At 65.0% G+C, this 56,114-nt stretch carries 57 protein-coding genes and 1 tRNA gene (1 of these 58 running past the window's edge); 32 read left to right on the top strand and 26 right to left on the bottom strand.

Annotated elements, in window-relative coordinates:
* Nucleotides 1–971 precede the first annotated feature (971 nt).
* Complete coding sequence (locus ACFY3V_RS37165) at nt 972–1,337, bottom strand: hypothetical protein (RefSeq protein ID WP_389779953.1); 366 nt, start codon at nt 1,335–1,337, stop codon at nt 972–974.
* A 173-nt stretch (nt 1,338–1,510) separates the two neighbouring features.
* Between ACFY3V_RS37165 and ACFY3V_RS37170 the strand changes: the two genes are divergently transcribed.
* The 3 genes from ACFY3V_RS37170 to ACFY3V_RS37180 all read left to right on the top strand — a co-directional run bounded on the left by ACFY3V_RS37170 (nt 1,511) and on the right by ACFY3V_RS37180 (nt 4,330).
* Nucleotides 1,511–1,942 carry a hypothetical protein gene (locus ACFY3V_RS37170; protein WP_389779955.1) on the top strand — a complete coding sequence of 144 codons (432 nt, stop codon included), beginning with the start codon at nt 1,511–1,513 and terminating at the stop codon, nt 1,940–1,942.
* A 369-nt stretch (nt 1,943–2,311) separates the two neighbouring features.
* Nucleotides 2,312–3,037, top strand: a complete 726-nt coding sequence (locus ACFY3V_RS37175) for a uridine kinase (protein ID WP_389779957.1) — start codon at nt 2,312–2,314, stop codon at nt 3,035–3,037.
* A gap of 753 nt (nt 3,038–3,790) precedes the next feature.
* Nucleotides 3,791–4,330: a hypothetical protein gene (locus ACFY3V_RS37180; protein ID WP_389779959.1), complete on the top strand. Its 540-nt coding sequence runs from the start codon at nt 3,791–3,793 to the stop codon at nt 4,328–4,330.
* Between the two features lie 112 nt (nt 4,331–4,442).
* Here the strand turns inward: ACFY3V_RS37180 and ACFY3V_RS37185 are convergent, their stop codons facing one another.
* A complete protein-coding gene (locus tag ACFY3V_RS37185) occupies nt 4,443–4,634 on the bottom strand; it encodes a hypothetical protein (RefSeq protein WP_389779961.1) in 192 nt (63 codons plus the stop codon).
* A 9-nt stretch (nt 4,635–4,643) separates the two neighbouring features.
* Here ACFY3V_RS37185 and ACFY3V_RS37190 point away from each other — a divergent pair, with 9 nt between their 5' ends.
* A complete protein-coding gene (locus ACFY3V_RS37190) occupies nt 4,644–5,393 on the top strand; it encodes an Imm10 family immunity protein (protein ID WP_389779963.1) in 750 nt (249 codons plus the stop codon).
* Between the two features lie 232 nt (nt 5,394–5,625).
* Complete coding sequence (locus ACFY3V_RS37195) at nt 5,626–6,180, top strand: hypothetical protein (RefSeq protein WP_389779965.1); 555 nt, start codon at nt 5,626–5,628, stop codon at nt 6,178–6,180.
* A gap of 467 nt (nt 6,181–6,647) precedes the next feature.
* Here ACFY3V_RS37195 and ACFY3V_RS37200 read toward each other — a convergent pair whose 3' ends face one another.
* Nucleotides 6,648–6,974: a hypothetical protein gene (locus tag ACFY3V_RS37200; protein WP_389779967.1), complete on the bottom strand. Its 327-nt coding sequence runs from the start codon at nt 6,972–6,974 to the stop codon at nt 6,648–6,650.
* A gap of 494 nt (nt 6,975–7,468) precedes the next feature.
* Here ACFY3V_RS37200 and ACFY3V_RS37205 point away from each other — a divergent pair, with 494 nt between their 5' ends.
* From ACFY3V_RS37205 to ACFY3V_RS37235, 7 genes are all read left to right on the top strand, one after another.
* Entirely contained in the window at nt 7,469–8,020 is a 552-nt protein-coding gene (locus ACFY3V_RS37205; protein WP_389779969.1) for an RNA polymerase sigma factor, read from the top strand.
* Nucleotides 8,017–8,889, top strand: a complete 873-nt coding sequence (locus tag ACFY3V_RS37210) for a hypothetical protein (protein WP_362907052.1) — start codon at nt 8,017–8,019, stop codon at nt 8,887–8,889. Before ACFY3V_RS37205 ends, ACFY3V_RS37210 begins: the two co-directional genes overlap by 4 nt.
* 239 nt (nt 8,890–9,128) lie before the next feature.
* Nucleotides 9,129–9,581, top strand: coding sequence for a hypothetical protein (locus ACFY3V_RS37215; RefSeq protein ID WP_389779971.1), 453 nt, complete (start codon nt 9,129–9,131; stop codon nt 9,579–9,581).
* Nucleotides 9,568–10,110 (top strand): DUF3995 domain-containing protein, encoded by a 543-nt coding sequence (locus tag ACFY3V_RS37220; RefSeq protein ID WP_362907056.1) that lies wholly within the window; start codon nt 9,568–9,570, stop codon nt 10,108–10,110. Before ACFY3V_RS37215 ends, ACFY3V_RS37220 begins: the two co-directional genes overlap by 14 nt.
* A gap of 173 nt (nt 10,111–10,283) precedes the next feature.
* Nucleotides 10,284–11,480 (top strand): sensor histidine kinase, encoded by a 1,197-nt coding sequence (locus ACFY3V_RS37225; RefSeq protein ID WP_389779974.1) that lies wholly within the window; start codon nt 10,284–10,286, stop codon nt 11,478–11,480.
* A gap of 24 nt (nt 11,481–11,504) precedes the next feature.
* Nucleotides 11,505–12,158: a response regulator transcription factor gene (locus tag ACFY3V_RS37230; protein WP_362907060.1), complete on the top strand. Its 654-nt coding sequence runs from the start codon at nt 11,505–11,507 to the stop codon at nt 12,156–12,158.
* 676 nt (nt 12,159–12,834) lie between these two features.
* Entirely contained in the window at nt 12,835–14,310 is a 1,476-nt protein-coding gene (locus tag ACFY3V_RS37235) for an endo-1,4-beta-xylanase (protein WP_389779976.1), read from the top strand.
* Nucleotides 14,311–14,705: 395 nt separating this feature from the next.
* Here ACFY3V_RS37235 and ACFY3V_RS37240 read toward each other — a convergent pair whose 3' ends face one another.
* Complete coding sequence (locus ACFY3V_RS37240; protein WP_389779978.1) at nt 14,706–15,116, bottom strand: winged helix-turn-helix transcriptional regulator; 411 nt, start codon at nt 15,114–15,116, stop codon at nt 14,706–14,708.
* A gap of 75 nt (nt 15,117–15,191) precedes the next feature.
* Between ACFY3V_RS37240 and ACFY3V_RS37245 the strand changes: the two genes are divergently transcribed.
* Entirely contained in the window at nt 15,192–16,088 is an 897-nt protein-coding gene (locus ACFY3V_RS37245; RefSeq protein ID WP_389779980.1) for an SDR family NAD(P)-dependent oxidoreductase, read from the top strand.
* Here ACFY3V_RS37245 and ACFY3V_RS37250 read toward each other — a convergent pair.
* The 5 genes from ACFY3V_RS37250 to ACFY3V_RS37270 all read right to left on the bottom strand — a co-directional run bounded on the left by ACFY3V_RS37250 (nt 16,073) and on the right by ACFY3V_RS37270 (nt 20,024).
* Complete coding sequence (locus ACFY3V_RS37250; RefSeq protein WP_362903287.1) at nt 16,073–16,210, bottom strand: hypothetical protein; 138 nt, start codon at nt 16,208–16,210, stop codon at nt 16,073–16,075. The genes ACFY3V_RS37245 and ACFY3V_RS37250 overlap by 16 nt on opposite strands.
* Before the next feature lie 93 nt (nt 16,211–16,303).
* A complete protein-coding gene (locus ACFY3V_RS37255; RefSeq protein WP_389780042.1) occupies nt 16,304–17,479 on the bottom strand; it encodes an ABC transporter permease in 1,176 nt (391 codons plus the stop codon).
* A gap of 47 nt (nt 17,480–17,526) precedes the next feature.
* On the bottom strand, nt 17,527–18,195 hold the full coding sequence (locus ACFY3V_RS37260; RefSeq protein ID WP_389779982.1) for an ABC transporter ATP-binding protein: 669 nt from the start codon (nt 18,193–18,195) through the stop codon (nt 17,527–17,529).
* The gene (locus tag ACFY3V_RS37265) at nt 18,192–19,328 is read right to left on the bottom strand and encodes a peptidoglycan-binding protein (protein ID WP_362903290.1); all 1,137 of its coding nucleotides are present in this window, start codon (nt 19,326–19,328) and stop codon (nt 18,192–18,194) included. The genes ACFY3V_RS37260 and ACFY3V_RS37265 overlap by 4 nt, the downstream gene beginning before the upstream one ends.
* Before the next feature lie 183 nt (nt 19,329–19,511).
* Nucleotides 19,512–20,024 (bottom strand): hypothetical protein, encoded by a 513-nt coding sequence (locus tag ACFY3V_RS37270; RefSeq protein WP_389779985.1) that lies wholly within the window; start codon nt 20,022–20,024, stop codon nt 19,512–19,514.
* Nucleotides 20,025–20,186: 162 nt separating this feature from the next.
* Between ACFY3V_RS37270 and ACFY3V_RS37275 the strand changes: the two genes are divergently transcribed.
* From ACFY3V_RS37275 to ACFY3V_RS37285, 3 genes are all read left to right on the top strand, one after another.
* A complete protein-coding gene (locus ACFY3V_RS37275) occupies nt 20,187–20,843 on the top strand; it encodes a response regulator transcription factor (RefSeq protein ID WP_362903294.1) in 657 nt (218 codons plus the stop codon).
* On the top strand, nt 20,840–22,042 hold the full coding sequence (locus ACFY3V_RS37280) for a HAMP domain-containing sensor histidine kinase (RefSeq protein WP_362903296.1): 1,203 nt from the start codon (nt 20,840–20,842) through the stop codon (nt 22,040–22,042). Before ACFY3V_RS37275 ends, ACFY3V_RS37280 begins: the two co-directional genes overlap by 4 nt.
* Before the next feature lie 637 nt (nt 22,043–22,679).
* Nucleotides 22,680–23,129, top strand: coding sequence for a hypothetical protein (locus tag ACFY3V_RS37285; protein ID WP_389779987.1), 450 nt, complete (start codon nt 22,680–22,682; stop codon nt 23,127–23,129).
* Between the two features lie 878 nt (nt 23,130–24,007).
* Here ACFY3V_RS37285 and ACFY3V_RS37290 read toward each other — a convergent pair.
* Together ACFY3V_RS37290 and ACFY3V_RS37295 are read right to left on the bottom strand one after the other, a co-directional pair.
* The gene (locus tag ACFY3V_RS37290) at nt 24,008–24,439 is read right to left on the bottom strand and encodes a hypothetical protein (RefSeq protein ID WP_350942138.1); all 432 of its coding nucleotides are present in this window, start codon (nt 24,437–24,439) and stop codon (nt 24,008–24,010) included.
* A 297-nt stretch (nt 24,440–24,736) separates the two neighbouring features.
* Nucleotides 24,737–26,026 carry an esterase-like activity of phytase family protein gene (locus ACFY3V_RS37295; RefSeq protein ID WP_389779989.1) on the bottom strand — a complete coding sequence of 430 codons (1,290 nt, stop codon included), beginning with the start codon at nt 26,024–26,026 and terminating at the stop codon, nt 24,737–24,739.
* 212 nt (nt 26,027–26,238) lie between these two features.
* Here ACFY3V_RS37295 and ACFY3V_RS37300 point away from each other — a divergent pair, with 212 nt between their 5' ends.
* Nucleotides 26,239–26,703, top strand: coding sequence for a MaoC family dehydratase (locus ACFY3V_RS37300; RefSeq protein WP_362903302.1), 465 nt, complete (start codon nt 26,239–26,241; stop codon nt 26,701–26,703).
* A 111-nt stretch (nt 26,704–26,814) separates the two neighbouring features.
* On the opposite strand, the gene ACFY3V_RS37305 is transcribed toward ACFY3V_RS37300, so the two are convergent.
* Entirely contained in the window at nt 26,815–27,441 is a 627-nt protein-coding gene (locus ACFY3V_RS37305; protein WP_350942143.1) for a response regulator transcription factor, read from the bottom strand.
* Complete coding sequence (locus ACFY3V_RS37310; RefSeq protein ID WP_362926330.1) at nt 27,438–28,565, bottom strand: histidine kinase; 1,128 nt, start codon at nt 28,563–28,565, stop codon at nt 27,438–27,440. Before ACFY3V_RS37310 ends, ACFY3V_RS37305 begins: the two co-directional genes overlap by 4 nt.
* Before the next feature lie 131 nt (nt 28,566–28,696).
* Between ACFY3V_RS37310 and ACFY3V_RS37315 the strand changes: the two genes are divergently transcribed.
* The 3 genes from ACFY3V_RS37315 to ACFY3V_RS37325 all read left to right on the top strand — a co-directional run bounded on the left by ACFY3V_RS37315 (nt 28,697) and on the right by ACFY3V_RS37325 (nt 30,201).
* Nucleotides 28,697–29,251, top strand: a complete 555-nt coding sequence (locus ACFY3V_RS37315; RefSeq protein ID WP_389779992.1) for a hypothetical protein — start codon at nt 28,697–28,699, stop codon at nt 29,249–29,251.
* A gap of 336 nt (nt 29,252–29,587) precedes the next feature.
* Nucleotides 29,588–29,660, top strand: a tRNA-Arg gene (locus tag ACFY3V_RS37320).
* 154 nt (nt 29,661–29,814) lie between these two features.
* The gene (locus tag ACFY3V_RS37325) at nt 29,815–30,201 is read left to right on the top strand and encodes a hypothetical protein (protein ID WP_389779994.1); all 387 of its coding nucleotides are present in this window, start codon (nt 29,815–29,817) and stop codon (nt 30,199–30,201) included.
* A gap of 328 nt (nt 30,202–30,529) precedes the next feature.
* Here ACFY3V_RS37325 and ACFY3V_RS37330 read toward each other — a convergent pair whose 3' ends face one another.
* The 5 genes from ACFY3V_RS37330 to ACFY3V_RS37350 form a co-directional block, all read right to left on the bottom strand.
* The gene (locus ACFY3V_RS37330) at nt 30,530–31,399 is read right to left on the bottom strand and encodes a hypothetical protein (RefSeq protein WP_389779996.1); all 870 of its coding nucleotides are present in this window, start codon (nt 31,397–31,399) and stop codon (nt 30,530–30,532) included.
* Nucleotides 31,400–31,697: 298 nt separating this feature from the next.
* Nucleotides 31,698–32,594 (bottom strand): hypothetical protein, encoded by an 897-nt coding sequence (locus ACFY3V_RS37335; protein ID WP_389779998.1) that lies wholly within the window; start codon nt 32,592–32,594, stop codon nt 31,698–31,700.
* A 224-nt stretch (nt 32,595–32,818) separates the two neighbouring features.
* Nucleotides 32,819–32,989, bottom strand: coding sequence for a hypothetical protein (locus ACFY3V_RS37340; protein WP_389780000.1), 171 nt, complete (start codon nt 32,987–32,989; stop codon nt 32,819–32,821).
* A gap of 321 nt (nt 32,990–33,310) precedes the next feature.
* Nucleotides 33,311–33,826 carry a hypothetical protein gene (locus tag ACFY3V_RS37345; protein ID WP_389780002.1) on the bottom strand — a complete coding sequence of 172 codons (516 nt, stop codon included), beginning with the start codon at nt 33,824–33,826 and terminating at the stop codon, nt 33,311–33,313.
* 250 nt (nt 33,827–34,076) lie between these two features.
* Entirely contained in the window at nt 34,077–35,282 is a 1,206-nt protein-coding gene (locus ACFY3V_RS37350) for a tyrosine-type recombinase/integrase (protein ID WP_389780004.1), read from the bottom strand.
* Between the two features lie 242 nt (nt 35,283–35,524).
* On the opposite strand from ACFY3V_RS37350, the gene ACFY3V_RS37355 reads away from it, so the two are divergent.
* Both ACFY3V_RS37355 and ACFY3V_RS37360 read left to right on the top strand, forming a co-directional pair.
* Nucleotides 35,525–39,595 carry an NACHT domain-containing protein gene (locus tag ACFY3V_RS37355; protein ID WP_389780006.1) on the top strand — a complete coding sequence of 1,357 codons (4,071 nt, stop codon included), beginning with the start codon at nt 35,525–35,527 and terminating at the stop codon, nt 39,593–39,595.
* Nucleotides 39,596–40,324: 729 nt separating this feature from the next.
* Nucleotides 40,325–40,672 carry an Imm8 family immunity protein gene (locus ACFY3V_RS37360; RefSeq protein WP_362903310.1) on the top strand — a complete coding sequence of 116 codons (348 nt, stop codon included), beginning with the start codon at nt 40,325–40,327 and terminating at the stop codon, nt 40,670–40,672.
* Between the two features lie 183 nt (nt 40,673–40,855).
* Here the strand turns inward: ACFY3V_RS37360 and ACFY3V_RS37365 are convergent, their stop codons facing one another.
* Both ACFY3V_RS37365 and ACFY3V_RS37370 read right to left on the bottom strand, forming a co-directional pair.
* Nucleotides 40,856–41,692: a HEAT repeat domain-containing protein gene (locus tag ACFY3V_RS37365; protein WP_389780008.1), complete on the bottom strand. Its 837-nt coding sequence runs from the start codon at nt 41,690–41,692 to the stop codon at nt 40,856–40,858.
* A gap of 236 nt (nt 41,693–41,928) precedes the next feature.
* Entirely contained in the window at nt 41,929–42,462 is a 534-nt protein-coding gene (locus ACFY3V_RS37370) for a hypothetical protein (RefSeq protein ID WP_362903314.1), read from the bottom strand.
* Nucleotides 42,463–42,950: 488 nt separating this feature from the next.
* Between ACFY3V_RS37370 and ACFY3V_RS37375 the strand changes: the two genes are divergently transcribed.
* A complete protein-coding gene (locus ACFY3V_RS37375) occupies nt 42,951–43,364 on the top strand; it encodes a hypothetical protein (protein WP_389780010.1) in 414 nt (137 codons plus the stop codon).
* Nucleotides 43,365–43,832: 468 nt separating this feature from the next.
* Here the strand turns inward: ACFY3V_RS37375 and ACFY3V_RS37380 are convergent, their stop codons facing one another.
* The 3 genes from ACFY3V_RS37380 to ACFY3V_RS37390 form a co-directional block, all read right to left on the bottom strand.
* Nucleotides 43,833–44,150 (bottom strand): tyrosine-type recombinase/integrase, encoded by a 318-nt coding sequence (locus tag ACFY3V_RS37380; RefSeq protein ID WP_389780044.1) that lies wholly within the window; start codon nt 44,148–44,150, stop codon nt 43,833–43,835.
* 329 nt (nt 44,151–44,479) lie between these two features.
* The gene (locus tag ACFY3V_RS37385) at nt 44,480–44,806 is read right to left on the bottom strand and encodes a transposase domain-containing protein (protein WP_389780012.1); all 327 of its coding nucleotides are present in this window, start codon (nt 44,804–44,806) and stop codon (nt 44,480–44,482) included.
* Nucleotides 44,807–44,906: 100 nt separating this feature from the next.
* On the bottom strand, nt 44,907–45,734 hold the full coding sequence (locus tag ACFY3V_RS37390; RefSeq protein WP_389780014.1) for a transposase family protein: 828 nt from the start codon (nt 45,732–45,734) through the stop codon (nt 44,907–44,909).
* An 18-nt stretch (nt 45,735–45,752) separates the two neighbouring features.
* On the opposite strand from ACFY3V_RS37390, the gene ACFY3V_RS37395 reads away from it, so the two are divergent.
* The 9 genes from ACFY3V_RS37395 (at nt 45,753) to ACFY3V_RS37435 (ending at nt 52,871) form a co-directional block, all read left to right on the top strand.
* Complete coding sequence (locus ACFY3V_RS37395; protein WP_389780016.1) at nt 45,753–46,226, top strand: transposase domain-containing protein; 474 nt, start codon at nt 45,753–45,755, stop codon at nt 46,224–46,226.
* Nucleotides 46,193–47,245: a transposase gene (locus ACFY3V_RS37400; RefSeq protein ID WP_389780018.1), complete on the top strand. Its 1,053-nt coding sequence runs from the start codon at nt 46,193–46,195 to the stop codon at nt 47,243–47,245. The genes ACFY3V_RS37395 and ACFY3V_RS37400 overlap by 34 nt, the downstream gene beginning before the upstream one ends.
* Nucleotides 47,242–47,511 carry an arginine deiminase-related protein gene (locus ACFY3V_RS37405; RefSeq protein WP_355613670.1) on the top strand — a complete coding sequence of 90 codons (270 nt, stop codon included), beginning with the start codon at nt 47,242–47,244 and terminating at the stop codon, nt 47,509–47,511. Before ACFY3V_RS37400 ends, ACFY3V_RS37405 begins: the two co-directional genes overlap by 4 nt.
* Nucleotides 47,512–47,614: 103 nt before the next feature.
* A complete protein-coding gene (locus ACFY3V_RS37410) occupies nt 47,615–49,219 on the top strand; it encodes a class I adenylate-forming enzyme family protein (protein ID WP_362903320.1) in 1,605 nt (534 codons plus the stop codon).
* Nucleotides 49,216–49,647, top strand: coding sequence for a PaaI family thioesterase (locus ACFY3V_RS37415; RefSeq protein ID WP_355613666.1), 432 nt, complete (start codon nt 49,216–49,218; stop codon nt 49,645–49,647). The genes ACFY3V_RS37410 and ACFY3V_RS37415 overlap by 4 nt, the downstream gene beginning before the upstream one ends.
* Before the next feature lie 49 nt (nt 49,648–49,696).
* Nucleotides 49,697–50,707: a zinc-binding dehydrogenase gene (locus tag ACFY3V_RS37420; RefSeq protein WP_355613664.1), complete on the top strand. Its 1,011-nt coding sequence runs from the start codon at nt 49,697–49,699 to the stop codon at nt 50,705–50,707.
* A 32-nt stretch (nt 50,708–50,739) separates the two neighbouring features.
* Nucleotides 50,740–51,441 carry a VOC family protein gene (locus tag ACFY3V_RS37425; protein WP_355613689.1) on the top strand — a complete coding sequence of 234 codons (702 nt, stop codon included), beginning with the start codon at nt 50,740–50,742 and terminating at the stop codon, nt 51,439–51,441.
* Nucleotides 51,434–52,498, top strand: coding sequence for a PLP-dependent cysteine synthase family protein (locus ACFY3V_RS37430; protein ID WP_389780046.1), 1,065 nt, complete (start codon nt 51,434–51,436; stop codon nt 52,496–52,498). Before ACFY3V_RS37425 ends, ACFY3V_RS37430 begins: the two co-directional genes overlap by 8 nt.
* A gap of 76 nt (nt 52,499–52,574) precedes the next feature.
* Nucleotides 52,575–52,871: a hypothetical protein gene (locus ACFY3V_RS37435; RefSeq protein ID WP_355613662.1), complete on the top strand. Its 297-nt coding sequence runs from the start codon at nt 52,575–52,577 to the stop codon at nt 52,869–52,871.
* A gap of 767 nt (nt 52,872–53,638) precedes the next feature.
* Here the strand turns inward: ACFY3V_RS37435 and ACFY3V_RS37440 are convergent.
* The 3 genes from ACFY3V_RS37440 to ACFY3V_RS37450 form a co-directional block, all read right to left on the bottom strand.
* Nucleotides 53,639–53,971, bottom strand: coding sequence for a hypothetical protein (locus ACFY3V_RS37440; protein WP_362903325.1), 333 nt, complete (start codon nt 53,969–53,971; stop codon nt 53,639–53,641).
* Nucleotides 53,972–54,250: 279 nt separating this feature from the next.
* A complete protein-coding gene (locus ACFY3V_RS37445) occupies nt 54,251–55,810 on the bottom strand; it encodes an ABC transporter substrate-binding protein (RefSeq protein WP_389780023.1) in 1,560 nt (519 codons plus the stop codon).
* Nucleotides 55,811–55,833: 23 nt separating this feature from the next.
* On the bottom strand, nt 55,834–56,114 hold the 3' portion of the coding sequence (locus ACFY3V_RS37450) for an ABC transporter ATP-binding protein (protein WP_362903329.1). 1,582 nt of this gene lie beyond the right edge of the window; the window shows 281 of its 1,863 coding nt (coding positions 1,583–1,863); its start codon lies off the right edge, out of view — the gene reads right to left on this strand; it ends in the stop codon at nt 55,834–55,836.

The raw sequence follows: 56,114 nt of genomic DNA on the forward strand, positions 1-56,114 counted from the left end.
ACCCCGTGCCCGTTGCGTGCCCGTCAGGAGGGGGATCAAGGGGGAATCACGGGTACTCGAAGCGCTCCCCCCGCAGGTCAGCATCCTCCCAGCTCGGCGACCAGATGCGATAGAGACTTCCCAAGCCGACAGCGTAGGTTCGATTCCCGCACCCACTCTCGGCATGAAAGCCCGTATCAGTTACCACCCCCGCCTAACGCGTACGGGTGTTGAAGTCAGTTACCGCTTCTCCGGGAAGAGGCTCGCCTAGCTGCTACAGAGGCAATAGCGCAGGCCACAAACAGGCTGATGGAGACATAGATGACGGGATTGACAAATACGGGCACTAGATCAACGACTCCGCTGTCGGATGTGCACAGGGGGTTGCTCAGTGGCCACAAGCTCGACGGCTCTTGTGCGGAACTCGAGTAATCGTACCCGTGAGCCATACACGGATCCTCCGGATCGTGATAGAAGAAACCGCCAACGAAGTATCCGGCCCCGTAGATCGCCACCGCAACACAAGCCGCGATGGCACTGGCCTCTACCCACACAGTCCACGCGCGTCGTTGGCCTCTTCGGAGGAGGGTGACGGCGGTGTGTATCGTCAGCCCGACCGCCAGGATCACTATCAGTGGCCACCAAACAGGGGCCATGAAGAGGATAAAGACGAAGGATTCAGTCATAGTGATGAAATCTTTGCAGGTTAAGCAAGATCGGCATGTGTCTTTGTAAGCAAGTGATCCATCGGGCTTTGGGGAACCACTTTGGGGGCCACACTGACGGAAGATCATGAACTGAGCCGAGCCACCGGGGAACACCGATCTGACCTGTCAGTTGCAATCTCCGTTGCAGTTCTAAGCCGTTCCAGACCGTTCAGGATGGACCGCCTACCCCCTCTGCACTGCATTGAAATATCCGGAAAAGCTCATGGCCGATCTTTTAATCCGTAGGTTCACGAGTCGAATCTGAGCTTTGTCGCCTCCACGACATCACCCCCAGGAGCCTGGCGGGTCAACGGTGAGATCCTCAGGCTGCGGGAGCGAGGCCGGCTCGTCATCGACGGTGTAGACCTCAAGGCACGAAAGATGACCGTTCTCGACGAAGAGCAAGACACCGTCATTGCGCCCGCGCACGTCGGCGGAGATCAGCACACCGTCTTGTACCGGGGAGGCGAGCGCACGTGGCCCTGTTCCTGCCCGAAGATCCACCGTTGCACATCCACACCCACACCGTCCGGCCACAATTGCCGAAGGGACCTGAGCGCGAAGTTCGTCCACGCCAGGGAAATCCTGCGTGAGAAGAGCCAGGATGACGGCTTGCTCCTCGGCTGACAGATGGCGTTCGCTGATCGACACATCGTCAAGGTAGCGAACCGGGCGCGTGGAATATGTGCGGGATGATCCTCGGTGGACGGTGCCATGAGGAAGGTTCCTGCCCTGCTCAGAGCCGCCTTGCTCTCCTGGAACGTAACCCTCTTGAAAACCGCTAGGCCGGATCCTGACGATCAGCTCCTCGATACTTTTGACGGGTGATCGATCATGGCATCGAGTTTCCTCAATACCGCCTGCATGTTGTCCCTGCGGTCGTCGCACTCGCGAGCTCATCCTGGCAACGTGAGGTGTGGCTGAACCTCGACGAGTTCGAGAATCTCGACTATGTGGTGCACGTCCTGTTCGATGACTTCTGCGATGCACGCGAGCCACAGTCCTGGCTGGGAAAGAGCCTGCGCACAGACGAGGAGGTCTCGTTGATGGCAGACCTCGGTGCCGCCTATTCCGAAGTACAGGAGTCAGTGGGTGCGACCGCCAGGGACGAGACGTATCTGGGATCGCCCGGTTGGCCGGCTGTGCTGGCTGCAGCGGCGCGACTGGCTCACGTGCTGGTAACGAACGACCTCACCGCTTTGAGCAGGTTGCATGACGCCGGGCACCGCTGGCCTCCTTCTACCATGATCGAATGAGTGATCGTCGAAGCGATAGGGAGGCAGCCGAGGGGAATTGGAACTTCCTGCGGGAGGTTGTGCTCAAGGCACGAAAGATGCCGCGGTGATGACGAGCCTGGCCTTCGACACCAACCGACTGTCGACTGCCGGTGTTTCCTATGTCTTGAGACCGGTGTTTCCGATGTCCTGAACCAACACACCACGCTCTCCGCTGAGCACCGCGAACGGCATCTGACCAGGGGCTTCCCTCGGGTCGGGCACCGTTGATCGTTTCTGGGGTGTGCAGTCGTATGCCGCTCTGACCGGCCCTGAGTCGGTGTTCGCGGGATATATGCGGGATGGATCTTGATGTGGAAGTCGAAGGTCACGCGACGTAGGCTCCCGTTCATGACCTCGCGCTGGACCGATGTCCACACCTCGGTTTCAACGTGGCGGCAGCCCTGCCCGCTCCCCGCCTCGCCCGAACGCGCCGCACTGGTCAAGAAGGTCGCCGACCGGATCCTGGCACTCGGTGACGAACGGCTGCGGGTGGGCATCGACGGGCCGACCGCGTCGGGCAAGACGAGCTTCGGCCACGAACTCGCCGAGCAAATCAGCCGGATGGGACGCTCCGTACTACGAGCGAGTTTGGACGACTTCAAGAAGCCGTGGCGGGATCGTCATCTCTACGACCGGGAGTCAGGTGAGGGGTATTACCGCAACGCCTTCGACTACACCGCCGTAACCACGCTACTGCTACAGCCGTGCAGTTCCCACGGATCAGGGCGAGTCGTGCTGTGTGGCATCGACCCGCTGACACAGGTGGACCACTCATCGGTGGTGACGATCGCATCTTCGAACGCCGTCCTGGTCGTCGACGGCGTTTTCGCGTTCCGCCCGGAGATCAACGAGTATTGGGACTTCCGCATCCGGCTGGAAACGCTCCCGGAGACCTCTCTGCGTCGCGGGGCCGAACGCGACCAGGATTGGGCCGGCTCCGAAGCCGAGGCCCTCAACCGTGAGCGCTATCTGCTATCCGAGGGTCTCTACGTCGCCGAGGTCGACCCACTGCGCCTGGCGGACGTGGCCATCGACAACACGGTCTTCGGCCGACCTCAGATCGTGCAAGGCTGATCGCATGGTGGTCGAGCGTCGGGCAAGACGCTGATGAGCGCGTCGGCTGTCATGCCAGCCCGGAGAACGGTGAAATCCACCTGATCAAGGTGATCGGACGGGGTCTCGTCAACTTTCTTAAGACGAAGGGGCCCATAGCGAGCGGAACCCCTTGAACGCTTACGTGTGATCCTGTCGTGAGCGCGTCGTCTGTTCGCGGACTGGCAATCTCCACGCCTCCGTCGATGCACGTGGTGCAGACCTTGAGCAGCACATCCACTCCGTGCCCTGCCTGCTCGGCCACGTCGGGAGCCGCCACTCCGGCGTTGAGCATCAGCTGAGTTTCCGAACCGGGCAGAATCAAATCGTGGACCAGGGGTCCCCGCTTTTGAAAGCTGCTCGGCTCTGTCCCGTCGACGTCCTGACCGAGGAAGCCGGCGTCAGCGTGGCCGACGTGCGCGGTGCGGCGCGCCACCGTACCCCCGGTTCTCCGCCCGCCCGCCGCCGTCCGGGCGTGCGGCGTGTGCGTCGGTCCCGGACGGCAGCGGGACACCGAGTCGGGTACCGTGCGCCGCTCCCGCCGTATGGACCGAACCACCGGCCGGGGTTGCCACATCGCCGCACAGATGCAGCCCTACGGTCGCCGACGCTTGGCTGGTCACCGTACATGGTCGGGGGCGATCGGTGAGCCAGGGGTCGTTCTCCACCCCGGCTCACCGGTAACGTGGCTGATCACCGTTGGGAAAAGCGTCCGATGCAGCGTACGGTCGGGGCGTGCGCAACTGGATGTGCGTAGTACTTATGGGAACACTCCTGGCCTGTCTCACTGGCTGCACAGTCGCCGCCAACGGCAATGTCGGTATCAGTGTGGACGAGTCAGGTCACCTCATCGCCGTACTGGCCTGGTGTGGGCCTGCACCGGACGGAGTGAAGCTCTACCACAAGCGTGTCACTCCCCAAAGGAGCCCGACCGGCAACCCCGACGATGCGTACATCGACGACGCGGTATACCAAGCACCCACCTTGAACGGACAGAGCGCCTCGTTTCGACTCGACACCCCCGCCGGTGGCTGGGTGATCACGCCCAAACCTCCCTCTCTGGAGCCGGCGATCACCTACAACGCGTACGGCTTCACCAACGACAACACCAGTTCGCTACGACACGTGACGTTCGAGCTCGACGATGCCGCCAAGATCGGCCCGGGCCAGGTGCTGATACAGGAACTGGACGAGAAGGAGCAACAAGAAATCGACGTCGTGATCTCTCTGGACACTTTCGAGCGAATGGGTCAGGATCCCCGAAACTGTCCTTGAGATCATGCTCTCGTGCGATATGCATGAAATGATCAAGATGGCGGGAACGACTGAAAGACGCCCGATGAACTCCTGTTCTCGTTCGTCCAACGGAAAAGGCGCGGTGAGTATGTCATCCGACCTCACGCACGAACTCTGCCTCGAAATCGGGCGAACCGTGCGGGATGGCGCCCCGGACGGATGGCAGGAGGTCGATGTCCTTCGCTGCCAGCTCGGCACCTTCGGCATGACCGCGATCACCTATCGGATGGCGGACGATTCCCGGCAAACTCGAGATGGCGAGGACCTCGGTGACCTTTTCCATCGGCTGAAAGTGGCCGAGTACAAGGCGGGTGAGGGGACGTGGTTCGTCTGCCGGCTCGGCTACGGCCTTCGCGGGAAGTCGTACGACGCCATGATGGAGACCTTCAGCATGGAGTCGCCTTTCTCCCGGGACTACACCGTCATGATGCCGCCCGCCTTCGGGATGGAGCTGCCTTTTGCCCAAGCCGTCGAGGTGCCCGCCTGGGCCTATGTGGAGGAACTGACCATGTTCCCGCGCAGGCCGGACCTCACCCCGTCGTGGATGCGCGCCGCCTGGCCCGAAGGTGTGCCCCTGCCTGAGGGCGACTCCACTCTCACCTCACCGGCCGACAGCGAACCCGGTTCGGCCTGGCCTCCGCTGGGAACCATGGTCGCGCGAACCGTCGGCCGCGACGAGGACCCGGAGACGATCGTTTTCGGGATGGCCGAACACGAGGACGGCACCGGGAACGCCTTGATCTTCATGATGTCCGCCGAGGAACCTGACGAGCAGGAGACAGGGCTTGGCATGGACACATACTGCATCGTCCGCGAGGACCAGGCAGGCACCACCTACGGCGGCGTGACTCACTGCGGGATCGACTCCGGTCGCCTGACCTTCCACTTCACCGCGGAGGCCGCGAAGGAACTGAACGTGGAGCCCGTCGTCCGGATCGATCTCCAGATCGACGAGGGCGGCGTCGAACTGCTCAGAAGCAGCCTGCGAGAGATCCTGCTGTCCGGCCGTCACGACCAGCACCCCCAGGGCATGCATCTCTGACCGCCGGGCCATCGGCGGGCTGTCAACCAGGGTGACGAGGGGTCAACCACGGTCACTCACGACCGGCCCGAAGCTCAAGCTGGCAGCCCTACCGGCCGTACTCGACGCACTTCCCAAGCCCGGCAGCGCGGGTTCGATTCCCGTCACCCGCTCCACTTCAGAAAAACGGCGTCTTCCGATCGGCCGGATAACTCACATGCTTCGGCTCATGCCCTGATGTCACACTGTCGCGATGTCCCGAACCGACCTCAGCGATATCGAGTATCTGCGTCACATCGAGCACCTGGCACGCGAGATCGTCAACGCGGCAGACGACGCGGGATGGCTCACTCTCACCACCGTTTCCGATGAGGCCACGCCACTTCGGCGAGCGGTGATCGAGACAGCCCGCCAACTCCGTCACCATCACTTCGATGGGGACGGATGTCTCGACGAGGACCTTCCGCTGATGAAGCTCGCCGGAGTGGTCGTCCTCCGGCCGCACGCCCTTCCCATCGGCATGGAAGAGAGCTACACCGAGATCTGCGCCCGCCTGGACATCGAAGCCCGGCCCGGAGGGTGGGCGATCTGGAACACCTGGGCCAAAGACGGCCAGCCCATCTCGATCGTCCTGGTCGACTCCAGCGGCACCGAGGGACTGCTCACGAACTGGGCACAGGGCGTCGAGGTCCACCCGATCACCCCTCTCCCGGCCCAAGTAGTCCTGACACGGCAGGGATGGGTCACCCCCATGACCCTGTCCCCTGCCAGTGCCCGGAAGTTGGGTGCGACTCGCCCCACCTGCTGAACGCCTTCCGTACACCCCGAGGTCTTCGGCGGAGGAATCCCAATTACGGGATGAGCAGGTATACGTAGGTGGATGATTTCGTCCATTAGATAAACTATGGGATTCTCTTCGGCATGACTGAGCCTACAGAGACCCCGCCTCCCTATATTCCTGGCCCCAGGCCCGACGACGATATCGTATCTGTTCGCATGCTGGGATCTATTGCGTTGGTTGGCGGCGTCGTTCTGTCCTTCGGTATTCTGCTCTTCGGCGGTAGGTTTTCGTCATGGCCATGGCTCGTGGGCTTATGGCTCACAGCGCTGATCGGTCTTGGATTACGTCTGGAGGCGGCGATTCGCGAGCAGAAGCGACGCCGCTGAGGTTCCTGCTGTCACTCTTGATCTCCGCGCTGATACCCGACGTCGGGCGGATCGTCGGTTTCGTAGGACACGGAGTCGCTCTGAGCGGCAGAGCGACGAGGCTTGTAGCTACGATCCGCGGGTGCGTCGGCGCACCATGACGATCAGTCCCATCTGGATGAGGAGTAAAACCAGCGCGACGACTCCCGATGCGGTGGCCAGCTCTTCCTCTGAAAGCCCGCCGACGCATTCCGTTATGTTGCCACCCTCATATGAAAGGGTGCAGGTAGGGCCGAGGATCATGAGAGCGATGAACCAGTTGGCGAGCAGAAGGGGAGCCGAACCCAGGATGAAGAGCAGCGTGATGTGGTTCATCCTCCCGCTTGTCGGGTTCACCTTCGCCGCAATAGGTGCTGGACGCCCGCTTACATCGGAATCACGACTCACTTCGAACATGTAAGCAGGGTCAAGTGATCGTGACAAGGGCGGCACGGTGCACCTCCAGTCAGGTGGTTTCGTTCTCCTCCGTGTACATCACCGGCTCCGGAGCTGTCCGGCTGGGAGGATGAAAAGGGCTCCGTGAGTTTTCAGGATTCCTGCTTCTCAAGACGAAACCCCGCTCGGCGCCGCCCGCCTCCTGATCGGAGGTCGTGATCCGCTGGAGCCGGGCGAGTGCGGGTCGGTGAGATCGCTTTCCTGACCTTTGAACACCGGCAGCGTCTCAAGCCAGGCGATGTGATCACCATGTACGAGATCCGAGCTCGTGGACACCTGGTTGTGGTCATCTGCTGCGTGCCCGTGGGCACCGTACAACCACGCGGGGCATCCAGCTCCGAGATGATCGACCGGCGGTAGCCGGAATCGTAAACGGCTGAAGTGGGAGCCGTGAAACGGTCTGCCAGGTCCGGACATTTCCACTGATGACACTAACTGTCGGAAGGAAATGCTCCGTGGGACCGCCCGAGGCCAGGCAACGTTTCGAAGAGATCTACCTGGCGCACTACCCAGCCGTTTCCAGCTACGTGACCCGCCGCGTCTCCTCGCCGAACGAGATCGCGGACGTGATCGCCGAAACGTTCCTGACCGCCTGGCGGCGGCTCGCCGACGTACCCGTGGGCGACGAGACCAGGCTGTGGCTGTACGGAGTGGCCAGGCGCGTGCTCGCCAACCACCGTCGCGCGGAGTCCCGGCGGAACGCCCTGGCCGTGCGCCTGCGGGAGGACCTGATCCTTTGGGAGGAGTCCGTCGTCGAGCAGCCGTACGACGGGGTTCGGGAGGCGTTCTCGCGACTGTCGGACGACGACAGGGAACTGCTGTCGCTGGTCGGCTGGGAGGGACTCGGCGCCGCCGAGATCGCGAAGGTGCTCGGGTGCTCCCGTGGCGCCGTACGCATCCGCCTGCACCGCGCCCGTAAAAGGCTGGCCGCCGAACTGGCCGCCGCCGAGCTCGACCTCACCAGGTATGGCACCCGTGCCGTCGCCCTTGCCAAGGAGAGCACATGACGAACGAGCTTCACCGTGTTGTCGCGGCGATCGCCCCGGATCCGGGCCCGGGTCTGGTGCCGGGCGCACGGGAACTGATGAACGAGATCATGGACGCCGATCCCACGCCCGCCCTCGGGCCTGTCGGCCGTCGCAGGCTGACCTGGCGGATCGCACTGCCCGCCGCCGCGCTGCTCGCCGCCGGGGTGACCTTCCTGAGCTGGACGGCGGTGCTGCCCGGTTTCGGGCCGCGGCCGGTGGCGGCTCTGGACATCAAGCAGCAGGACGGCTACTACCTCATCGAGGTGAAAGACCTTCACGCCGATCCGGAGAACTACGAGGCGCAGCTCAGAGCGGTCGGACTTGATATCTCACTCCGGCTCCTTCCGTCCACTCCCGGGCTCGTCGGCAGCATCATGGCCACCGACGACCGAAAGGTCGTCGACCAGATCAAGACGATCGACCAGCCTGGATCGTGCGACAAGGTAGGCGGCTGTCCGATCGGGCTCAAGGTCCCCGTGGACTTCGTCGGCTCGGCGGACATCTCCCTGGGACGTGCGGCTCAGCCCGGTGAAGCCTATGCGCGGATCACGTCCATCTCCGCCCTCGGCGAGCCCTTGCACTGCGTGCCTCACCTCAACAAGACCGTGGCCGAAGTACGGACGCTGCTCAAGGATCGTGGCATCACCATCGAGGAGTTCATGGTGAGCGATCCTCTGCGCACGAAACCCGGAGACTACGAGTTGACCGACTCCGTTCCCGACTCCTGGTATGTCATGGGCGGCACCCTCGGCATGCCCGGCAAGGCCACGATCTCCACCTTCTCGTCGCCGATGCCGGCCGACCAGGTGGAGAATGTGAGAAAGGCCACCGGCTGCCCCGGACTGTGACGGTGCCCTCGCACGATCCGAGAAACGGCCTTGGGGGACCCTGCCGCGGTTCTGGTTGTGATCCGACCCTGCGCAACCCCGTTCCGGAGGGACCGGCGGCAAGCCCCTGCGGCCACCCGCCTTCGAGATTCGAACGGGAATGCGCTCAAAGGAGGCCGCCGGTGCCTCCCCCGTCCGGGGGAGGCACCTCCCCTTCCGTGGGGAATCGCGTTTGACGTGCGGTTTCTACTCTCGTGGTCATGGTTACCTCTGATCGCCGACGACGCTGGCCGGCGTACGCGGTGGCGGTGCTGTTCCTCGGTTACGCCGCAGGGAAGGCCGCTTTTGCTCTGCAGGCCCGACTCGGGTTTCCGGGCGGGCCTCCCGTGTCGGCTGCCGAGGCTGGAAGCTATTTCATGGAGGCGGCCACCGCGCAGTGGCTCGCGACCGCGTCCGGCGTGCTGGGCGCGTGCGTCGCTCTCGCCACGGTCACGGCGCTGGGGCGCCGGGTGCCGAGAACGTTGATGCTGCTCGTGCTGGCCGGGATGTTGTTGGCCGTTGGCGGCGGTTCGGGGATCATGATCGTGGACGGGTTCGTCGGGATGGGTGTGGGCTGGCAGTGGTACCACGGGGTCCTTGGAATCCTCGTGATCGGGCTGTTCCTGGAGATGATCCGGTCCTACGCGGCGGTGACGAGACGTGTCGCGGACTGATCGGGCGCAGGTGGGCGCGTACGGGGCCGCGGCGTGCGCCGTGGCGTACGGATCGATGAAGCTCGCTCAGGCGCTGGGGGCCAACGCGCTGGCCGACAAGGACCCGTTACCCCCACACCTGCGCGAACAGTTGCTCGCACGTGATCTCCTGTTCGTGGCAAGCCACTGGTTGCTGGCCGGTGCCGCGATGGTCGGTGTCGTCGTCGCACTGGCCACCGTGAGGCCGTGGGGTACGAGAGTGCCGCGCCGGTTGCTGCTCGCGATCACCTGGACGCTCGGAGTCTTCATGATCGTCCGATCGATCGGCGTGCTCGGGTTCGGTTTCGTCGGCGACGTGCTGCTGTTGACCGGGGTTCGCCCGCCCTCGGCCGAGCACGCCTCGCTCGCTCGCGAGCTGGCACTTTGGGATCTGCTGCTGTGGTCGCCGTTCTTTCTTCTCTGGGGGGTGTGCTGGGCAACGGCCGGATGGCGGCTGAGCAGAGCGAGCGGCGGCGTGCCCGCAAAGCGGTCCGAGAGTTCGGCCGGGTAGGGCCGTGGCCAGGAGATCGTCTCGCGCCTCGCTCCCCGCGGGATCGAGCGGGGCATCGGGATGGGCATCGGGATGGGCATCGGGATGGGCATCGGGATGGGCATCGTCACGCTGGTATATGCCCACCGGACTCGCTCGCCGTGCGGCATCTGTGGTTGAGGATGATTGAAGGCATGTTGTCCCCCCTCGTTGGCCGCGCCACCTATCTGCGATGGGTCTGTCTCGTCCTCGGTGGAGCTTTGCTGATGCCGTACGTGATGGTGGGGTCCGTGATCGGTGGTCTCATCGGGTTGCCGGCCGCGCCAGGCCCCTTGCCCCAGCCGCTGGTTTTCCTGGCGGTGCTGCCGCTGGTGGCACTGACCGGGCTGGTGCTGCCGGTCCGGGCGCTGGAGGTGACGGCGGCGCGTAGCCTGCTTGGCGCCGAGATCGCCCCACTGCCCGCCGAGTGGGCGTCCGGCAGGCGGAGCTGGGATGAGCGCCGGCGTACCGCCACCTGGTTCACCCTGCACCTGGGGGTCGGCGGGGTGATGTCGGGACTGACGCTGGCGACGGTGCCGTTCGTGATCGTGACGATTCTGCTGCCGATCACCGGTGTCCCGTTCGACGTGTGGATGCTTTCCAGTTTGTGGGAGGTCTGGTGGAGCGGCCCGCTGCTGGGCGTCGCCCTCCTGGTCGCGCTCGTCTACCTGACCGCCGGGGTGGGTGTGTTGCTGGCCCGGTCGGCACCGAAGCTGCTCGGCCCCTCACCTGCCCAGCGGCTCGCGCTGCTTGAGGAACGGGTCCGCCGCCAGGCGGTCCGCAACGGCCTGGCCCGTGAACTGCACGATTCGATCGGGCACGCGCTGAATGTGGTGACCGTGCAGGCCGGGGCGGCCGCCCGGACCCTGGACCGCGACCCCGCGGTGGCCCGGGCCGTGCTGGGGGCGATCGAGGAATCGGCGCGCGCGGCGCTGGAGGAACTTGACCAGGTGCTGGGGGTGTTGCGCGAGCAGGAAGACGAGCCGTCCACGGCCCCGGCGCGGACGCTCGCCGACCTGAGCGGCCTGGTACGGGGGACCGGTGCCGCCGCTGAGGTCACCGGTGACCTGGCTACCGTGCCCAGCGAGATCTCCCGGGAGGTTTACCGGATCGCCCAGGAGTCGCTCACCAACGCCCTGCGCCACGGGACCGGTCCGGTACGGCTGGCGTTGGTCGTGCACGACGACCATCTGGAGCTCGACGTGCGCAATCCGGCGGGACGAGCGCCTGGCAGGAGTGGGCGCGGCATCGATGGCATGCGCGAGCGGGTCACCCTGCTGGGCGGCGACTTCGACGCCGGTCCCGCAGGTGGAGAGTGGCACGTTTCGCTACGACTGCGACTTCGCCCCTGAACGGTGGTGGATAGTGTCGGGCGCATGCCGATTCGTATGGTCATCGCCGATGACGAGGATCTGATCCGGACCGGTCTGCGGATCATCGTCGACTCCGAACCCGACCTGGAGGTGGTGGGCGAGGCGGCCGATGGAGCGGCAGTGGTGCCGGTGGTTCGGACGACGCGGCCCGACGTGGTGCTGATGGACGTGCGCATGCCCGCGGTGGACGGCATTCAGGCCACCCGGCTGCTGCTGGCGCTGCCCCAGCCACCCAAGGTCATCGTGGTGACCACCTTCAACAACGACAACTACATATATGACGCGTTGCGCGCGGGGGCCAGTGGCTTCCTGCTCAAGCGCAGCCGACCCGACGACCTGGTCCAGGCCGTCCGAATCGTCGCCGCCGGGGAGTCGCTGCTGTTCCCGGCCGCGATCCGCGCGCTCGCCGCGAACCGTCAGAGCCGATACGCCGCCCCCCGTGCCGTTCCCGGGCTCGGGAGGCTGACCGTGCGGGAGGCCGAGGTGCTGCGGTTGATGGCCTGTGGCCGATCCAACACCGAGATCGCCGCCGAGCTGGTCATCGGGGCTGAGACGGTGAAGACTCACGTCGGCAATGTCCTGGCCAAGCTGGGGGCGCGCGATCGTACCCAGGCCGTCATCACGGCCTACGAGTCCGGGTTCGTCTCCGTCGGCTGAGCCGAGACCGCGAACCGTCCGCCCGCAGTCCAAGACCGTACGACGGCTTCTTCGAGAACTCTGCCTCAGGTGTGAAGGCGGAGCGGCGGATGCGGAGTGACCTGGGAGTGTGGTGTCACCCAGGTCTGACCACATCGTGCGTCTCGGGGGGAGGTGCGCCGTGTTGACGCTGCCAAATCGCGGTGCGGCCTCCCTTCTGCATCCCGGTATCGCGGGTGGTGATGACGGAGAGTCAATACAGCGGGCCTGGACGTTGTCAAGGGACGGGGGTTCTCGGGGGGCGTCTGCGCCAGGCATCGCCGAGAAGGGCGTCGCTGCCTGCGGAGCTCGGTCCTCGATTCCGGAAGTTGCGGCCCTGATGTGAAAATTTCAGGACGAGACTGCCGATAGATTTCTCCTATATGCCCTGAAGAGATGCCGTGCCCTGGCTGTATCGGACCCGCGGTGAGGGGCATCGGTGCTGGAAGAGCGCGACCGAAAATTTCGCTTAAGTATTGACATGTTTCGGATAGATTTCCAAACTGAGTCTCCAAGCGGCCGGCCCTGCCTGATGTGGTGATCGAGTAAGGGTCGCCGGCCATGACGCCATCGTGGTGTGCGTCCCCGTCCGGGGTGCGGCGTCGTTCGCGGGGTTCCCGCGTATCCCTCTTTCCGTGATTTCAGTATGGAGTCAGGCATGGGCATGAAGGTTTCACCCCCATCCGCGCGCCGAAGTTTCGGTGCCCTCACCAAGATCATCAGTGCCGGCGTCGTGGGTGTCGTCGGTGCGGCGCTGATGGTGTCGGCTCCCGCGGAGGCGGCGGAGAGCACGCTGGCCGCCGCCGCCCAGCAGAGCGGTCGCTACTTCGGCACGGCGATCGCCGCGGGCAAGCTCGGTGATTCGCAGTACACCACGATCGCGAACCGTGAGTTCGACATGATCACGGCCGAGAACGAGATGAAGATCAACGCCACGGAGCCGAACCAGAACCAGTTCAACTTCACCAATGGCGATCGCATCTACAACTGGGCGGTGCAGAACGGCAAGCGGGTGCGCGGGCACACGCTGGCCTGGCACTCCCAGCAGCCGGGCTGGATGGAGGCCATGTCGGGCAACAACCTGCGTCAGGCGATGATCAATCACATCAACGGTGTGATGAACCACTACAAGGGCAAGATCTACGCCTGGGACGTGGTGAACGAGGCCTTCGCCGACGGTAACTCCGGCGGACGGCGGGATTCCAACCTGCAGCGCACCGGCAACGACTGGATCGAGGTCGCCTTCCGCACCGCGCGGGCCGCGGACCCGGCCGCCAAGCTCTGCTACAACGACTACAACATCGACAACTGGAGCTGGGCCAAGACCCAGGCCGTCTACAACATGGTCCGTGACTTCAAGCAGCGCGGCGTGCCGATCGACTGTGTGGGCCTGCAGTCGCACTTCAACAGCCAAAGCGCCTACAACAGCAACTACCGCACCACCATCTCCAGCTTCGCCGCCCTCGGCGTGGACGTGCAGATCACCGAGCTGGACATCCAGGGCGGTTCTGCCCAGACCTACGCCGCGGTGGTCAACGACTGCCTGGCGGTGGCGCGCTGCACCGGCATCACCGTGTGGGGTGTGCGCGACAGCGACTCCTGGCTGGGCGCCAACACCAGCCCGCTGCTCTTCGACGGCAACGGCAACAAGAAGGCCGCCTACACCTCGGTGCTGAACGCGCTCAACGCCGCGAGCCCGAACCCGAACCCCACCCCGACGGTGACCCCGACCACGACCCCGCCGCCCTCGGGTAGCGGGGGACAGATCCGGGGCGTGGCATCCGGCCGATGTGTGGACGTACCGAACGCCTCGACCACCGACGGTACCCAGCTCCAGTTGTGGGACTGCCACACCAACTCCAACCAGCAATGGACCTACACCTCCGACCAGGAGCTCCGCGTTTACGGCAACAAGTGCCTGGACGCCGCGGGCACCGGTAACGGCTCCAAGGTGCAGATCTACTCCTGCTGGGGCGGCAGCAACCAGAAGTGGCGCATCAACTCGGACAACTCCATCGTGAACGTCCAGTCGGGTCAGTGCCTCGACGCCGCCAACTCCAACAACGGGGCCCTGCTCCAGACCTACTCCTGCTGGGGCGGCAACAACCAGAAGTGGACCCGAAGCGGGTCGTAGGACGGCACCTGCCGGTGCCGACCGGGGCCGGGGCGGCAACGCCTGAGAACGGCGGCCGGCGGCCTCCCACCGGCACGGCATATCCGCAGGAAGCAGGCTGAAGGAAGAAGGACGAGCCTCCCCTGGTCCGGGGTGATCCCCCGGACCAGGGGAGGCCGACTCCGTTCATGGTCCGCCACCGGGTCACAGGGTGGAGGTGAGCCCTTCCCCGATCTTCTTCAGCTCGGCGTCGACGGCCTCGGCGTCGGAGAACTCCTTGGCGTACACCGGGCTGAACATGATCTCGGCCCTCTGAGCTTTCCCGGCATGGGATGCCTCACCTGAGTCGATCGCGTGCAGGCCGGGGAAGGGGAGTCCATGCCCGCACCATGGCCGGCATGGGGCCGATGAGGCCCTTACCCGGCGTCGGTGTGATGGGAGCGGGCCTCGTTGATGTCGGCCTCGTGGCGCACCGCCCAGTCGGCGAGGGCCGAGAGGGGCTCCAGCAGGGTCCGGCCGAGCGGGGTGAGGCTGTACTCGACGCTGGGAGGAACGGTGGGATACACCTCGCGCCGTACCAGACCATCGGTTTCCAGGGTGCGCAGCGTGCGGGTCAGCATGCGCTGGCTGATGCCTTCGATCGCGCGGTGCAGCTCGTTGTACCGATGAGGGCGACCGCCGAGCAGGACCAGCAGCAGCATGCTCCACCTGTCGCCCAGGCGTCGGAACACGTCCCCGACCGGGCACGCTTCGAACTCGTCGATCGGCACCGGACGAGGCAACGTGTGAGCCAGCACCGAGGGAACACCCGTGTGCGTACCGGACATGAAACTGCCTTCTTCCGTCTCCGACGTGGCAGCCCGACGATTGGACCGGCCGATCACCAGCCTATGGAGGACACGATGCCGGGCCAACGGGGAAAAACCGTGATCATCAGTGGGGGGACCGATGGCATGGGGCGCGCGACCGCTCTGGAACGGCTCGCGAGGGGCGACCGCGTCACCGTGATCGGCAGCAGCGAGGCCAAGGGGCGCGCGCTGCTCGACCACGCCGCGAATCCGAACCTGCGGTTCCTGCGCGCGGACCTGTCCTCGATCGCCGAGGTCGAACGGGTCGTCGCCGACATCGCCGAGCGCCACGACGCCGTCGACGCGCTCGCCCTGTTCGCCAACCGGATAAGCCCGAAGCGCAGGGAGACCGTGGACGGGCTGGAGTTCACGTTCGCCCTGTACTACCTGAGCCGCTATCTGCTCGGTTCTCGTCTGCGGCCGCTGCTGAACGCCGCACCCGCCCCGGTCGTCGTCAACGTCGCCGGGGTCGGCAACACCGCGGGCCGGATCTTCTGGGAGGACCCCCAGCTGACCCGCGGGTACGGCCAGGTGCGTGCACAGCTCCAGGCCGGGAGGGCGAACGACCTGCTCGGCGTCGCTTTCGCCAATCAGTCCGGGAACGGCGGGGACGGCGGGGACGGCGGGGACACAGTCCGCTACGTTCTCTATCACCCCGGCTTCACCCGCAGCGGGGTCGACGGCCATCCGAATCCGCTGGTCCGCGGGACGATCAAGCTGCTCGCGACCTTTTTCGCGCGCCCGGTGGCCGACGCGGTCCGGCCGATCGTCGAGTGGATCGACAACCCGCCGACCGAACCGCTCTCCGCGATCGACCGGGGCAAGGCGGTCGACAGGTCACTGAAGACGCTCGACCCTGACGACGCCGCGCGCCTGGTCGCCTACACCGAGGACCGCCTTCGCCGTCTCCGCGATCTCGGAAGGCCGGAAGCTCCTCAGACCGGACGGTAGACGTCCTCATCCCTTCCGGGGGCGTCACTGTTTCCGCGGTGCTGCCGCGCGTAGTGGCGGACGGCCAAGCCTCCGGTGGCGAGGATGAGGAAGACGAGCGCGATGTCCAAGGGGTTCACCATGCGCGCCCTCTGCCCTGTTTCGGGGTGGATAGTCACGATTCATCCGCGCCTCCCGGGACCGGGGCGGGTCGGCTACGACGGCGGCGAGCGTCTCTACGGTGTGGCGAGCGCCTCCGTCGGGGAGAGCCGGGAGGCGCGGACGGCGGGGTAGAGGCCGGCGAGGGCGCCGATGACCAGGGTCGTCGCGAGACCGCCGATCGTCGCCCAGACGGGGAGCACGAGCGGCCACCCCTGGTAGAGCGCGTATCCGGCGGTGACGCCCATGCCGAGGAGGACGCCGCCCGCCCCGCCCAGAGCCGAGAGCAGCAGCGACTCGGCGAGGAACTGCGTGCGGATCTGCCCGCGCGTCGCACCGAGCGAGCGGCGCAGGCCGATCTCCGGGCGCCGTTCCAGCACCGAGATGACCATGGTGTTCGCCACCCCGACGCCGCCGACGAGCAGCGCGACCGCGCCGACCCCGAGAAGGAGCCCGGTGAACGCCTGGCTGGTGGCCTGCTTGGCGGCGAGGGCGTCGGACGGGCGCGAGACCTCGACCTCGTTGGGCGCCTGCGGGTTCGCCGTACCGGCCAGGACCGAGCGGACGGACTCCAGCCTCGACTCGTCGGAGCGGGTGTAGAGGGTCGTGGGATGCCCGTCGAAGTCGAGCACCCTCTCCGCGGCCGGCCAGCCGATCAGCGCCGCGTCGTCCAGTTCGGTGGCGAGCGGCACCGGGTCGAGGATTCCGATGACGGTGAACCGCACGCCGCCGACGACGACCTGGGTGTCAGGTGCCGCCGCGCCCACCCCGAGCCGTTCCGCCGCCCGCGATCCGAGCACCACGGCCGGATAGCGTTCGGTCGCCCCGTTGAGCCAGGTGCCGCTGCGCACCGTCGCGCCCACCGTGGACAGCAGGTCGAGGCGGGCGGCGTGGGTGGAGATCCCCCCGGTCTGCGCCTCGGAGATCTCCTCGGACCGGTAGACCTTGGCGTCGTCGACGCGCCCGGCCGCGGAGACGGACTCCACGGGGCCGATCCGCTCGATCATCGCCTCGGCGTCCATCGGCATCTTCGCCGTCTCGCCCAGCAGCGTCCGGCCGGAGGAGACGGTGAGCAGGTTCGTGCCCAGTGCCGAGAGCGTACGGTCGAGTTCGGCCCCCGACGAGGAGGAGATGCCGACCACGCCGACCATCGCGGCGATGCCGATGGCCACCCCGAGCGCGGACAGGAACGCCCGCAGGGGGCGGGTGCGCAGGCCGACCGCGCCGACCCGCATCACGTCGCGCGGTCGCATCCTGGCCGGGACCAGCTTCGGAGGTTCCGTCCGATCGGTCACGGCCATCACGCCACACCGAGGCAGGCGACGATTCGGCCGTCGCGCATCCGTACCTGCCGGGGCAGGCTCGCGGCGATCTCCCGGTCATGCGTGATGATCACGATGGTGGTGCCCGAGGCGTTCAGATCGCGCAGCAGTTCCATCACCCCGGCTCCGGAGACGGAGTCCAGTGCGCCGGTCGGCTCGTCGGCGAGGAGCAGCGGAGGATCCCCGGCCACGGCGCGGGCGATCGCGACGCGCTGCCGCTCGCCACCGGACAGCTCGTGCGGCTCGTGGTCGAGGCGGTGGCCGAGCCCGACCCGTTCCAGCGCGGCCGAGGCCCGGCGTCGCCGTTCGGACAGGCCGAGACCGGTGTAGAGGAGGCCGTCGGCCACGTTGTCCAGCGCCGGAACCCTGGCGGCGAGGTGGAAGTGCTGGAAGACGAAGCCGATCCGCGTCGCCCGCAACGCGGAGAGCCCGCTGTCCGGCAGCGTCGAGACGTCGTACCCGTCGATGCGTACGGTTCCCGAGGTGGGACGGTCGAGCGTCCCGACGACGTTGAGCATCGTCGACTTGCCCGAGCCGGAGGGGCCCACGATGGCGACGAGTTCGCCGGGTCCGATCTCCAGGGAGACCGCGGCCAGCGCGGTGACCCCTCCGGGGTAGACCCTGGTCACATTCGACAGCGAGATCATTTCGGCATCCCCACGGTCATCCCCTCGTCGAGGCCGTCCCCGGAGATCTCGACCCGGCCGCCGGAGAACAGGCCCGTCTTCACCGTGAGATAGCGGGACCGGGCGCCCTCGACGACCTCGACGCCGAACCCGCCCTCCCTCAGCGCCACGAGCGCGGAGATCGGTACGGTCAGCACGTCCTCGCGCCTGGACGCCGTGAAGGTCACGTCCACCGCGGCCTGGTCGAGGCCGGCCGCCGCCTTCTGGCGGTCGAGGGAGACGAGCGCCTCAAGCCTCGTCTGCGGCTCCGCGTTCGGGCCCTCCCCGGGTTCGATGATCGTGGCGACCTCGGTGACCATGCCCGCCACCTTTCTGCCGTCGGGCATGGTGACCGACACCTTCGCCCCCTTCTTCGCCATCCGCCGGTCCTCTGCCTGCAGCCGGACGGTGACCACCTTGGTGGTGCCGGTGTAGGTGAGCACCTTCTGGCCGGGGGCGACGGGCTGGCCCGCCTCGGCCTGCAGGCTGTCCACACGGATCCTGCCGCCGGCGAAGACGACCTGGCCGAGCTCGACGACGCCGGTTTCCGCCAGACCCCGGTCGTCCTGCCACCGCATGACCGCCGAGGCCGTGGCGCCGGTGTACTCGTCGTCCACGGTGAAGCCGGTGTAGCCCAGCTCGCGGAGGTTGCGCTCCAGGCGCCTGACGTCGGCCCCCTTGGTGCCGATCCGCAGGTCGCGATAGGCGGGCGTCGCGCCGTACATGAGTACCACCGGTTCGTTGTCCACCCTGTAGAGCGGCTTGCCGCGGGTGACCTGGTCACCGCTGTCCGGAAGCCAGGTGAGCGTGCCGGGCCGCCGGCTCACCGCGGTGGTGGCCGGGCCGTAGCCGAGCTCGCCGTCGGCGTCCCGCGTGTCGGTGAGCGTCTGCCGCTGCACCGTCGTGGTGGCCGGGGGCAGCACGTTCGCCGTCCTGTCCGTTCCGGTGCCGCCCGGCCGGAGCAGGCCGTTCGCGGCCGCGGTGGCCGCTCCGAGGACGGCGACCGCGACGACCAGTCCGGCGACCTTCCTGCCACGGCCTCGGCCGCGGCGTCGCCGCGAGGGGGGAGAGGACGCGTCCATGTCCGTTCCGTCGTCGAGGGTGTCCGTGCCCATCAGGAGTCCTCCCGACGGGGCGGATGGGGATGGGGGCGTCTTGGCAGGAGGGTGGTCGGGCTCATCGGGAGTCCTCCTGACGGGTCGGATGGACTTGGCAGGAGGGTGGCCGCGCTCATCGGGAGACCTCCTGACGGGCCGGACCAGGGTGGGCGCGTCTCGGCAGGTGAGTGGTCGCGCACATCAGGAGCCTCCCTGACCCGCCTCGGGCAGGAACTTCTTCGAGCACTTCTCCTGCGCGGTCTGGAAATCGGGGTCCTCGCCGATGGCCCCGGTCACGCGCAGCCCGCCGCCCTCGGGGTCCGGGAACTCCTCCACACCGTTCTCGCGCATGCACTTCGCGAACTCGCGCATCGACTCGGCCCTCTGCGGGTCCGTACCCCCGCCCGGTCCGGCGTCGCCCATCGGGGAGAACTCCTTGCAGGCCGCCGTGGCCTTCTCCATCGCCTCCTTGGAGGTGCCCTTGCCGATCCGGACGGCGACGCCCTTGCCGGGTTCGGGATCCGGCATGTCGACGCCGTTCTCCCGCATGCACTGCGCGAACTTGATCCCCTTCTCGTGCTGGTCCAGGCTCGGCGCGGCGCTCACGGCGGGCTTGTCGCCGCCGCCGGTCGCGGAGGCCACGTCCGCGTCGTCGCCGGCCGTACCGCACCCTGTCAGGACCAGGGCGAGCGCCAGGGCGCCGAGAACTCTCATGATCTTCTCCTCTTCCTTCGGCCGGCTCTCCACCGGCCGTTCGAGAGGCGATGCAACAGGGGAGCGCGTTTCGGTCGCGTTTCCATCGGAGCTAACGGCGAGCAAACACCGCGTACGCCACCATCGCCTCGTCCGTACACGACGAGGGAGTACGAGAACGCGATGCGAGTGCTGGTGGTGGAGGACGAGCGCGTGCTGGCCGGTGCGATAGCCGAGTGGCTGCGCGGCGAGACACACGCGGTCGACACCGCGCACGACGGCGCGGCGGCGCTGGAACGCATCGCGGTCAACGACTACGACGTGGTCGTTCTCGACCGTGACCTGCCCGTTGTGCACGGAGACGACGTCTGCAGGGAACTGGTCGCGTCGGAGTCGACCGCGCGGGTGCTCATGCTCACCGCCGCCGCGGAGATCGGTGACCGGGTGGCCGGACTGTCCCTCGGGGCCGACGACTACCTCGCCAAGCCGTTCGCCTTCGCCGAACTCGCCGCTCGTGTCCTGGCACTGGGACGGCGCTCGCGACCGGCCGTGCCACCGGTGCTGCGGCGGGCCGGGATCACCCTCGACCCCGCGCGCCGGGAGGTGTTCAGGAACGGGCGGTACGTGCCGCTGTCGAAGAAGGAGTTCGCCGTCCTGGCCGAACTGCTGCGCGCGGAAGGGGCGCTCGTCTCCGCCGAACGGCTGCTGGAGAAGGCGTGGGACGAGTACGCCGACCCCTTCACCGGCGTGGTGCGCCTCACCATACTCAAACTCCGGCGCAAGCTCGGGGAGCCGCCGGTCATCGAGACGATGCCGGGGGAAGGGTACCGGATCGCATGATCATCGACAGGTTGCCCGGTCTCACGCTGAGAACCCGCCTCACCCTCGTGTACGGCGCCCTGTTCCTCGCCGCGGGTCTGACCCTGCTCGGCGTCACCTACCTGCTGTTCGACCAGCAGCTGGTCCAGTCCTTCGCCGACAGGTACGGAGGGCTCGGGAGCGAGCGGAAGGTGGTCTTCATCACCTCGAAAGGGCACGTGTTCACCGGGCCGGAGGCGGTTCAGTGGCTGCAGCGGCAGGAGGAGGCGCTGCGCGCCGCCGCGACCACCTCGCTGCTCACCCAGGGGGCGGTCGCGCTGGTCGCGGTCGGTTCCGTCGCCGTGGGCCTCGGATGGGTGGTCGCGGGGCGGGTGCTCGCCCCGCTGCGCCGGGTGACCGAGACGGCGCGGCGGATCGCGGTCACCACGGTCGCCGACCACGGCCTGCACGCGCGGATCGCGCTACGCGGCCCGGAGGACGAGGTCAAGGAGCTCGCCGACGCCTTCGACACCATGGTCGAGCGGCTCGACCACTCCTTCGACGGCCAGCGCAGGTTCGTCGCCAACGCCTCGCACGAACTCCGCACCCCGCTGACGCTCAACCGGGCGCTGGTCGAGCTGGCCATGCACCGCAGGGCGGCGTCGTCCGACGTGAAGCAGCTCGGCGAGAGCCTGCTGGAGATCAACGCCCGGCACGAGCAGCTCATCTCGGGACTGCTGCTGCTCGCCCGCGCCGAACACGAGATCGCCGACCGGTCGCCGGTGGACATGGCCGACGTGGTTTCTCACGTGATCGCGCAGACCGCCCAGCAGGCGGAGCAGGTGAAGGTCACCGTCCACGAGTCGGCGGGGCACGCGCCCACCAGCGGGGACGCGCTCCTGCTCGAACGCCTGGTACACAACCTGGTCGAGAACGGGATCCGGCACAACACCGGCGACGGTACCGGCTGGGTGCGGGTCGTCAGCCGTACCGCGTCCGAGGGGCACGTCGAAGTGGAGGTCAGCAACACCGGACCCGCCGTACCGCCCTACGACATCCCGGAACTCTTCAAACCTTTCCGCCGCCTGGGGGCCGACCGCCTGGTCACGTCGAAGAGCGCGGGACTGGGCCTGTCCATCGTCCGCTCCGTGGCCCGTGCCCACGGCGGCGACGTCACGGCCCGCCCGCGCGGCGGCGGTGGCCTGGTCATGACGGCTGTTCTTCCCCGGGCCAGGGAGTGAGGCGCGGGTCGTGTCGCGGCTTCATGTCGGGGAGCGAGGGGTGGGTCGCACCGCGACGTCGCGCTGGAGAGTGAGACGCGGGTGTGTCGCGGCTCCGCGTCGGGGCGTGGGGTGTGGGTCGTGTCGCGGTTTCGCGCTGGGAGTGAGCTGTGGGACCGTTTCGCGCTGGAGAGTGAGCCGTGGGGGCCGTGTCGAGACTCCGAGCCGGTACGGCCACCGCGTGATCCTCGGTCCCCATTCCCGACGGATCACGCGGTGGCCGTACCGGCCGGCCTCGTCCGCGCCGCCACCAGGTGCTGTGACGGCGCGATCCGGGGTCGTACGGATTTCGCGAGGTCATACTCGTGTACCGAAGCGGCCTGTCCCCTGTCCCGTGCGGTTCTCACCGCGGCACGCCGCTTCGGTACGGCCTAGCATCCGACGGGTTCCGCCGTGCTGAGAACGCTGACGGTGCTGTACTGGCCGGGCAGGCAGAGAGAGCCGGCGTATGCGGTCGAGGCGACGGGAATGACGGGAACGCTGAGAGAGGTGACGGAGCACACCGGTGTAAGAGCGATCACGGGGCTGGCCGTGACGCATCCCGTGGGCTTGGTCGGCTTCGCGAGCGTTGTCGCGCCCGCCGGGCCTGTCGGTCCCGTTGGGCCCGCCGGTCCTGCCGGCCCTGTCGGGCCGGCGGGTCCCGCTGGCCCTGCGGGGCCTGTCGGTCCGTTCGCTCCCGGAAGTCCGTCCGCTCCGTCCGCTCCTGCGGGTCCCGCTGGTCCTGCCGGTCCCGCAGGTCCGGGTGGTCCGGGTGGTCCTGCGGGTCCGGGTGGTCCTGCCAGTCCTTTCAGTCCTGCGGGTCCTGCGGGTCCTGCGGGTCCTGCGGGTCCTGCCGGTCCGGGTGGTCCTGCCAGTCCTTTCAGTCCTGCGGGTCCCGCCGGTCCTGCCGGTCCCGCAGGTCCGGGTGGTCCTGCGGGTCCTGCGGGTCCGGGCGGTCCCGCGGGACCGGGAATTCCAGGCAGGCCCGGCAGTCCACGGGGCCCCGGGCGCCCAGGTCCGGCGGCATTGGTGGAGCTGGTCGCGGTGGGAGCCGGGGGCCTTCTCCTGACGGGGACGACGATCACTCTGCCGTCGTCGTCATCATCGTCGTCGTCCAGGTGTCGTGGCCGGTCTCGGTCGTCGTTCCAGCGGCACCCCTTCCCTCGACCGCCGGGTCCCGGCCCGCGACCGCCGGATGGGCAGTCGCAGTTACGCGCACCCTTGGTGGGGCGGCACGGGCGAAGAATGGACTTCTCGCCACGGTGTACGGAATTTTGAAGCCGGGCTTTCCCGCCGGCACCCCCGGTGTCCCCGTTGTCGCTGTGGGGTGCGAAATTGAGAAGATTCGTCTCCCCTGTGGCGTTCGCCGGTGCCTGATTCGACGACATCACGAGGATGCCGGCCATCGCTGCGACGGCCAGGGCGCCGACCCGCTTGCCGGAAAGGGCCGGCACCCGTTTGCTATTACGAGGAAGCACGTTATTTCCCCATGTCGTTACTAATTCCGAAACTATTCGGACCTGTCAGGTGATCACGAAAGTGATGACGCACAGGAGATACCCGGGGCTTATGTGGATAACGCGCCGCCATAGTTCGGGAAGAGCAAATAAACAGTGTTGTGAAGGAAAACCTGCACCTCATCTACGATTTAGCTACATTTATAATGATTGTTCGTTCATAGTGTTCAACGGCTGATTTCAGGATGGCCGGTGGAGAGGGGGTGGCCGGGTTCATGCGGGGCGACTCGCTTTTGCCCGGAACCGCTGTGGCCCGCTCGCTCCGGTACGCGGAATGCCGATGAGAGTGAAGCGGGAACGGTGGTGCGCGGCCGGTTCCTCGTCGTGTCGTACCGGTCGCCCGGTGGGCTTCGGCGGCCGGTCCCCGTCGCGGTGGTGCGCGGCTTTTCGCGTTCTGTCGCGACGGGGCACGGGAAATGGCCCGCCGGATTTATTTCTCGCGAACGATGATCTCTGGGAATGACGGGTCGTCCTGGAGCTCCCTCATCATCCGCTCCTCTCGGGAGAGGCGCTCGCGTCCCGCCGGCGCCGCGTTCTCGCCCCTGCGCCCGCGGTAGCGATCACGATCGCGGTCGCGGCCGTGGGGTCGGTCCTGATAGCGCTGCGGCTTTCCCCGCCACCTGTCGGAGGGCCTCATCTCACGTCCGCGATGCTGGTCGCGGGAGGGGTCGGGGCGTCGGGAGGAGTGGCCGTCGGGATGCGGCTGTGAGATCGAGCCGGGCGTCTGGGCCTGCCCGATGGTGGCGTTGGCCGGTACCTGGTTCGACGTCATGAGGATGCCGGCGACTGCCGCGATGGCGAGAACGCCCACCTGCCTGCCGGAGTTCGGCCCCGGTGTCCGTCCGCTCTTTCGAGGAAGCACGATATTTCCCCATCTCGTTTCTGGTTCCGAAAACATCTGATATCCCTTACTGCTCCATAAGTGGCAGCAGCTAGGAGATACCCCTCGGACCGTGAGATAGCGTATTGAAACGGTTGAGGCAGAGCAAATAAATGACACTGTGAATACTGATGGGAGTTTATCTATTGTTATTTAGTGTTTTGTCGTAGTTGTTCGTACGGTAGGGGAAACGGGATTGCTTAAAGGAAATAGGAGAAAGATAGAGCCCTTCCTCCCCTCCCGGCAAGGTCCGGAAGCGGAGGAAGGGCTCGCGGGTCCTTACAGGTAGACGCGGCTGTCGGCCTGGAGCGGACGCGACAGGCGCACGGTGATGAACTCGTTGTCGTCGGGCCTGCCCGGCGTACGGCCTGCGGAGAACGGGAAGTTGTTGTCGTTCAGCACGCCCAGGGTCCGGTCGTCGAGGATCACGACGTCCTCGATGGTCTGGAACGGGAAGCGGAAGGTCTCCCCGAACCCGCCCAGCCCGCGCGGGTTGGCCAGGTCGAGCAGGTCGGCGACGAGGGTCTTGCGCAGGTCCGCGTGGCGGGTGTCCACCAGATAGACGCGCTTGGTCCTGGCCTCGTCCCCCTGGAGGTTGTCACGCTCGATGACGAGGAACCGGTGCCGGTCAACAGCGATCATGTCGCCGATCGCGTTGTCGGGGCTCTCCAGCCGGTAGGTCCAGCGCTTGCCGGTGTAGGACCGTTTGCGCAGGTCGAACTCGTTCATCCGCAGCGTACCCGCGGCGTCGCCGCTCACAGTGCCTTCGAGCAGCGGATACAGCGTACGGCCGTCGACCGAGCGCGCCATGCCCTCGAACCCCTTGCTCCGCCCCAGGTTCGGCTGCTCGCCGTTGAGGGAGGGGTTCTCCGGGGCCTTCACGCCGGGCAGCGGGATCGGAGCCTCGAGCAACCTGCCCGAGGAGGAGAAATGCAACAGGAACGGGCCGAACTCGTCCCCGATCCAGTAGGTGCCGTCGACGGTCCTCACGATCGACTCCACGTCGAAGTCGGCGCCGGTCAGCTTCCGGTCCGCCCTGGTCAGCGGCCAGGTAACGCGCCTGTCGGGGTCGCTCAGGTCGAATCCGCCCAGCACCGTCACCTTCTCGCGACGGAAGTCGGGCCTCACCCGGTGCACCTGCAGCAGGAAGTCCGCGCTGTTGGCCTGGGAGCCGAAACCGTTGTCGGACAGTGCCTCGAAGGTGCCGTCGTGCCGCCGCACGACGCCGCTGAAGCCCTGCACAGGCTGCCCGGCGAACGGCGGGGTCACCCCGTTGACGGGAGTCGTACCAAGCTGGGATCCCGACGGCTCGCTGCCGGGGACGAAGGTGAGCGCGGGCAGGAATGCGAACCCGGTCAGCGTGGCACGTCCGAATCCGGCGCCGTCGGCCCCCGGATGATCGGAGCCGGGGTGCCCAGGTCCCGGGCGCCGCGAGTCCGCCCCCTGCGTCCCGGCGCTCTCGGTGGAGGGAAGGCCGGAGTCGGGCCGGCCGGGGTCGGCCATCGCCGGTGCGGACACCGCGAGTGCCAGTACGGCCGCGCCGATGCTGATCGTCATGCGTCGTCTCATGGCGGGCACGCTAGGGAAGCGGTGTGAACGGCCGGTGTTGCGACGCGGGCCGTACAGCGAAAACACGATGCGACCGTAGGACCGTCCCCACGTCATCGAGGAGCACGGGGCGACCGATGTCCGAGGCCCACCCGCTCGCCCGGGGCCGGGAGGCGAGGGGAGTTCGAGGGTGAACCTTCTCGCCGTGCGCTCAGCGAAATAAAGTCCCAGGCATGAGGACTTTCGCGAACATCATCGAGTTCAAGGCCGCCGTCGGGGAACACCTCGGCCATACCGAGTGGCGCGAGATCACCCAGGAGCAGGTCAATCTCTTCGCCGACGCGACCGGCGACCACCAGTGGATCCACGTGGACGTGGAGCGGGCCAAGCAGGGGCCGTTCGGTGCCACCATCGCCCACGGATACCTGAGCCTGTCACTGCTGCCCTCCCTGATGTCGGAACTGTTCGAGGTGGGCAACCTGGCGATGGGCATCAACTACGGGCTCAACAAGGTCCGCTTCCCCGCGCCGGTCCCGGTCGGCGCGCGGATCCGTGCCGAGGGCGAGCTCGTCGACCTCAAGGGCACCCCCTCCGGCTATCTGGCGAACGTACGCATGACCGTGGAGGTGGAGGGCGGGAAGAAGCCCGCCTGCGTCGCGGAGACCCTCGCCCTCTACGTCCCCGCGGAGAACCCCTGAGTCCCCTTCACCCCTTGAGTCCCCTTCGCGTCCCGGCGGAGCGCCTTTTCACCTCCGAGTGGCGGGCTCCTGAGCCGGACCCCTTTCACATCCGGGCGGAGGACTCCTGAGTCACGGGAGCTCCTGAGCCAGGATCGCGGCCTGTACACGACTGCGGAGACCCAGCTTGTTCAGCAACCGGCTGACGTGGGTCTTCGTCGTCGCCTCCGCCATGTCCAGCTCCACGGAGATCTCCGTGTTCGACAGGCCCCGGCCGATACAGGCCAGCACCTCGCGCTCGCGCGGGGTGAGAGCGCCGATCTCGTACGACCTGCGCTCGGGGACCGACGCGCCGAAGGCCGAGATCAGCCGTCGGGTGACCGAGGGCGCGATGAGCCCGTCGCCCCTCGCCACCACCCTCACCGCGTCCACCAGGGCGTCGGCGTCGGTGTTCTTCAACAGGAACCCGGCGGCTCCGGCCCGCAGCGCCCCGAAGACGTACTCGTCGATGTCGAAGGTGGTCAGGATCAGCACGTCGGCGATCCCGCTCAGCTCGCGCGTCGCGGAGATCCCGTCGAGCTTCGGCATCCGGATGTCCATCAGCACCACGTCCGGACGGAGTTCGGAGGCCATCGCGACGGCCTGCTCGCCGTTGGCGGCCTGGCCGACGACCTCGATGTCGTCGTGACCGTCGAGGATGAGGACGATCCCGGCGCGGACCGCCGCGTGATCGTCGGCGACGAGGACTCTGATGGTCACGTGCTCTCCAGGGTGGGCAACTCGGCGCGAACACGCCAGCCGTCATTGTGCGGACCGGCCTCGAAGAGGCCGCCGACGAGGTTCGTACGCTCCCGCATGCCGATGATCCCCGCCCCCGCGCCGGGCAACTCTCGCCCCGCCGCGCCCACCGGGTTGTCCACGGTGAGCGTGACCAGCCCCGGCAGGTAGCCGATCACCACGTCGGCGGCCCTGCCGCCGTGCTTGAGCGCGTTGGTCAGCGACTCCTGGACGATCCGGTAACCGGCCAGATCGACCGAGGCGGGCAGCTCCCTGGCGTCGCCCTCCACCCGCATCCGCACGTCAAGCCCCGCCTCCCGGGCCCGTTCCACCAGTTCTCCGGCCTCGGCCACCCGGCGCCGGGTCGCCTCCGGCTCCTCTCCGTCCTGCCGGAGCAGCCCGATCATGGCGCGCATCTCGTTCATGCCCTCGACGCTGTTCTCCCTGATGGACTCCAGCACCTGCCGTACGACCCGCGCGTCCAGGTCCCGGCGGGAGAGGACGGCGGTGGACTGGATGGCGATCGCGCTGAAGTGATTCGCGATCATGTCGTGCAGCTCCCGTGCCATTCTGGCCCGCTCGGCCTGCACCGCGGCCGCCCGGTCCAGCTCCGCGAGCCGCGCCACCTGCTCGGCCCTCGCGCGCTCGGAGGACGCCAGGTCCTGCAGCTGCCTCATGAACATGGCGGTGAGGACGGGGGTCCCCCCGACCAGCCCCACCTGGACGGAGACGATGGCGGCGGCCGACCAGTGCCTGAACACGACCCCCGCGACCACGCCCGCCGCGACGGCGATCACCGAGGTGATGCCGAGCATCCACCGGCCCAGCGCCCGGGGGCCGTACCTCACCCCCGCGTAGAGGTTGTCCGTGACGATCAGGACCGTGCCCAGCGAAGGACCCATCGCGAGGTCGCCGAGGAGGGCCACCACCCCCAGCCCGAGCGCGAGCAGCGGCCTGCTCCGCCGTACCGCGACCCCCGCGCACGCGACCGCCAGCGGCCCGGCGAACAGCGGAAGGGCGGCCCATCGTTGCTGGTAGGCACCCGCGGCGAGCAGCAGCAGGCCGACGAGGAAACACGCCACCGCCCACAGCGCGTCTCGTCTCATGCCTGTCATCTCACCATTTCGATACGGCCCGCAGGAGCGGCGCAGGGAGGATCGTCGGTACATATAAGGGTGTACGCCGGTTCATCAGCGCCGACGATGTCCCAGGCCGACCGGCCCGTGAGCATGGACTCATGATTCTGGCCATCATCATCGGCTGCGAGATCGGCTTCTGGATCCTGCTGGGCCTGGGACTCGCCTCACGTTACCTGTGGGGGATGCGCCGGCTCAGCACCGCGCTGCTGCTGGCGGTCCCGCTGCTCGACGTGATCCTGCTCATCGCCTCCGTCGTCGACATGCGCGGCGGCGCCCAGGCCGACTGGCGCCACGGCCTGGCCGCCGCCTACCTCGCCTACTCGATCGTCTTCGGCCACCGTACGATCACCTGGGCCGACGCGAAGTTCGCCCACCGCTTCGCCGACGGCCCCGAACCGTGGCAGCCACCGTCCGGCGGCATGGCGAGGGCCCGGTACGAGTGGGGCATCTGGTTCCGGATCGTTCTCGCGTACGGCATCGCCTGCGCCCTGCTGTTCGGCCTGATCCTCATCGTCGGCGACCCGTCACGGACCACGGCACTGAACGAATTCATGATCGGTGCGCTCAAGATCCCCCTGATCGCCGTGCTCTGGCCGCTGAGCTACACGCTGTTCCCCAGGAAGGTCGGCGTCACCGGCGATCCCGGCAGCTGACCCGGCACGTCCGATCACGGCGTCACCGGCGATTCCAGCCGCTTCCCCCGCACGGCGGCTGTGGTGTCACCGGCGTTTTCAGCGGTCGGCCCCGCACGTGGGCCGCGATGTCACTGGCGATTTCAGCCGGAGACCCGCTTCCCCGGCGCCCTCGCCATGATCCTCCAGACCATCTGACCTCGCCCATCGCGACACGTTCCCTTCGGCCTCCCACCGGATCTTCGCCGGATTCCCCGCCTCCGTCGGGGAATCCGGCGCGGATGGACGGATCGGAGGTTGATCGCTTAACCGGTTCGAGGCATCGCCCAAAACCCGCTATGCTTGCTTACGCAGCGAGCGGCCGTAGCTCAATGGATAGAGCATCTGACTACGGATCAGAAGGTTGGGGTTTCGAGTACCTCCGGCCGCACAGCAGGTCAAAGGCCCTTCGGGATCATCCCGGAGGGCCTTTTTCGTGCCCGTACAGCAACGAAATACAGCAACGGGGTCTAACGGCTGCTATCGATCGAGTGCCCTGGGTCTGCTCCACATGAGAGGTATCCGCCGCAGAGGAGAGGGAGAGCGTGACCGGGATTCGCATCCTCACGTTCAAAGCCTGGCGAGAGAAGCGCTATATCGGCCTGGCTGAGGTTCTCATCTCCCTCGGCCCCATGCTCGAAGGCTACCGCTGGGAATTGATCATCGACTGGCTGCTCTCTCCACAGGCTGAAGCGATCACCAAGGCCACGGCGGACTCGCTGGTGACCACGGGGCGTCTCATCGAACTGTTCAGCATGGAGTGCCAGCTCATCGATGGAGAGCTTGTCGGCCACGGCGACAGCCCGTCGGTGCCGGAGGTGAAGATCCGAGCGTTCGACAGCGGCTACTGGGATGTGCAGACGGACAGTCCTGAGCTGTTGGAAAAGATCATCATGCTCTATCCCGACGCGCACGAGCTTCCCAAGTGGTGAGTCCGCGAGACTCACCACGAAAGGCCTCCCAGGAGCACCCTGGAAGGTCTTCGTCGGTCGGTCCGCGTGGGCGATTGCGTCGAGCGGTCGCCTTCCTCGGTATCGAGACTGGCATTCAAACGATCCAGTGCCTTCCGGGTCTCGGGTGATGGGATCTGCGGGTAGACGTCCATGGTCATCGAGATCTGCGAGTGCCAGTTCGACCACCCTCATGACCAGACGCCTGGCCCGCAAAGGCGCCACCCCCAGCTGGCCAAGGAAGTCGGCCTGAAGGAGGCGCTGATCCCCTGCTCAGGTGTTCTCAATGAGAGGTTATGAAGCGGCGTGCTCAGCGTGCTCCTGGTTTGTCTGGCAATCGCACAACGGCGGTACCGGCCTGGGACTCGCCGAACCCCCAGCCTGCAACAAGGGAGCAGCCAACCGATTCCAGGACATCGGTCCACGGCCAGTAGTCGGTGCCGCAGTAGAAGCCGCCCTCGCTGCGCGCGTCGTCCTCGGTGAGGCAGAGCATACGGAGATGGTCGCGGAGCGCGGGATGCGTGACCGCGCTCAGCCTTTCTTCCCAGGGTTCGCCGGCGGAGCAGGCGTCATCCATGTCGTGAATCGACACCAGGTGTTCGGGGCCACGCTCGGTGAACGTGGCGGCCCGCATCGCATCGGTGAGAGTGCCATCGGTGGCGACGCGCAGCAGCACGGTCAGCCAGCCGTTCAGTTTCTTGGACTTCTTGTTGGTCAGGTCGACGCTGTGGCGGCCCAAGAGCGGTCCCAACTCCGCGCCGTGCACCAGCACTTCACCGGCTTCGTCGGTCGAGGAGACGGTCCGCAGGTCGGCGACGAAGGTGTCGTCGAACGGCCGGGGGCCCTTGTGCCCGCCGTCGCCCCACGGTCCCGTTCCTGCCAGGAGTTCGGCGTCGAAGCGGAACAGCGACTCGCTCAGGTCGAACCGCCATGTCCAAGGGGAGAAGGGGTACTCACCGTCCGAATCCGGAAGGTGCCTCGGCTCCCGATCTGACAGCGCGTCAGGGGTGGCCCAGGGATTCGGGAACAGGAACTCGTCGAGGGGGTCCGAGGCGTAATACACCCCGTATCTGGAGGCGGGGTCGACGGTCGGCTTTCCACCGAGCAGTATCTCGAAGGCACTGGCCAGCGCGGCACCCCACCCGCTGAGGTCAGTCGCCGGGTCCGTCTCGAGTGTCACGATGAGCACTCCTTCATGTCGTGTCGCGTGGGTTGACGCAAGGTATCGGCCGCCATTGGCACTTCCTGGGGCCGATGGCGAAGTCCGCCGCAAAGGCGGACGTGATGAAGATCCTGCACGACGAGCGCTGACCGAGAGGCCGCGCTGCAGCTTGCGGAGGTTGCTGTACGGCAACGCCGTCTTACACGATCACATCCCACCGAACCGCATCTACCGCCTGACCAGCGTGTGAGCCTCCCGACCTGGCACCCGCCGTTGACTCGTAATGAAGGGGTCTCCACCGTTTCTCGGTCTACTTCTACAGCGGGTGAGGATTTTCAGGTTCGGTCGGTGGTGTTCGATCCCGGAAAGTGGTCGCGATGACGAGCGCCGCTGCGGCCAGTAGGTGCCATCGGATCATCATGGTCGCGTTCGTGAGGTGTTCGCCGCCCGCGACGATGAGAACCGCCGCGAATCCTTCGAAGGTGGCGAGGACGAGGAGCACACCGGTCCCCCGTGCGACCCGGCGCCGTGTCCGGCCCGCCATGACGCCGCCGGCCACCGCAGCTAAGGCGATGAGCACGATCAGTACGCCGTCCACGTCGGCCTTGCAGGACCACGCCCCGGGGTGCTTCCACAGCAGTTCCGCCGGCGGTGTGTAGGCGAACCAGCCGAAGGAGGTGGACTCACCGCTCGGGAGGGAGAGCCGGCCGACCGTCCACGCAGCCGCCACGATGGCTGCCGCCCACAACACGATTCCCTTCCGCGCCGGAGGCAGAGGGGAACGTGCCGCTACAAGCAGTGCGACGATGGTCACGACGTAGCAGACGATCGACGGCCAGGGCTCATCGACGGGAAGGGGCCGGTCGGTGAGGGGGTGGGTGCCGGACGAGAGGAAGATCGCGAACAGCCGGAACGCGAGGATGGCGCAGATCGCTGCGATCCCGAGGAGCGTGGTCCGTGGCGAGGCGCGCAGCAAGAGACCGGCTAGGACTACTGGCAGCAGGAGTTCGGCCCACGAAAGCAACTGCCACCATGGACTCGCCGTCATAAGGAAGGGAACAACAGAGTCGGTTCCCCAGCAGATCTCGATGTTCAGCTCTGCCGCGCTGATCCTGGAGGTCTTCAGGAGGACCGGTCCGGCGGCGGCCAGGACCGCCCCGGCGCGAAGTGCCCCTGCAGGGAGGTGCGTCTCCGCATGAGGTGCCTGCGCCACGACGGCCTCCCGTTCTCCCGCTTGCCGGTAGATCGACTCGGGCGACAGTAGCGGACGAAGATCATGATCTCGCAAGCGTGATGACAGCTGCCCTGACAGCAACATCCCCGCACACGGGCTCACTTTGGATACCGTCCAACCACCCTCTGACCACGGTGCCCAGTACCCGACCAGGGCGATTGGTCCGCATGAAAAGCGGACGGTCACCCTGTCGCGAGCCCCAGCTATCTACGCATGAATGGGACCTCGTAGGAGGGTGGCTGCCCGCCCATCACGTGAATCAGGTCGTTCTCGTTGAGGTCGAGGGTGAAGGCGTTTCCTTCCTGCTGCGGGTCCCAGCCGCAGTCCAGGGCCGTCCCTATGATCGCCGTCACAAGCGCTGGCCGTACGGCCATGGTCCGTTCCTCGAGCCAGGCGTCCGGCCGAGCGAAAGGAAGCGCTACCAGGAGCACGCGGCCCGGCTTCTCGGCTGACTCGACCGCGAAGGTAAGTGCCCCCCAGCCGTTCCCCTGGCAATACGTGGGCCTGCGACGAATCCGCCAGCGGTAGATGACCCCGTCGACTGTGATGAGCCGTGAGCCCTTCTTGGGAATTGCCATGATGTGGCCGCCTGTCACAGTTGGGGTCGGTTGATCAGCAGGTGATGGGTAGTTCCCGAGCTCGAGCCCGTGCGAAGGCCCGGAGATCGAACGGATCAGGCGTTATTGGCGCCGGGGTCAGGGAACGGGGAGTTCGCCCGCGCGAAGCAGCACGAAGTCCTCTTCCTCCCATTCAGCGCGGTCCCTGGCCGGTGGCAACTCAACCCCGGCGAGTCCGGCGGGAGCAGAGAACTGCCGTTGAAGCTGCGCTACGAGTTGTTCGGCCTGTCGCAGCGTTTCTGATAGATCGTCTGAAGCGTCAACGCTGAGGCCGAGAACGGCAGCGCCGTCGCGTGTGACCGTGATGATGGCCTGGTAATGGTCCCGCGCCCTCAGGTAGAGCGTGAAAGCGTCTTCTTCTTTGAGGCGCAACTCATCAAGGGCCTTGTTGTCCGCGCCGTTCGCAACGCCCAGGACATGAACCCGTTCGAAGGCATGGAACCGATCATCACCGGGGGCGTCCACGTTGATGTAGCTGGCGATGAATTGTCCGAAGACTTCAGAGCTACGCTCTGAGACCCACACGTAGACATCGAGACAAGGCGGCATGGGCCTAGCGTAGATCTCCGCGCCGCAGTGGATCGAGAAGGCCATTTTCCGCGACTGCCATCAAGGGAGATCTTGCTAACGCCGGTGCTAACAACAGCCCTGGACGACCATGGACATCGTTGAAGTCTCGGAAGCCGGATACTGCCTCTGATCAGGCGCTTGTGTCAGCGGTGGACGGCTGTGGACATCTTGACCTTGCTACGGATCAGAAGGTTGGGGTTTCGAGTACCTCCGGCCGCACAGTGCAAAGGCCCAGGCCATCATCACGATGACCTGGGCTTTTTCGTGTTCTGGATCAGGTACCGATGTCCGGCCGTGTCCGGCTGTCATCGGCTGTCTCCGGCTGATCTTTCCCAATGGGTTCCCGCGGTCCGGGGCGTAGAACGTCGCTGATCCGGCGCATGGCGATCTCGTCATGTCCTACGAGGCACTTCTCGTAGGTGCGGTGCAGGACTTCCACGCTGTTGCCTGCCCACTCGGCCACCTGCTTCGGCGAGACCCCCGCATTCAGCCAGGTGGACAGGCAGGCGTGCCGAAGGTCGTAGGGCCGTTTGGCCAGCGGTGAGGCGTACTCCTCCTTGCTCAGCGCGTCCCGGCGAGCCCTGTCCCACACCCGCTGAATGGTGCTCGTGGCCAGCACATGCCCCTGTACGCCGTGAAAGACCCGACCACCGGGGCCGGTGCCGTGCTCTTTGAGGTGGGCGCGCAGGATGGCCACCAGCTCCGGCGCGCAGGGAACAGGACGGCTCTCGCCCTCGGGGCGGTGCTTCAGGCTGCGATCGTCGCGCTGTTCTCCGGAGTCGGTCCATTCCCTTCCCGCATCTGGCGTAGCGGCTGTCAGGTAGATCTCGCCCCATGTGTCCGAAGCATCAGGCAGGGTTATGTCCTTTTCCCGTAGGTTGACGGCTTCCTCCGGGCGCAGACCCGCGAAGTAGAGGGCCGCGAAGAAGGGCATGAGCAGGGGGCCGCTTGGCCTGCGCTTCTCGATGGCGTCGAGCAGGGCGCGGGCCTGGTCGGGATTGACGACGGAACGGCGGTCTACCTGGAACGAAGTCTTGGAGATCTTCCACTTCAGGTCCGTAAGGGGGTTCTTGTCGAGCAGCTTGAGCTCTACTCCATACGCCATGGCGTTGGACAGGATGACACGGTGCCGGCGGTTTGAGCTCGCCGCTACTCGCCTTCCGTCGAGTCGGGATGTGGCGGCGTTCAAGAGTGCCCGCGCGGTCGCCGGAACGGTGAGGGCGGATACGGGAAGGCTGTTCCGCTCGACCCACGCGAGAATGTCACGAGTCCGCTCCGGGCAGTGCTTCCGCTCCTTGGTGTTGAATCCCCAACGGCGGAGCGCGGTCCGGACTTCCTTGGCGTCGTAGGGGCATGCCGTGCCGTCGAACATGGCAGGGCTGGCCAGCGTCAGCACGTAGGCGATGCCCGCACGGTGCTTGGCGGATGCGTCAGTCCACTTCATGTCCACGAACTTGCAGGCGAAGCTGTACCAGCTCATTTCAGGCTTGTCTGTGCGAGCCCACGAGACCGGTTCGCCAGTGACCAGGCTGAACGGCTCTCCCCTGCGCGCGGCGGTCACGAGAGCGCTCCGGAAGGCGTCCGCTTGCGCTTCCTTCTGAGTTTTCCCGGGCACTCGCTTCGACATCCTGACGAGGTCCTGAGGATCAATCCGGAGAGCTCGCTGTTGATCTACTGCGGTTCTCCGGACGATCGCCTCTGTTGCGCACCCTATCGGCCGAATTGTCCAGATTCATCGATCTCGGGCTTACTTTCTATCTGATTGATGTACCTGAGGTAGAGATTCTCCGCTACGCTCCGACTATGACTGACTACCGTCTTGATGGGCTGAGTTCTCGCAGCTTTGAGCATTTCGTGCAGGCGTTATGCGTCAAGGTCTTAACGGAGACCATTACGCCTTTCGGGGACGGACCCGACGGTGGCAGGGAAGCGACGTTCGATGGCCCGACTAGATACGGAGCTGACTCCGGACAGTGGGACGGCTATGGCGTTGTACAGGCAAAATTCTTGCAACGGCCAACCGATTCTACGAGCAATGGGAAGTGGGTACTCAAAGAGCTGAAGGCTGAGTTAGCAAAATACAAAAAGCGGCCTTCAGGGCGAAAGATGGACTACTACATTCTGGCTACTAATGTCGCGCTGACACCAGGTGCTGATATCGGGAGCAAGGACAAAGTATTCGCTGAGTTACGGCAGTTCGCGAAGAAGCTAGGGCTAAAAAACGTCGATGTCTGGGATTATGATAAGCTCCGAATTTTTCTTGACAACAACGAGGAGGTTCGCCGCACCTATTCGGCTTGGGTAACGCCAGGGGATGTGTTGGCGGACCTCGCTGAAATGTTAGATTCTCAAAGGCCTGACTTCTATCGACTGACAGTTAAGTTTTTGCAGAAAGAAATGCTGAGCGATCAATTTGCTAAACTCGAACAAGCTGGTCATTCAGCAGATGAGGCGATACCACTTTCTCAGGTGTTCGTGGATGTCCCTGTTGCAATTAAACCGTACAGTGATCCCATCGAAAATGCCGCAAATGAAGATGGGGTGCGCTATTTTGCGGACCTGATTATTCGCGAAGCATCTTTGCATTGCTGGGAAGACGATTGGCGAATGAAAGACGAATTCCCATCTAGGGCCATTGGGCGGCATGTTCTCATTGGGGGCCCTGGACAGGGTAAGACCACGGTTGGGCAATACATTTGCCAAGTGTTTCGGGCTGCGCTGCTCGCGAAAGTTCCAATTACTGCAGTTGACCACGAAACCAGAACCATTGTTAGAGCAATTCAGAGGCAGTGGGACAATGATTCAATTGCCATTCCGGGAGCTCGCCGAATTCCATTCCGGGTAGTACTAAGCGAGTTTGCTAAGAGTCTTGCCGATAGGCAGACTAGCGGTCTCTTGGAATATCTAACGTCTCTGTTTAACGTTAGAACTAATGCAAATCTGACGGTATTGCAGTTCGAGGCGTTGTTGGCAGTTTATCCGAGCGTTCTGATCCTCGATGGTTTGGACGAAGTGCCAGCATCAACCAACCGTAGCCAGGTGCTTAGCGCGGTCAAAGAGTTCTGGGCTGACATAGCCACTTCCAAAATCAGAAGTTCTGGTATCGACATACTAGTAGTTGCCACAAGTCGGCCTCAAGGATATAACGAGGACTTCTCCTCGAAGTTCTACACACATCACTGGATGGTTCCGCTTTCACCAACCCAGGCAATCGAATACGGTGAAAAGCTAGTTGAGGTCAGATTCAGCGGAGATACCGGCCGTATTGCGAAGGTTAAACGTCGAATCCGACGTGCTGCAGAGAATGATGCGACTGCGCGTCTGATGAGAAGTCCTCTTCAAGTCACCATTCTCACTTTGCTATTGGATCGAATGGGCCAGCCCCCCCAGGAGCGTTGGCCTTTGTTCGATGAATATTTTAAGCTGATTTACCAGCGGGAAATTGAGAGGGATATCCCTGCTGCGGCGATCCTTCGGGAGTATAAGTCCAACATTGTTACTGTTCATCGACAGGTAGGCCTGCTGCTTCAAGTCGAGGTTGAGCGGTCGGGCGGGACCGACGCAAAGCTGACAGTCGAGCAATTTAAAGAAGTTGTGGAGCACCATCTCCGAGAAGAAGGACATGAAGGAGAGAAGCTTGCTGCGTTGACAAACTCTATTATCGAAGCAGCCGCAAACCGTTTGGTCTTCCTTGTCGGACTCGAATTAGGACAGGTTGGCTTTGAAATCCGTTCTCTCCAAGAGTTTATGGCAGCCGAAGGGCTGATGGCAGCCAGCGATGCGATTACTCAAGACCGTTTGAAAGCTGTAGCGGGTAATACTAACTGGCGTAATGTTTTTCTCTTTGCTGCAGGAAAATGTTTCTTCGACCGGCAGTATTTGCGCGATACTATCCATGCGGTCTGTGGAGAGCTCAATGAAGACCCTGAGGATAAGCCAGCGCGACTCACACTCGCAGGTTCAGAACTGGCCCTTGACGTTCTAGAGGAGGGATCAGCTCGGCTTCAACCGCGATGGAATCGTATGCTCACTCGAACTGCGCTGCGCTTGCTAGATGATCCATCTTCTGAGTGGTCTCAGAGACTCGCAGAAGTCTGGCAAAGCGAAACATCAGACATCTTTGTCTCAGAGCTTCGGACTAGAATTGAAGGAGGCAAAGCGGAGCCAGCCAGGAATGCCTGGCTATGCCTTGTCCACCTCACAGTTAACCCTGGAGCCGAATTTACTGATCTATGTACTGATCTATTGGGTACCCAGCAGATCGACGAGGACCTTTTCGGCTACTTGCTCCGCTCCGGCAACTATGCATCCGCACCGATTAATAGTTTTCTTAGCGATTCCGTACTGAATTACCCGGCAAACATCTTTGTCGATTCCAATGACATGTATGGACATAATCTGAATCAGGCGCGTCGGGAGTGGAACCATCCTGGAGCTCCTAGCTGGCTCGGCCCGCTGGCTGTTTTCTTCCGTAGAAGAAGGTGGTCGCGTCAGAAAAATCAAGGCATAAAAATTTTGATTGGTGAGAGCCTGGTGGCGCGAGCTCCGATCCCTACGATTGAGGAGTCTTCGGGACTAGCTCAAGAGCTTGCCTTTTTCCCCGGCGGTGACCACGGATGGGACGGGATTAAGGCTCATTTTGACTTTCTGAGGTCTCCGAACAAAGAGACTTTAGCTAATGTGCTCAGGAAGATCGGAGTTGGTCTGGGAGAGAAAATACAATACAGAATTGCTTTGATGTCCCCGTGGCCACTTCGCGAGGCCATATACGCTGCGCGTGAATCAAACTGCCTGGAGGAGCTAATCGACGCAGCCGAGGCCGGGCTTATGGGAGATATAGAGGACTGGCTTGCTTGGCAAAAGAATTGGCTCGATCAAGGAATTTCCCTGAGGGAATTAATTGAAGGAGATTTTCTAGGGAAAGAAATAGCTGGACGCCCTTGGTGTCCGGTTAGGATAATGCTTAAGGATTCCCATATAGGCTTTGGTGATCTGGATGAGAAATTCACCGCGATAGACCGCCTTATTGTTGAGACCATGCATGTTGCCTCGTCGGTACCTGGTCGTAAATTAATTGCCCAATTGGTCGGAGACGCGGTAATTAAATATAATTACACTTTGTTGCCTTTCGATGCGGCTCGTGCGAGCATCCTGGAAGTAATGTTCGAGTCATCTTGGATCTTGGGCCTACAATGCTTACTTGCTTCCGCCCCTGACATGCTGGCGGAGCGACGTTGGCTAAAAATTATCATTGATTCTATTTCCGAAGAAGATATTCCACATTTCTTATTCGGGCACGATCAGAATACAAGCGAGGCCATTCAGGAGGCCTGGCTTATGAATCCCGACATGAAGGAGTTGCTTGTATTTTTAATGTATATGAGTGATTCCATTCCGGAACGCCATGGGTTCATTGAAAAAATAGCCAACCTAGATGTCTCCAGCGACTCTAGAAAGGTAAGGATTGCCCGGATGGTAATATTGTTACGGGCGCTTTACTGGGATGACACGATGGCAACCCAAATACGAGAGTTGAACGCTGATTATCCCGATGCACTCATTTTTCTAATTCAAGCAATCGACTTGAATTTAAGGTCGCCAGTGGAGGGAGATGAATCCATTTGCCTTCATCTTTATGAGATTGTCAATGCGCAGGAGACCTTATTGCGGATTCTAATTCGCATGCTGCGGGAGCGAATGAGGTCTCGAAGGAGTTCGCTTACAACCGCTGCTTCCTGGACTAGGCTCGGCTTCCCACCCGAACTTTCGCAGCTAATCGACCCGAACGTTTAGCTGACTTTCCCTCATGGTGCCCGGTGTAACCGGCGTTTCACTTGCAAATTTCCTGAAAATGGCCGCGACCACAGACTTATCGAGCTCTGGCCATGTCCTCATTCCTCCGAGTAGACGAAACAGGCGCGCCAATGAAATTTTCAATGGAACAGTGCTGTGGCGAAGTATGACTCGTCAGATGAGTTCTGCAGTCATGATCGTTCCCAATATCTTCCCATGAGGGACGTTATCAAGCCAGAGATTTGACATCCGGGCAGGTCAAAGGAATAGAGAGTCAAGGATGAGGCTCCCCCTACGGATCAGAAGGTTGGGGTTTCGAGTACCTCCGGCCGCACAGCAGGTCAAAGGCCCTCCGGGATCATCCCGGAGGGCCTTTTTCGTGCCCTTACAGCAGTGAAATACAGCAACTGGATCTGACGGCGCTACGGGGGATCTGCCCCGTATGAGAGGCGTCCGCCGCAGGGGAGAGTGAAGCGTGTGACCGAGATCCGTATCCTCTCGTTCACAGCTTGGCGAGGAGGCCACTATGTCGGCCTGGCGGAGGTCCTTGCTTCTCTTAGTGCCTCCGTGCCCGATCGCTAGGTGATCAAGGGGGGACCACGGGGAGCCGCGAGTAATTCACCGACTCCCCCGCAGGGCACCGCTTCCCCAGGTCAGGGGTCATGATCTCGAAAGGCTTCCCAAGCTGACAGTTCTCCTCCGCGTTGCTGGCTGCGCGATCATTGGGTGATGAGAGCACGCGTGCCCCTCTTCCGCTGGCCGGACCTTGAACGTAGTGGCATCGACGATCCCGCCAACGCATGCGAACTCCTGGAGATGTACGTCGGTCCGCAGAACGAGCCGGGTGACGAGCAGTTCCAGATCACCGTGTGCACTCCATCTGCCCTTGCCGAACAGTTGCGCCATCATCGCTTCCTCATCGGCCGGCACTACCTCTTCGTTCGCGAGCTGCGTCCCGCCGAGGTGACGCGCTGGTTGAGCGACCGTATCGCCGTACTGGAGGCCCCGACATGGGGCGAACTCGCTGAGAAGATCGGCCGGATCGGGTTGTGGGAGTTCGAGGATTACGAGGACTGACGCTCTGATCCGGGTTGCAGTTTGGGTTGCAGTTCACCGCCGTACCGGCGCGTTCCAGGAAGACTGGGGAGGGGACGTTGGTCCAGGTGGGACTGTCCTGAACGATGGCCTGCCGAGCTGCTAATGCGGTTCGGCGGACCTGTCGAAGCAATACCAGGTTGCTCGCCAGGACGGGCGGAGAGATCAGGCGAGCGATGTCGGACGTGACGCGCATGCTTGCAGAGCTTGATCAAGGACTTGGGGGCGTGGTTCGTTATCGTCCTGCCAGCCGTCAGCCTTGAGCTTTTGCAGGAGTGGCAGGAGATCCGGGTCGCCCGACTCAGCCGCGGCTTCGACGTAGAGGTTGCCCACGTCAGGAAGGGCGAGCATGCGTTTCAACGTGGGCAGGATCCGGGGATCACGTCGTATCGCCAGTGCTATCGCCGCCTCACCGGCTGTATTCTCGCCTGGATCGTTCAGACGCTCGACGAAAGCGTCCCGAATCTCCTGGGCGTCGTTTTCGGCACGGCTGCCCAGCATCATGGTGGCCCAGTCCCGTACCTCGGCATCCGGATCACGCATCAACACCAGCAGTACCTGCACCGCATCCTCGGGAAGCGGGTCGAGACCGACGGGAATCCCGCGCGCCACCTGCCAGCGGATACCCGCTTCTGGATCGTCAGCGAAGCGTAAGAGCGGAAACAGGACACGTTCGTCGTCGCAGATGATGGCGAGTGCATGGGCGGCAGCCGCGCGCACGTGCTTATGTGCCCTGTCCAGTGGAAGGGCATCCGCCGCTTCGATCAAGGGCGGGACGTGCCAACGGAAGTCGAGTGCCTGAACCGCCAACAGGTCGAATCCGAGCGCCTGCACCCTCTCGTCAGGATCAGCCCACCAGGCCCGAGCCAGCGCTATGACTTCTTCAGGGGCAGAGAGCGATCCGAGGAGTCTGCCCATGGCGTCGAAATGCTCTTGAGATGATGTCTCATCCCAGTCGAGCAGCTCGGCAATCTGGCTGCTGGGGATCGAAGGCGTCGACATGTCCTTCCCTTCTTGACTGGCGGCGAGGAGAGGGACAGCTCGCGAGGAGACAAGCATGTCGAGGTGGTGCCGGGAAAGTCGATTGCATTTCGGGAGCCATCTTGGGAGCCACCTGGGCGGACGATCACGAACCGGAGGGCCTTTTCGTGCCTGTACAGCAGCGTTGTACAGCAACGCGGGCTCACACAGGCGATCTCCGTAGCGGTTTGTCCCCTCCGAACCGCTGGCCGCTCTGCTCAGACGTCACCGAAGCCCTCCTGTAGACGGCGAACCCAGTCCGCGGGGAAGACTCGCTCAAGCCGCTCCTTACTGGTCGCCAGCAGACCCTCTTTCGCCAAGGGAAGCAGGGCGCCGTCCTGGACGGCCTTGTGTTTCTCGGGTGCCGGGCAGATCAGTACGGCGAGGATCCGGCATGCCCGTTGGATCTCCGGGACTCCGGTAGCTTCGACCATCTTCTTGATGGGCTCCCAAGCAGTTCGTACGGCGAGGCGCACCAGCGCTTCCAGGAAGGGCTTGCGCCCCTCGTCCTCGCGAGACTGCATGATGATCGTCGTCACGCACTCCGGTATTCGGTCCATGGCTTTTTCGAACCCCTCCATAGCCTCGGCCATGGCCACGAGGAGGTCACACCAGAGGTGATCATTGATTCGTTTTCTGGCCCCTCGCGGATCGTTGCCACCGAATCCCTCGTCCAACTTCGTGATCACAGAGCAGACGAGGGTATCGCCGACTTCCTGGATATGATCGATGGTTTCTGGATTCTCGGACAACCAGTCGGCGAGATCTACTTTTGCGGTGTCCGTGGCGGCCTGTCGCGCCTTAGCGGGTTTCGGCCGTCCCTCGGGAGGCAGAGCCCTCGCCCATCTGGAGTCGCAGCGGTCTCTCGCCTTTTGACGAGGGACGGGGGATGGATCGCGAGCCAGTTTGAGACTGTGGGACCAGCCATGCTCTACCCCGCCACACGCACATTTGCAAGAGTGTCCTTCGGCGCTTTCGCAATTCTTCGGGTGCACCATACGCTCTCCGATTCGTTCGACACGACAGCGACCAAGCGACCAACCGGAAGCCCCATTTCTTTTAAATCACAAACTATGAATTGCGAAATGATCGCAACGGTCAGATCCGCCTGTCCCTTCAGACACGAGAAGACGTCGTGCACGCTAAAAAGCCCTTTGGGGTGATCCCTAAGAGCCTTTGGGGGTAATGCAAAATCCAATGGAGGCTTTTCTGAACGTCTTTGGGTCATCACACTGAGTGGGTGACGCAGCTTGGTGTGATCCTTCCAGCGCTCGTGGGTATGTTGGCGTCCCTGTTGGGCGTCCTTCTCGGAAGCCTCCTCACCCGCCGGGCGCACAACCAGCATTGGTCCCGTGACCGGCAGATCGATGCCTGTTTGATGATCATGCGGGAGTCGAACCGCGCGCAGTTCGCCCTGAACCGTCTGTGGCAGGGGAAGGGCGATCCGGACTGGATTCCGTGGAACGAGGCGTTGGTCACCCTGACATTGGTGGGTGAACCGGACATCGTCCGTGCCGCGCTCGCCGTTGACGAGACGTTCTGGGTGACCAATCGAAGGATCGAAACGGGAGAACTCCGCTCGGCGGAGGCATGGGCTCAGGCGCGAGAAGCGATCGAAGCGGCCCGGTTGAATTTCATCAACATGACTCGCTAGCGAATTGTCGGAGGGGCACAGGCACTCTCCCAGTTCGTGGCGCGACCTCCCCTACCGCCGCCTCCAGCGGCCTCCGACCAGGGCACAAGCGAGGAAACCCAGGCCACAATGAGGGAACACCGTACCGAGAAGCAGCCCGAAACGACGGCAGGTGACGAGAGATAGAGCAGCAGATCAGAGCCATGATCGGGACATCTTCGCAGGTCGCTACCTGACCGCTTTTGATTCACGAACTACTGCTGTCGTACAGCAGCCCAGTACAGCAACACCGCCTTACACGATCACATGCCACCGGCCCGCATCTACCACCCGACCAGGGCGTGAGCCCGCCGACCTGGGACATGCCCTTGCCTACGGATCAGAAGGTTGTGGTTTCGAGTACCTCCGGCCGCACACGTTTGACCAGGGCGTTCCTTGATCATCAGGGAGCGTATTGATCATTTTGTAGCAACGGGTGTAGCAACGCGCTCACGACGCCTCTTTCCCCTGCTTTGTCCGTCGCGTCGTCAGGTCGGACAAGACCCCGTCCATGCTGTCAGCCGCACCTCGCTTCACCTCCTCCAGCAGATGCACATAGATGTCGGACGTCGTCGCCTGCCGAGTGTGCCGCAACACGCCCTGGATCGTCTTGATGTCGGCTCCCTCGGCGAACAGGAACGATCCGCAGGCATGCCGCAGATCATGAAGGTGGGTCGGCCGCCCGATCTTCGCGCGCTCGCACAACGCGTCCCACGAACGGTTGACGTTGCGCGGCTCCAGCGCCGTCCCTCGGCCCGTGGTGAACAGCCTACGAGCGAATCAAGCCTCGGCCGCTGTACGTCTTCTACCGCCCCGATGATCTCGACTGGATCGTCGAGGCATGCGAGGGCGTGCCGGACATGAAGGTCACCGCGAGCCAGTTCGTGCCCGCTGGCCAGGTCTACACCTTCCGGAGCGAGCTATGACACCTGCCGAGGAGATCCCCACGCTTGTCGCCGAGCTCAAGCCGCTCCTCGACCAGATGCTCCCCGAGCAGGTCGCCGACGCCGCCTGCGGATCCACCCAGCACCACAAGGTCACCGGCAGCCCAGCACCCTGGCATCCAGAGGCGGGCCCGCTCCTCATGACCATCCACGCTAGCGTGCGGGAACTGGAAGCGGATCTGCGCTACCACGTGACGGGCCGCCTGGCCGAGGACCGCGGCGGCAGCGACGCCAACACCACGGCCCTCTCTGCCAGATCCCCAGGGCACCGACTCCCGCGAACAGGGCCTGAGCCAGGAGGAAATACACGCCGACTCGGGCGGGTAACAGGCGCGGGGCGCGATGTTGCACGCGATGCCGCGCAAGGATGTCATCCACCAGCTCGAACGGGATAAACGAGGTGAGCGCTCCCAGATGGCCTGGGACCAGAAGGCCGGCAGTTACACGGCCGCATCGCTCAATGGCAGACTCGTGACTCATCGGAACTCCGGAGCAACAGGTGGTCGTGGCAGACCATCGTTTACCGGAGTCCCGACCTGTGTGCGCCCGGTTGAGTCCAATGAGGTGATCTCAGCGACTTTCATTTCAAGTAGCCGTGTTCGAAATGGGTGAGAACGAGCGCGGCTTTGACGATGTCGCCGATTCGGCTGGGGCTGGCGGTGATGCGCTGGAGGGTGCGCCAGCGCTGTGTGAGCAGGGCGAAGCCTCGTTCTCCCAGGCAGCGCAGGGCGCGCAGGAGCGCGTTGCGGGTGCGGGTGTCGAGGTCGAGGGGCCGGCCGCCGGAGGGCTGTTTGACCGGAGTGAGAATGCCGATGCCGGCGCTGTCGTAGCCGGAGTCGGCCAGGGTGGGGAGCCCGTCGGCGGCGGCCTTGTACAGCGCTCCCAGGACGTGTGCGCGGGCGGCGGTCAGGTCGTGCACCGATCCGGGTTCGACGTCGGAGACCCACAGCGGCAGGCCGCAGGGCGTGGACAGCGCCTGGATGTTGCCGCCGTGGTGGTGGGCCTTTCCGGAGTACCACAGGTCGATGGGTTCGCCTTTGACGCTGATGGTCTTTTCGGCGCAGCGGTCGGTGGCGATGACCGTGCCGTCCAAGATCAGGTGGGTGAGGCCCTCGTCGCTGGCGCACCGCAAGACTTGGTGCAGGTCGGGCGCCTGGTCGGCCAGGACGTCGATGACCTCGTCGATGTAGCGGTAGGCGGTGGCGCGGGAGACGCCGTGGTCGCGGCCGAGAGCGCCCCGGTCGGTGCGGTCGCGAAACCAGCGCAGTCCCATCACCGCCTGCTCAAAACACAAAGCCGCGTAGTTAAGGATCTCGGGCGCTTGGCAAGCTGTTCGTGAGTACGGCAGGGACCCTGGTGTGAAGAGGAACGGGACCTCTGGTACACCAGGCGATCGACCAAGATCCACCCGAGCCCCGAGGTCCCGTTGCGTACCGATTCTGCCACCATGACCCTCACCCGCACCATCACGCTCGCCAGCGGCGTCTTCGCCCCCGGCCATCTGGGAGAGCTGACCCAGCACCTGCCGTTCGAGCTGGTTGACGCGGTCCTGGAGGACACCGGCAAGACCCAGCAGCGGCTGCGGAACCTGCCCTCACGGGTCGGGGTCTACTTCGTGCTGGCCTTGGGCCTGTTCCCGGAGCTGGGCTACCTGGGCGTGTGGGGCAAGCTGGTGGCCGCATTCGGGCAGCTCGCGGTGCCGCGTCCCTGCGAGAAGGCGTTGCGAGATCTCCGGCGCCGGGTGGGGGCGGCCCCGCTGCGGGAACTGTTCGAGATCCTGGCCGGTCCGTTGGCGCAGCCGCACACACCAGGAACGCGCTATCGGCGCTGGCGCACCGTCGCCTTGACGGCTGCAGCTCGATCAAGGTGCCCGACTGCGAGCGGAACCGTTCCTGGCTGACGAAGATCAAACATCGGCTGGCCTGGGCGGGCTATCCAACCGTGATGCTCATGACCCTGGTGGAGACCGGCACCCGCGGCCTGCTCGGCGCGGTGTTCGGGTCGATCACCACCGGCGAGACACGCTACGCGCGGCGGCTTTGCGGGCTGCTCGGCCCGGACATGCTGGTCCTGGCCGATCGCGCCTTCGACGGCAACCAGGTGCTGGGCGCGGTGGGCGGGAGCGGCGCGCAGTTCCTGGTCCGGCTCAAAAGCACCCGCCGCCCGCCGATGGCCGCCCGGTTGTGCGACGGCTCGTTCCTGTCCCGGATCGGCGAGATGGTCGTGCGGATCATCGACGCCGACATCACCGTGATCTGCGCCGATGGCACCAAGGTCGCCGGCCGCTATCGGTTGGCCACGACCTTGCTCGACCCGCGCCGTGACAGCGCCGCAGCGCTGATCCGGCTCTACCACGAGCGGTGGGAGATCGAATCGGCCTACCTGGCGTTACGGCACACGCTGCTGGGCGGGCGGGTACTGCGCTCGGGCGACCCGATCGGGCTGGAGCAGGAGCTGTGGGCGCTGCTGACCGTCTATCAGGCGTTGCGGATGGCCATGGTCGCCGCCGCCGAGTCGGTGCCCGGCACCGATCCGGACCGGGCCTGCTTCAAGACCGCCGCACAGGCCGCTCGTGACCAGGTCATCATCGCCTCGGGCGTCCTTCCCGCTGACCCGGCTGCCCCTCTCGACCTGGTCGGCGTTATCGGCCGCGCGGTCTTGGACGGCCTGCTGCCACCACGCCGCCCGCGCATCAGCGTCCGCAAGGTGAAATCTCCCATCTCTCGCTACCACGCCCGCCCTCACAGTGATGAACGCCCACTGACCAGCCAGAACGTCACCGACGTTCTGGTCGTCGTCCACGAGGGGCAGACCGTCCCGCCCCCACCACCGCCATCCGAGCAGGAGCAGGAGCAGGAGCAGGAGCAGCCAGAGGATATGCAGCCGGCCTCGCCGAGCTCCGCCACGAGTGCTCGGTGACGGCTTCCGGGCACGCGGTCGTCCCCTTGACGTTGGCGCAGATCGACGAGTTCGCCGGCAATGCGATCGAGGTCGAGGGAACCGACGGGCGTTACCTGGTGATGTCGACCCGTGCTCGCAACAGCTTGACGGAGTCGCAACGTAGCGCCGTCGCCGAGCACCTGACGATTCTGGACGTCGAGGTGCCGACGATCGAGCTGGCCGGAGGGTCGATCCGGTGCATGATCGCTGGCATCCACCTGCCTCGCCCCGAGGCTCGGGCGTAGGCGGGTGCGGTCGCCACGCAGTGGACTGGCACAGCAGTTTCGCGGTAACATTTTATTAAACATGTTTATTGCGTCCATGGGGACGTCGTACGGAGGAGGGCTTATGGAGCCGACGCTCGACGCCCAGCTTCGAAAGGGAACGAGGCGCAGCAGCCCCCGGGCGGGGCTGGCCCTCGCGAACGTCGCCAACCTCGGCGATCTCGCCGGGGTGCACGGAGCATCGACGGACCGGCTCGCGGTCCTGGATTTGCGCGTCCCCGGTGTTCCAGTCGGGTACACGTACCCCGAGCTCAGCAGGCTGGTCACGGCGCTCGCTGCCGAGCTGGTCGCCAGCTCGTACGCCAGCGGAGACCGCATCGGGATCATGTCGGCCAACCGGGTCGAGTACGTGGTGGCGTACCTCGGCATCATGAAGGCCGGCCTGGTGGCGGTCCCGATCAACGTGCGGTCCGGCGGTGACGTTCTCGACCACGTCATCGAGGACGCCGGGGTGGTGCTGACCTTCGTCGACGCCGCAGGGCGGGAAGCGCTGGCCGAGCGAACTCCCAGTATCGACTTCGACGATCCTCAGACCCCGTTCCTCCAGGATCTGGCCACCACCTGCCAGGACTCGGCCGGTGAGGCCCTCGCCGGGATCGAGCCGCCGTCGGACGGGCTTGCCGAGATCCTCTACACCTCCGGATCCAGCGGCCTGCCGAAAGGCGTCCCGCTCACGCATGCGGGTCAGCTGTGGGCGCTTCGCACGTTGTCCTCGGAGCCTCCTCGGCGGATCGAGACCCAGATCATCGCCCAGCCGCTGTTCCACATGAACGGCTTGGTGACCCTGTGCCGGGGCCTCGCGCTCGGATTCACGACGGTGATCTGCCCGCGATTCGACGCCTCCGCCTATGTCGACGCGATCGAGCGCTACGGAGTGACCAGTGTCGCCGCGGTGCCCACGATGTGGATCCGCGTCCTGGGCGAGGTTGCCGACGACACATCACGTCTCAGGTCCGTCAGGTCGCTGTCGCTCGGCTCCGCTCCGATCACCCAGGAGCAGGTCGCCAGGATCGCCGACGCGATCCCTGACGCCGACGTGGTCGTGTCCTACGGCACGACGGAGACCGGTCCGGCGATCTTCGGAGCGCATCCGGACGGGATCGCCAGGCCGCCGCTCGCGCTCGGCTACCCGCTGCCCGGGTCGGAGGTCAGGCTCGTCGACGGTCCCGACGACACCCACGGCGTGCTCACGATGCGCAACCCCGCTGTGACCGATGGCTACCGCGGTCTGCCGCACCTCAATGCGACGTCGTTCGAAGACGGGTGGTACTACAGCGGCGACGTGATGCGTCGCGATGACAACGGGTTCTTCTACTTCGTGGGCCGAGCCGACGACATGTTCGTCTGCGGAGGGGAGAACATCTATCCGGGCGAGCTCGAGACGATCCTCGAGCGGCACCCCGCCATCGGACAGGCGGCGGTGGTCTCCCTCCCGGACGACGAACGCGGACGCATCCCGGTCGCCTTCATCGTGATGAGCGCGGGAGCGCACCTGACCGCTGGAGCGGTGAAGTCCTTCGTGATCGAGCAGGCGCCTGCCTACCTGCATCCACGGCGCATCGCGACCGTCGACGAGCTGCCCCTTGCAGGAACCAACAAGATCGACAAACGGAAGCTTCACGAGATCGCGATGCAGCTGGAGACGAGCAACGAAGGATGGTTGGCATGACGGACAACGAGGATCTGGACACGAGCCCGGCCGGGCTGAACGCGCTGCTCAGCACCTCGCCGTACAACGAGTTCCTGGGACTCCGGTGCACGGCCACGGACGCGGAGGCGGGCAGTCTCGTGCTGGAGATGCCCTTACGTCCGGAGCTGGAGCGCATCGGCGGCGAACCGCAGTTCCACGGCGGCCCTGTCGCGTCGTTGATCGACACCGCGGCGGTGTTCGCGACGATCCTGTCGACCGGTGTCGTGCCGCCCACGGTGAACCTGCGGGTCGACTACCTGAGGCCCTCCAGCGGCACCAGGCTGACCGCGACGGCGACGATGCGGCGGGCGGGCAGGAGCGTGGGCGTCGCGGACGTCAACGTCACCGACGATCAGGGCAGGTTGACCGCGATCGGTCGAGCCACGTTGAGCACCGCCTTCGGATAGCTCGAGCGCACCACCACGGCATCTGCCACATCCACGGAAAGGAAGCAGCGTGAGGGCTGCAGTCATCAGTGAGCACGGCCATTCGGAGCTCATCACGGTCCACGACGATTGGCCCGACCCCGTCGCCGGGGCCGGTGAGGTCGTCGTCGACGTCAGGGCTTGCGCGCTGAACTACCACGACCTGTTCACCCTGCGTGGGATGCCCGGCATCACCATCCCGTTCCCGATCATCATGGGCATCGACATCGCCGGCGAGATCGCCGAGGTCGGCGCCGAGGTCGAGGGCTGGCACGTTGGTGATCGGGTCCTGATCGATCCCTGGGACGCGGTCGAGAACAAGCTGGTGGGCGAGACGATGGATGGCGGACTGGCCGAGCGCGTCGCCGTCAACGCCAGGACATTGATCCGGTTGCCGCACGACGTCTCGTTCACCGACGCCGCAGCGCTGCCGGTGGCCTACGGGACGGCGTACCGCATGATGGTCACCCGCGGCGAGGTCGGCCCCGGCGATAAGGTGCTGGTCCTCGGCGCGTCCGGAGGGGTCGGAACGGGTTGTGTCCAGCTCGCCAGCCTGGCCGGAGCGCACGTCATCGCTGCCGCGTCGACCGACGCCAAGCTCGAACAGCTTGCCGCGCTCGGCGCCGACGAAGGCATCAACTATCGAGACGACGACTTCATGAAGGCCGTGCACGAGCGTCATGGCAAGCCCCGGGTCTCGGGGGCGGGCGGTCTCGACGTGGTGGTCAACTTCACCGGCGGCGACACCTGGGCCCCCTCGTTGCGCTCCCTGCGGAAGGGAGGGCGCCTGCTCAACTGCGGAGCAACCGCCGGCTACGCGGTCGAGACCGACCTCCGCTACGTCTGGTCGTACGAGCTGGACATCCGGGGCTCGGACGGGTGGCTCCGATCGGACCTGGAGTCCTTGATCGAGCTCGTCCGCGTCGGCAAGCTGCGTCCCCCCATCGATCGGGTGCTGCCCCTGTCCGACGTCCGCACCGCCTTCGACCTTCTTGAGCAGCGTCAGGTCCTCGGCAAGATCGTCGTGGCCCCGGACCGTTGAGAGACACAGAGCCCACTGGTGGGCAGAGCAAGGTGGACCATGTCGTCGTGTCGGTGCGCGGACTCGACGAGGCAATCGCTCGATGGAGCCGGGCAGGGCTCACGGCGGTTCCTGGCGGCAGCCATCCGACCGGTACGACGAACGCGCTCGTTCGCGGCCCGAGGGACGCGTATCTGGAGCTGATCGACGCAGTCGAGGAGTCGTCCCACGCCACGGCCCGAGCGGTTCGTTCGCGGGTGGGACCGCTGACCTGGGCCATCAGCGTCCCCGAGCTCGACGCCTGCCGCCGGCGGCTCCTGGACTACGGTGTGGAAACGGGCGACCCGGTCGAGAGCAGCCGGGTCGCTCCTGACGGCGAGACCTACGTCTGGGAGACCTGCGAGATAGCCGGGCACGTCCTGCACCCGTTCGTCCCGTTCCTGATCCGATGGAAGTCGGGGATGCCGAGGGGGCCAGTACGCGGTCCGGCGATCAGCTCGTTGGACTTGGAGGTACCGGATCCGGCCTGGTTGCAGGGCCTCCTCGTCTGCTGCGGCCTGTCGCCCGACGACGCCGAACCGGGGACACCGGCGGTGACCGACGGTGACCTCACGGTCCGGCTGCGTGAAGGGAGTGCTGGAGTCGTCGCCGTCGACTGGGCGATCGCTCCTCCTGAACCTCACGTGCTCCTCGACGGCCTCGTGTGCAACGTTCGCTGGCACGCTGATCCGGTGGGCTCGGTACCCCGTGCCTAGGACGACCAGTGAGCAGCGTGCCTGGATTGCCGAGGCGATCCGGCGGCTCGATGCCGACGCGAACCGGAGTGCCGACACTCATCTGTATGTCGTACCGCTGTCGGTCGAGGGCATCGACCTGTACCTCAAGGACGAGTCGGTCCATCCGACCGGCAGTCTGAAGCACCGGCTGGCGCGATCGCTGTTCCTGTACGCGCTGTGCAACGGGTGGATCGGTCGCGGCAGCACCATCATCGAGGCGTCCAGCGGCTCGACGGCCGTGAGCGAGGCTTACTTCGCGCGGTTGATCGGCCTGCCCTTCGTCGCGGTCATGCCGAAGTCGACCAGCCCCGAGAAGATCTCCTTGATCGAGTTCTACGGCGGTCGGTGCCACCTGGTCGACGACGCCGTTGCCGTGTACGACGAGGCGCGCCGGCTCGAGGCCGAGACCGGCGGCCACTACCTGGACCAGTTCACCTACGCCGAACGTGCGACCGACTGGCGCGGCAACAACAATATCGCTGAGTCGATCTTCGAGCAGCTGCGCTCCGAGCGGCATCCGTGTCCGTCGTGGATCGTGGTGGGGGCGGGCACGGGCGGCACGTCAGCGACCATCGGACGGTTCGTCCGGTACCGCCGGTTCGACACCCAGGTCCTGGTGGCCGATCCGGAGAACTCGGCGTTCCTGGACGGTTGGGAGCAGGACACGTCGGGCGCCACGACCTCGGCTCCCTCACGGATCGAGGGTATCGGTCGGATGCGTGTCGAGCCGTCGTTCGTCGGTGGCGTGGTCGACGACATGATCCGGGTGCCCGACGCCGCATCCATCGCCGCGGTCCGCTGGGTCTCCGGGGTTCTGGGTCGTACCGTCGGCGGGTCCACCGGCACCAACATCTGGGCGAGCCTGAAAGTGGTCGAGCGCATGCGCGACGCGGGACAGACCGGAAGCATCGTCACGCTGCTCTGCGACGGCGGCGAACGCTACGCCCACACCTACTACAACGACGCCTGGCTCCTCGACCAGGGCCTCGACCTCGAGCCCTACCGCGGGTTCCTGGAGAGGTTTGACGTGCGTTGAGTGCAGCGCCGACGACCTAGGTGTCGCGCCAGGTCAAGAAGTCGTCGCATGGGATCAAGACGACTCCGATGGCGCCTTGGCACGCTTCGAGGATTCTGCCCTCACCCCGGGCCGGTTCCGGCCCGACGAAAGGATCCCGATGCGCCGCACGAAGCCTCGCCGGCTCGCGCCCCTGGGCGCCACCGTTCTGCTGGCAGCACTGCTCGGTGGAGCGTTCACCGATCCGGCCGTCGCCGACGACGCGTCGTACCGGCGCGGCTACCAGCTGGGCCTGGAGGCCTACCGCTACGGCCTGCCGCTGGTGACGACCGAGAAGACCTTGCAACCAGACCAGCATCGAGGTGTGTGGCAGTTCTCCTTTCGAGCGCAGTGAGGCGACTTCTTCGCGGTCGCTGTCCAGTGGCGGGTCTGTGAGGTGCTTGTCGGCACTGATAAATCGCGGATCGGAGGAACTGATGTGTAGCGAAACGACGAAGGCGCTGAGAGCTCGACAACGCGAAGCGTCGACGCGAGTCGATCAGCTGATCGCGGAAGCCGGCGAGCGCACCCCGTTCGGTTCCGCGCGGCGGGCTCGGATCAACGCGGCGGTGCGTGAGGACCGCCGGGCGCTCACTGCGCTCGGTTCCGCCGAGGGTGCAGTTGCGGTCGCTGAGGCAAGGGCTGGGGCTGCGCTCTCGCGGCTCATCGAGGACGGATTATCGCGCAATGAGGTCTACGAATCGCTCGGCGTCAGCCGGGCAGCTGGGCGACGACTCATCAGTCTGTGCGTCTCTACGCGGCGCGCTCCCGATGGTCTGTCCACAGACACCGCCCGGGGTGGTCCTCAGCCGGGCTGCGACACCGGTGCTCTCACCGAGGTAGTAGTCATCCGCACGGGATCGATCGGCCTCGACATAGGCCCGTACTGCTGCCGCTGCGCCGCGGTAGAACTTCACACCGCCATGCACCCAGACCACCTCGGATCACCCGTCCAACGCGTCCGTCGATAACAAACGGACCCTCAGAAATGCGTCGTGGGCCGCCCGATCACGGGCGACCCATCTACGGTCCTTCGTAGCATGCGTGCCGACATCGTGGATCTTCGCGTGTTGGCAGGTGTATCCGGGCAAGATCCGCGGTGTCATCGACGACTAACAACTGTCAATCGTTTGGGGCCTTCGAGAAGTCCAGCAGATGTGATTTGGGGCGCTCCTGGAGTCCGTCGCTCGCAGCAATCGCGTTTGTGGGCTTGGTAGGGGTTCTCAAAGTCTCTACGGAGGTCCACCATTTGGTCGAAGTTCTAAGCCTGCCCCCGTGATCGGTGGGCAGGATTTCTTCGTGCCGGTCCAGGTGGATGTCGGGGTGGAGCTGGCCGGTGCGCTGCCAGAGCTCGGCGTGGAGCCGGTTGGTGGGGTTGAGGATGGTCTCGTAGACGCCGGTGAACTCAGAGCGCACGTCGAGGTCTTCGGTGAGGGTGATCTTGGTGAAAAACACCTGGTTGCACAGCCGCTTGTGTGCCTCGTCGCAGGCGAGGTAGAAGATGTGGGCGTTGTGCCCCCGGGTCCATCCAGGGATTGATGGAGTAGAGCACGTCGAAGTACTGCGGAGGACACATCAGGACGTGCTTGGCGCGAGCGCGGCGCTCGGTGGACGGCAGTACGGATGCGGACAGAATCGATGACACAGCAGATCTCTATCTGATGAGGAATGGGGCCACGAGCACCGACGTCGACACCCGCCGACAGGTCGTGGCCCGGCGCGGCTGCGGGCTCTCTACTTCAGGTAGAGCGGGTACGGCGATCCCATCGCGTACTGCGAGAAGTTCTCGAACGAGATCTTGGGATCGTGCGCGAAGACGGCCTGCTGCGTGTAGACCGGGATGTACCCGACCTCCGCCGCGTTGGCCTTCAACGCACCGACGACGGCGTCGAGCTGCTCCTTGCTCTGCGCTCTCGCAGAGCTTGCGGTTCGAATGAAGCCGTCAAGACCGGGGACGTCGAGGTTGGCGTAGTTCGATCCGCCTGCCGGCAACCCGTCGGCACGCATCAGGGTGTTCGGGTAGAAGTTCGGGTCCGGTGACAGACTCGAGTACGTCGACACGGTCAGCTCGATCTTGTGATCGCTCGAGTTGGTCAACCACTCAGCCCCAGGCTCTCCCTTGATCTTGATCGTGAGACCGATCTTGGCAGCCTCCTCCTTGAGGATCTCGGTCGCCCGCACGAAGGACGGGTAGGTCGAGATGACCTCGGCCACGATCGTCGCGCCGTCGGCGTACGCCGATTGCTCCAGCTCCCGCTTCGCGGCGTCGAGATCGTAGTCGTACGACGCGATCTGGTCGTACGCCGTCGCGACGTCCTCCTTCGGAAGCTCCGTCCACACCCGCTGCGACGTCATGTAGGGCGCCGGGTCTCCGAATCCCCTCAACGCCGACTTGATGATCGCCTCGCGGTCCACGAGGTGGGCGATGGCCCGTCGAACGTGCACATCGGCCAAGGGGCCCTTGTCGGTCAGGAGGGTGATGTAGCCGAGCGTCTCGGTGGGCGCCTTCGTGAGCTCCGAGCTCGATCCGGCGAACGCCGTTCCGTCACCACCGACGACACCGTCCACGTCGCCTGCTCGAAGTGCGGCTGCTCCCGGGACGGGCGCGGCGAAGACCAGCTTGACCGTCTTCCACGACTCCTTGAAGTCGTCCCCGGTCTCGGCAGCGCCCCACCACCCGTCGTTCTTGACAAAGGTCATGCCGGCGCTGGAGTTGAAGTCCTTCGGCTTCCACGGCCCGGTGCCCATCGTCAGCACACCAGGTCCACCGAGATCCTTCTCGTGAGCCTCGGCGAACTTCTTCTCGACGATCTGCCCGGCGTACGCCGGGGTGTACTGCCACGCCGAGTCGGGCTGCTTGAGCTTGACGGTGACTTCCATCGGGCCCGTGGCCGTGATCGTGTCGACGGACTTGTACTTGCTCGCGGTCTGCGCGGTCTGGTCCTGGTACCGGCGCAAGGAGTACACGACGTCATCGGGAGTGACTTCGGCGTCGTTCCAGAACTTGACGCCTTCGCGCAGGGTGTAGACGTAGGTAAGAGGATCTGGGTTGTCTACCTTGGTGGCGAGCGCAGGCTGCACCTTGCCGGTGTTGTCGAGCTTGATCAGGCCTTCGAGCGCGAGCCCGTTGACCCAGAGCGCCGGCTGATCGTACTGACGAGCAGGGTCCATGCTGCGAATACCGCTGGTGGCGATAGTCAGGGTCCCGGTCGACCGGTCTTCGCCGGCGCCGTCGTCCGAGGACGAACTACACGCACCTGCGACCAACAGAACTCCCAGGGCAGCGATGCCCATGCGAAGCCTGCGGACGGATCTGTTCATACCTGACCCATCTGTGAGTGCTTCCCCAGCCAGTCGGATGACGTTCTGGGCACTGCTTCAAGCAGCTGTTTCGTGTACCCCGAGTTCGGAGAATCCATAATTTCTGCGGTGCCCGCCTCCACGACCCGGCCCTTCTCGAGCACGTAGACGGTGTCCGCGACCTGGCGCACCACGGCCAGGTCGTGCGTGATGAAGAGGAGGGCGATGCCCGTCTCCCGACGGATGTCGTTGAGAAGGTTCAGGACCTGTGCTTGGACCGAGACGTCCAGAGCGGACA

Origin of the sequence: Streptosporangium sp. NPDC000095 (assembly GCF_042899335.1) — a bacterium.
In the GTDB taxonomy this organism is placed as follows: domain Bacteria; phylum Actinomycetota; class Actinomycetes; order Streptosporangiales; family Streptosporangiaceae; genus Streptosporangium.

Excerpts from the sequence above, each read along its gene's own strand:
- ACFY3V_RS37175 (WP_389779957.1), top strand. The coding sequence starts at position 2,312 with ATGACCTCGCGCTGGACCGATGTCCACACCTCGGTTTCAACGTGGCGG.
- ACFY3V_RS37185 (WP_389779961.1), bottom strand. The coding sequence starts at position 4,634 with ATGGAAAAGGTCACCGAGGTCCTCGCCATCTCGAGTTTGCCGGGAATC.
- ACFY3V_RS37195 (WP_389779965.1), top strand. The coding sequence starts at position 5,626 with ATGTCCCGAACCGACCTCAGCGATATCGAGTATCTGCGTCACATCGAG.
- ACFY3V_RS37200 (WP_389779967.1), bottom strand. The coding sequence starts at position 6,974 with ATGTTCGAAGTGAGTCGTGATTCCGATGTAAGCGGGCGTCCAGCACCT.
- ACFY3V_RS37210 (WP_362907052.1), top strand. The coding sequence starts at position 8,017 with ATGACGAACGAGCTTCACCGTGTTGTCGCGGCGATCGCCCCGGATCCG.
- ACFY3V_RS37215 (WP_389779971.1), top strand. The coding sequence starts at position 9,129 with ATGGTTACCTCTGATCGCCGACGACGCTGGCCGGCGTACGCGGTGGCG.
- ACFY3V_RS37225 (WP_389779974.1), top strand. The coding sequence starts at position 10,284 with ATGTTGTCCCCCCTCGTTGGCCGCGCCACCTATCTGCGATGGGTCTGT.
- ACFY3V_RS37230 (WP_362907060.1), top strand. The coding sequence starts at position 11,505 with ATGCCGATTCGTATGGTCATCGCCGATGACGAGGATCTGATCCGGACC.
- ACFY3V_RS37235 (WP_389779976.1), top strand. The coding sequence starts at position 12,835 with ATGGGCATGAAGGTTTCACCCCCATCCGCGCGCCGAAGTTTCGGTGCC.
- ACFY3V_RS37240 (WP_389779978.1), bottom strand. The coding sequence starts at position 15,116 with ATGTCCGGTACGCACACGGGTGTTCCCTCGGTGCTGGCTCACACGTTG.
- ACFY3V_RS37245 (WP_389779980.1), top strand. The coding sequence starts at position 15,192 with ATGCCGGGCCAACGGGGAAAAACCGTGATCATCAGTGGGGGGACCGAT.
- ACFY3V_RS37250 (WP_362903287.1), bottom strand. The coding sequence starts at position 16,210 with ATGGTGAACCCCTTGGACATCGCGCTCGTCTTCCTCATCCTCGCCACC.
- ACFY3V_RS37255 (WP_389780042.1), bottom strand. The coding sequence starts at position 17,479 with ATGCGACCGCGCGACGTGATGCGGGTCGGCGCGGTCGGCCTGCGCACC.
- ACFY3V_RS37260 (WP_389779982.1), bottom strand. The coding sequence starts at position 18,195 with ATGATCTCGCTGTCGAATGTGACCAGGGTCTACCCCGGAGGGGTCACC.
- ACFY3V_RS37265 (WP_362903290.1), bottom strand. The coding sequence starts at position 19,328 with ATGGGCACGGACACCCTCGACGACGGAACGGACATGGACGCGTCCTCT.
- ACFY3V_RS37270 (WP_389779985.1), bottom strand. The coding sequence starts at position 20,024 with ATGAGAGTTCTCGGCGCCCTGGCGCTCGCCCTGGTCCTGACAGGGTGC.
- ACFY3V_RS37275 (WP_362903294.1), top strand. The coding sequence starts at position 20,187 with ATGCGAGTGCTGGTGGTGGAGGACGAGCGCGTGCTGGCCGGTGCGATA.
- ACFY3V_RS37280 (WP_362903296.1), top strand. The coding sequence starts at position 20,840 with ATGATCATCGACAGGTTGCCCGGTCTCACGCTGAGAACCCGCCTCACC.
- ACFY3V_RS37295 (WP_389779989.1), bottom strand. The coding sequence starts at position 26,026 with ATGAGACGACGCATGACGATCAGCATCGGCGCGGCCGTACTGGCACTC.
- ACFY3V_RS37300 (WP_362903302.1), top strand. The coding sequence starts at position 26,239 with ATGAGGACTTTCGCGAACATCATCGAGTTCAAGGCCGCCGTCGGGGAA.
- ACFY3V_RS37310 (WP_362926330.1), bottom strand. The coding sequence starts at position 28,565 with ATGAGACGAGACGCGCTGTGGGCGGTGGCGTGTTTCCTCGTCGGCCTG.
- ACFY3V_RS37315 (WP_389779992.1), top strand. The coding sequence starts at position 28,697 with ATGATTCTGGCCATCATCATCGGCTGCGAGATCGGCTTCTGGATCCTG.
- ACFY3V_RS37340 (WP_389780000.1), bottom strand. The coding sequence starts at position 32,989 with ATGGCCGTACGGCCAGCGCTTGTGACGGCGATCATAGGGACGGCCCTG.
- ACFY3V_RS37345 (WP_389780002.1), bottom strand. The coding sequence starts at position 33,826 with ATGGCCTTCTCGATCCACTGCGGCGCGGAGATCTACGCTAGGCCCATG.
- ACFY3V_RS37350 (WP_389780004.1), bottom strand. The coding sequence starts at position 35,282 with ATGAGCTGGTACAGCTTCGCCTGCAAGTTCGTGGACATGAAGTGGACT.
- ACFY3V_RS37360 (WP_362903310.1), top strand. The coding sequence starts at position 40,325 with ATGAGAGCACGCGTGCCCCTCTTCCGCTGGCCGGACCTTGAACGTAGT.
- ACFY3V_RS37365 (WP_389780008.1), bottom strand. The coding sequence starts at position 41,692 with ATGTCGACGCCTTCGATCCCCAGCAGCCAGATTGCCGAGCTGCTCGAC.
- ACFY3V_RS37385 (WP_389780012.1), bottom strand. The coding sequence starts at position 44,806 with ATGAGTCACGAGTCTGCCATTGAGCGATGCGGCCGTGTAACTGCCGGC.
- ACFY3V_RS37410 (WP_362903320.1), top strand. The coding sequence starts at position 47,615 with ATGGAGCCGACGCTCGACGCCCAGCTTCGAAAGGGAACGAGGCGCAGC.
- ACFY3V_RS37415 (WP_355613666.1), top strand. The coding sequence starts at position 49,216 with ATGACGGACAACGAGGATCTGGACACGAGCCCGGCCGGGCTGAACGCG.
- ACFY3V_RS37445 (WP_389780023.1), bottom strand. The coding sequence starts at position 55,810 with ATGGGCATCGCTGCCCTGGGAGTTCTGTTGGTCGCAGGTGCGTGTAGT.